Genomic DNA, 49,435 nt, shown 5'->3' with positions numbered 1-49,435 from the left:
GATGAAGCACAAATAGTGATGAAGCATCAAAAAACCGCCTCTGTTAATAACAGGGCGGTTTTTTTCGTATTTATGTAAAACTGAAAATCCTGGTAAAGATTTATTCTTCAGCAATCAGCAGAGTCTTTGCCTCAAGTTTGAGGTGCAGATCTTCATCCACATAGCGCTCATGGTCTTTAACCAGGGTCAGTTCGATATGGTCGTCCTTGTTCTGAAGATCTATCAGTACATTCACATCTTCCATATAGGATGAGAGTACCGAGGGAACGCCCCGCTCATCCACTTCCCCGTCAACATCGGCTGTCATCCAGATGGCAATTTGATGATCTGCGGCAAATTTTCGCAGGGCCTTCAGTGTTTCCGGTTTGCCCTTTGTAAAATCGTACCCGTCTACAACCACAACCTCCGCAGTGAAGTTCCCGTCGGAGATCATTGCACTGAGGCTCCTGAGTACCTGGTTAACATCGGCACCTTCTTGGCTGAAATTCATAATGACGCGATTTTTGATGAGTCCGTCGTGAATTTCCTGTACACCTTCCAGGCTGCGTTTATCTGCAATTTCCTTGAAAATCAGCTCATACCAATCGATAATATGATCTGTTTTGCTGGAAAATGAAAGGTGGATCACATGCTTTTCCTGAAACAGCTTATCGGTGGCAATGTGCACCAGACATGCCGTCTTTCCCACCCCGCGGTCGGAGGCGATAATTCCGATATTTCCTTCACCCACTCCGCCGTGGATCGATTTTTCAAGAATCCTCAGCGGACTTCGTTTAATTAGTTCTGTTTTCACCATTGGCTTCAATCTCCCTCTTCGGCTGGGGACCCGGGCAGAATGAGCCCGGATCCAAGGGTACACTCTCTCTTATAAAGTGTACAACAATTCAGCTTAGTTCTGTTCAGCTTTTCTCTTTTCTTCGTACTCTTTCTTCAGCTCTTCGGCTACGCTGTTGGGAACACGGCCGTACTTGAGAAATTCCATTGAGAACTCCGCTTTACCCTGAGTGGAAGACCGGAGAGTGGTGGAGTATCCGAACATTTCGCTCAACGGCACTTCTGCTTCAACACTGGTGAAGGCACCATCTTCATTGGAGGCAACAATCACACCCCGGCGCTGGTTGATGGTTCCGAAGATATTTCCCTGAAATTCAGTGGGTCCTTCGACAACCACTTTCATGATGGGCTCAAGAATGATGGGTTTACATTTATTGTAGGTCTCCCGGAATGCCCCCAAAGCAGCTGCCTGGAATGCATTGTCCGAAGAGTCTACGGGGTGAGTGGAACCGTCATTGATGGTTACCCGCACACCCACAATAGGGAATCCCACCTGAGTACCTTTCTCCAACCCTTTCTTGAAGCCTTTTTCACAGGATGTAATGTATTCCTGGGGAATCACACCACCCTTGATTTTATTAACAAATTCGAAGTCGCCTTCTTCAAGGGGCTCAATAAACCCGGCTACCCGACCAAACTGTCCGGAACCACCCGTCTGTTTCTTGTGGGTGTAGTTAAAGTCGGCGCTTGTGGAAATCGCCTCACGATAGGCAACCTGGGGCATACCGGTCTTCACTTCAGCCTTATACTCACGCTTCATCCGTTCTATGTACACATCCAGGTGAAGTTCACCCATTCCCTGAATGATAGTCTGATTTGATTCAGGATCCACATAGGAACGGAAGGTTGGGTCTTCCTTGGTGAAACGGTTCATGGCTTTTGCCATTTTGTCTGCAGCACTCTTATCCACTGGCTCTACAGAAAGGGATATTACCGGATCGGGTACATACATGGATGTCATTGAGTAGTTGATGCTGTTGTCACAGAACGTATCGCCGGAAGCACAGTCAACACCGAACAGAGCAGCAATTTCACCCGCCCAGGCTTCTTGAATATCTTCCATATGATTGGAATGCATCTTGATCAGACGCCCAACTTTGAACTTTTTCTTGGTCCGGATATTGTACAGGTCCGTGCCTTTCTTAACCGAACCCTGATACACACGGATATATGTAAGCTGACCGTACTGTCCATCTTCCAGTTTAAATGCAAGAGCAACGGTCTTATCTTCAGGATCGGAAACAAGATCAACCTCAGTTTCGTTGTTATTCAGGTCCAGAGCGGTGTTCTGAATGTCCAGAGGACTGGGAAGATAGGCGGTAACCGCGTTAAGAAGGGGCTGTACGCCTTTATTTTTATAGGCGGATCCCATAAACACCGGGGTCATTTCCATGCTCAATGTTCCGGCACGAACCGCCCGGTGAAGCATAACACTGCTCACCTCGCCTTCGAGAAATGCTTCGGCCAATTCATCATCAAACAGTGAAGCCGCATCGATCAGTTCTTCCCGGCGCTGCTCGGCTTCCGCCTGCAGATCCTCAGGAATATCCTCGACACGCAATGTTTCACCCGCATCTCCGTCGAAATAGATGGCCTTCATTTCTATCAGGTCGACAACTCCCACGTGCTTATCTTCAAGACCGATGGGTATCTGCATGAGAACCGCATTATGGTCAAGCTTATCAATCAGCTGATCCTTCACCTTGTAGGGGTTGGAACCGGTTCGATCAAGCTTGTTGATAAACGCAATCCGGGGAACATTATAGCGTTTCATCTGACGGTCAACGGTTATCGACTGGGACTGTACACCTTCTACACCGGAGAGTACCAGAATGGCACCGTCAAGAACCCGGAGAGAACGCTCTACCTCAATGGTGAAGTCAACGTGTCCCGGGGTATCAATAATATTGATAGGCGTATCTTTCCATGTTACATGGGTCGCCGCGGATGCAATGGTAATACCACGTTCTTTTTCAAGCTCCATGGAGTCCATGGTTGCCCCGACGCCATCCTTTCCCCGGACTTCGTGGATTGCATGAATCCGGTCACAATAGAAAAGAATTCGTTCGGTAAGTGTGGTCTTTCCTGAGTCAATATGGGCGCTTATACCGATATTGCGCATTTTTTTAATAGCATCACTCATTTGTACATTTACCTCTCTGATCCCTTAAATATCATCTCATATAGACGTCACACATTATTGAGCCGTTCGGTCAGGATGATGCGTGTTCAGTATCTCAGTTGATGATTAGAAGGATGTTAAAGTGACAGGATTATGATCAACCCTGACTATTGAGGGCACATCTTATAGATTCCATTCGGTTTTGGCAAGTGATAGCCGGGGTCTATCCTTTTGCCATACGCGGAATTACTGAAATCCCTTACAATTCCGCGTATAATATTCCCATGAAAGGAAATCTTCAGCTTTTTATTGGTACGTCAGGCTATTCATACAAGGACTGGGTGGGCCCGGTATACCCCCACGGGACTGCTCAAAACAGATATCTGGAGGAATACCAAAAAAACTTCAGCTTCACCGAAATCAACAGCAGCTATTATCATATTCCCGGCCCAGAGCTTAGCAACTCCCTGGTTCGCCGCAGCAGCGACCACTTCCGTTTTACCATAAAGGCTCATCAGTCTTTTACCCATCCGGGCTCACCCGCCGGGGGCAAGCATGGTCAAGACGACGGAGGCGGGAAAACCGGGGAGTGGAGGATACACGCGGAGTTCACGAGAAATCTTCAAAAGTATCTCCACGGAATCGCTCCCCTGGCCCACTCCGGCAAACTCCTGGGCGTACTGGCCCAATTTCCCTTCAGCTTCCACTATACCGGGGCGAATCGTCAGTTTCTTGCGGATGCCATCGGCCTGTTCCAGGAAAGGGCTCAATCCATCATGGATGCACCCCGCCTCTTTCTTGAGTTCAGGGGTTCCGAATGGGATAAACCCTCTGTGTACCAGGGGCTTAATCAATTTCAGGCGGCACCGGTCTTTCCCGACACTCCGCCGTTGGAAGGATTGCCCGGATTACTATCCGTGGATACCTGGAAGGAACAGCGGCGCAGGGCCACGTCAGATTGTCCTACTGCGGCAGTGCGTCTCCATGGAAGAAACTCCGCCAACTGGTGGCATGGTACCAATGTGAGCAGATACGACTATCTGTATTCCAGTCCGGAGATCAGGGATATCTCCAACACGGTGCGACGCATCGGCGAATCCTTATCTGGAGAGCAGAAAATCCTGATCATCAGCTTCAACAATCACCACAGAGGCCAGGCGGTTCAGAATGCCAGGGAACTGGCCAAAACCCTGGATCTTATTGACCCGGAAAGCCCCGGGGTGTCATAGTTTGACTCATGTTGGCAGATGTACTACTCATGCTGCTTGGGCAGCTCGCAGCGGCTATTTCCATTTTCTTTATCAAGGCATCTCAGCTTTCCCCGGGCTATCTGGCAGCATACCGCCTCTTTTTCACGGTTATCATCATGTTCCCCTGGTTCTTCCGGGATCTCAGGAGACTGGCGGGAACGAAGTCTGCGACCGGAAGCATTGCCGGGCATAGAACCGGAAGCATGAGTGAACCGAGCGTGGCGGAACTGCTACTATTTCTGCTGCGTCGAAGTATATTTCCCGGGATCATGCTGGGTCTTCATTTTATTTTCTGGAATACCGGAGCCAGGATGACCCTGGCGGCAAACGCCACCCTCTTTGTAAATATGACACCGGTCTTCATGCCACTGGTAATATTTTTCCTAACCCGTGAACAGCCCTCTCTACCGGAACTATTGGCTACGGCTGTAGCTTTGAGCGGAGCATTTCTCCTGACTCTTGGTGATATTTCATTGGGAACGGATCATCTCCTTGGAGATATTTTTTCATTTATCTCCATGCTGTTCATGACAGTGTACCTGGCTCTTTCCCGGAAAAACCGGGCTCTGCCGTTCTGGTATTACATCAGCGGAGTCTATCTGGTGGGAGGCCTTGTCGCCTTTACCGGCAGCGCCGTTCTCGGCGATAATCCCCTGGGAGGCAGGGGCATGGTTGAGTTTATCCCGGTGATCGGGCTCAGTCTGGTTTCCACCATTCTGGGGCATAATCTCATAAACCGTGCTATGCGAAGCATCCCCAGCCAGATTGTGGGAGTGGGTCAGTTAAGTCAGTTCATGTGGGCGGGACTGATCGCATGGGTGGTTTTCGGGGAACTTCCAGAACCTTTATTCTACCCTTCAATGCTGCTTATTGCAGGGGGAACCTTGTTGATGATATATATCCATTCAAAACCCAGGGAGAATATACAGCATGGACGTAGTCTGCCTTGACCTCGAAGGGGTCCTCATACCGGAAATCTGGCTCAACCTCGCAGAACGCAGCGGAATTTCCGAACTGAAACGAACCACCCGGGACGAACCGGATTATAACAAGCTCATGGCCGGCAGACTTGAAATTCTCCGACGCCATGGTCTGGGAATCTCTGACATACAGTCGGTCATCGCGGATATGGCCCCCCTTCCCGGCGCAGCGGATTTTCTGGGAAGATTGAGGCAGGAGCGGCAGGTTATTATTCTTTCAGATACATTCCGTCAATTCGCCAGACCTCTAATGCAGCAGTTGGACTGGCCCACCCTTTTCTGCAACGATCTGGAAATTAATTCAACAGGGGAAGTGAAGGATTTTCATCTCCGGCAGGATAATGGAAAGCTGAATGCAGTCAGGGCTTTTCAGAGCATGAATCTGAAAGTACTTGCCGCCGGCGATTCATACAATGATTTAAACATGATTCTCCATGCGGATTCCGGGGCATTCTTCCTTCCCCCTGAGCAGATTACCCGGGAACATCCGGAAATCCCCGTTTTCTATGACTACGGCGATTTCCTGGATTTCATTCTCAGCTCGTAACATTCGCTCCACGAATCGGTTATACTAGAATAGCTATGAATATTTCTTCTCAAAACCTGATTCAGGAGCTGTTTCGCTGTCATCCTCTTCCCTCCTTTGTATTCAACCCCCAGGGAAAAGTGTTGATGATAAATCAGGCGGGAGAAGATATGCTCAGATCCCTGCCGGGTATTCGGCTGGAAACCGGCCAAACCAGCTTCCGAACCGCCGTCCACCGGGATCAGCGATTGCGTTTTGAAGCCCATCTTGTGGAGTGTATAAGCCGCAGCCGATCAGAACTCAAGGATCTGCGTATGGGACAGGATGACGATTCCCCCCTGTGGCTCCGCCTGAACTCAGTCTGTATCAGTCCCCCTCCAGGAAAATCACAGGCATCCGGGGAAAAGCTGATCCTCAGCTCCGGAGTGAATGTGACTGAAAACCGCCGAAGCGAAGATGCACTTCTTCTGGCGAGAAATCAGGCAGAAAAAGCCCGGAAGCAGCAGTCCATGTTTCTGGGACAGATCAGCCATGAAATTCGAAGTCCCCTCAACGGGCTTTCCCAGATCAGCGGACTTCTGGGTGAAGCCTTACAGGAAGAACGGCTTAAAGCTGCGGAAAACCTCGGTCATACTATTCACCGTATTAGCACAAACCTGGGAAACATCGTGGACGACCTGCTGGATCTATCCCTCATCGATGAAAATAAACTTGAGTTGCATACCTGTCCCTTTTCCCTGCTGAAAACCCTGAATGAACTTCAATCTCTGAACCAGCCTCTGGCTGAAAAGAAGGGGTTGGATTTTTATATCAAAAAGAACCTCAGTACCCAGGGCTTGTTTCAGGGAGATGAACGGCGCATCCGGCAGGTGCTGAATATATTAATATCCAATGCGTTGGAATACACCGAAGTGGGTCAAGTGGATATTATTCTGAGAGAAGAAGAACTCAGCGACTACCTCTCCGAGATCAGCATTGAGGTCCGGGATACGGGCCCGGGAATTCCTCCGAGAATTCATCATGAGCTTTGGGATGGAATCTACAGCGATCAGGAGCATGGCACCGGAGTGGGACTGCCCATCGCCAAGCGGCTCACCAGGCTCATGCGGGGACAGATCTATTTCGAAACGGCCAGAAACATCGGCACCAGTTTCTTTTTTGTTGTACCCCTTACCCGCTCTCAAAACGACAGCAGCCACAAAGTGCTTGAAACCCGTCAGAATCGTCTGAAAAATCTCCGTATCCTGGCGGGCATTGGCAAAGGAAGCTCATGGCAGGCTCTGCTTTCAACTCTGGGAGATGACGGGCATATGGTGGTTTCCAGTCATGACGGATCTGAGCTGGCCTCCCTCCTGGAGCTGAATACCTTTGACGTCATTCTCCTGGACAGCTATCCCGAAATCGTTAAGAACATGAAAGTTGCGGAAAAAATCAATGAATCGGAAAATTCAAACAATCCTGCACCGGTACTCATTGAACTGGGAGCCGGGGAGCACATCACCTCGCCGGTTTCATTCCGGTACGTCCTGCCTCCCAACAGCAGCAGCAGCGATCTCTACCGGATTCTCACAGGAATCCTTTAATTCCATCAGCCATAAATCTGTTATTTTCATAGGTAGTTTTTTGTCCTACCCCGCAGATTTACGGGATATCATCCCAGATGCCTCTGAGAACCTCCCTGGTCACCCCATAGAGGGGAGGAACACCCTCTGCAGCAGCCATGGGCACCGATAGATTGTGCCCCCCTCCAAGGGGTAGATCTGAAACATAGTAAAAATACCTCTGGGGCATATCCCGGGGCAGTAAACCACTGTGCTGAGCCTCCACCACTTCATGATGATAAAAACTCCCCTCCATCTCTATGCCCACCGCAGACCAAAGATGCCGGTAATAATTCAGCATCATTCTGTTTTGCAGCAGCGTACCCTCGACGGTAACCATGGGCCCCGGGTGGACCCGCTCCTTCCCGATTGCCTGCTCCAGCCGTCCAAGCTGCCGTTCATCCAGTGGAATAGGAGCCTGCAGCTCATCACCCTGCTGGTGAATGAAGCTGCTGGGAATGAGAATATCCCCCCGGCCCCCAACCAGCGCCCCCGCTTTGCCAAGAAAATTCACACTCCGGATATTCCTGTGGAACAACAGGATCAAATTCCTCAGGATATGCTCAGCCTGCTCCCCGAACGCATAATCGATATTCACAATCAGGCAGCGACCGGAGGAGGATGTTTCCGGGAGCAGAGTATCCATTCCCGCACCACGGGCCTTGGTGCCGTCTATAAGTTGAACTTCAATACCGGTAGCCAGGGTTTTTTCCAGCCGGACGATTCCCGCCTGCCGCGCCCGTATCTCAAACAGCTCACGTTCACCGGGATGCTCTTGAAAGTAATCCCTGGCCAAGGCGTACATCATATCTTCCCTGTACTTCCAGCGGTATCCGCACACCGGATGCTCTACGCTCTCCGCCCACCGGATAATCTGCTCCCCATGTTCCCTGAACCAGGGATTCAGACAGTTGGTCAGAGAGTGGGTGTTGCTGCTCACAATATGCACCGGATATGCTTCATCAAGATCATTGGGGGAGGCTCCGATAAGTTTTTCGGCTGCCTTCCAGATCTGGGATGTCCACGATTCAGTCCTTCTGCTGTTGTAGCTGTTGCGCTGCCGGCGCACGTCGATGCTGAACATCTCCCGGTGAACTGCAATCTCATACAAACGCCGAATACTGTGTCCCGGCCACACCGCAAGCAGCTGATCTATCATGTCGGGCTGAAACCGAAGACGCCTGAGCAAACTCACCGCTTCGTCTGACACCTCGTTTCCGTTTTCTGCAAATGAATCGGGTTGCTCAAGCCAGGTTTTCAGATACCCGAATGCGGATACGTCGTACATATGTTTCCGCAGCTTTCTCGCCTCTGTGGCATATAAACACATGAGAGTAATCAAATCGGTAATATCGCTGAGACCGCTGCGGAGCAATACCAGGTTTTTCCCAGGGAGCATCTCCCAAACGGCTCTCCGGCGACCGGGGCTCGGCTGGGGCTGAAAAAAACGGTCCGGGGGAGTAAAAACCTCCGGAAGCTCATCGCGGAGAAGAAACGCAAAGGTTCGGGTAATATTTTCAGGCAGGCGCCGGACGGCATACTGCAATGCTCCCGGATCAGGCACATCTTCGTCCGATGCTCCGGGATGCAGAGCAGGATTTAAATCGGCATACAGGGGCAGCAAATCCTCAAGATCCACATGACCGAACGCGATCCCCCTGGTGAGTTCCGCGCGGAAACGGTCAAAGGCCTGAAACACCCCCTGACGGTCCCGCAAAAGAGATGAGAGCCCCCTGGCAAAGGGAGGATAATTCCGGATCAGCGAAAGAAATTCCGATCCAACCAGAAAGCAGAGGGAACAGTCATCCTCCAGCCTGAGACTGTACCCCCGGGTACCGCCGAACAATAGCTCCCACTCACCCAAAAAGCGTCCGCTTCCCAGTCTGTCCCGAATCTCAATTGCTCCGTCTTCCTGCTGTTCCAGAAGCTGCAGGGTTCCTTTGAGAACAAAAAGAATCCCCGGTTCACTGGCATTCTCCGGTCTGATACCTCCGTCTCCAGCCAGTGACAGAATTTCTCCGGCGGGACCGGGTACGGGAATCATTTTTCCGCTCAGTTCATCCAGCTTTTTACCCGGTAAAAAGCGAAAGGGGATCACATCCTCAAGAAAATGTATTAATATTGTTTTGTCATCTTCCATACTTTCAGTATAGAACGTTTTAGAGGGGATATTTTCATGGATTCACAATTGGACGAACATAGAGACCGGATAATCAATTATCTGACCGAACTATTCTCCCGGGATGTGCTCACCACCGAAGAGTACGAACTGAGGGTGGAGAAAGCCAACGAAGCAAATTCCCCCGTGCAGTTGAACGATGTAATATCTGATCTTCAGGCCTCATCCGGCCAGGGCCGGACTTCTGCTTCAACATCAGAGCAATCAAGCCTGGATATCAGCTCCGGACGGGACAGCCAGAGAGTACTCTCGATTCTCGGTTCCCGGGAACTTCAGGGTAACTGGCTGAAAAAGGACACCGTGCTTGTCCAGTCATTTATGAGTTCCATCAGCTGTGATCTTAGGGATATTGCCCTTCCGGAAATCACCCGAATTCAAATATACAGTATGATGGCGGAAGTGGTCCTGATTCTCCCCGAAGGGGTGGAAGTGGAAACCAATGTGGCACCCATACTCGCAGAAGTGAATCATAAAGGCTTAAAAAAACGCCAACGGAGAGATTTGCCGGTTCCCCAACCGGGAAGAATAGTGCAGATCAACGGGTTGGCAATAATGTCTGAAGTATCAATTCGGCAGTAAGTAAAGACTGGGGGTCTTTGTCTTCTATCGGTCGTCGAAGCAAGGACATATGGATTGAAGAAGCGGACCGTGATGGATAAATATCGTCTGGTAGCGGACCCGCTTCAATGCTGAATACGCCTCGGAGTAATCCATTCCCGAGCTGTGCTGCATTAAATTAACTTCACGGATTTTTCCATCATCATCCTCAATACCCATCACCGGATTCATCAAACTTCCGCAAATCAGATCCCGGTCGATACCCCTGCTGATGAGATAATTACCGAAAGTAAAATCTTCAATTCCGATTTTTTCCCGATTTTGGGTAAATAAATACCCGATTCCGTCCATGATCTGTTCGAAGGGACCTTTGGAATAGTGAAATGCCCGGGAAGGATCGTATTTAGGATTTATTATTCCACCATCCACCAAAGCCCGGTGCATGGTGCGTACCAAGCCCCGCACATGTGAGTACCCCAGCTTGGTTCGGAATACCATGACTGCGATATCAGTTTCCTTGTTGTTTTTATGAAGGAGAGCGGGAATATCATAATTCACTACATAGATATCTTCGATTTTTTTAACCGTCTGTCCTTCAATAACGGCAATATCCTCTTCGGCAACCCAGGTATGGAACAATTCTTCAGGTTCCATATGCAGCCGGTGAATGGCATTGAATGCACCAAGAATCTCACAGTCCTGAAAATCCTTGTGGAAATAATGATTAAAGCGCTTGATCATTGACGGAGTGAACGCCCGCCGCCCCATCACCGCAAAATGCAATTTCAATGCGTAATACTGTTCGATGATGTTGTTCTTCAGGATAAATTCACCGGGGAAGTTAGCCATGTACACTAATTTCATAGCTGAAGAGTATTCTTCCGCAGACTTGATCACCTTCATCATAGTGCTCTCCACAAGCACACCGTTGGTTTCCGGTCGCAGGTACACAAAGATATCCTGGACGCCCCATTCGGATGAAGGTCCGGGATAGGGGACGATAATGGTGGGAAGGCCCAACTTATCCGCGGTCATATGTACCATTGTATTACCCGAGCGCAGGGATTACCAGAACGAATTTCGCTTCCGCTGGATATCCCCCAAACATAAAGTAAAAAAAGCTAGTCGCCTGATAAGTCCTTTTCAGCTCGCCCACTTCGGTCACCTTTCTCGTCGGAGGTTTCTTCCCGGCGGGATTTTCTCCCGGCACCCAGCCGATACAGGATGCTGATTTTTTCGAACCTTCGCTCTTCCCCCCTGACCAAACGACGGATATTTTTCCGGTGGAGAAATATTACAAAAACCCCCAGCGCAAGGGAGAACATCCAGATACCGATTCCAACTTCGTCCCCGGCTTGAAACGCATCCCTTCCCCCTCCAAGAAAAAAGACAGAAGGAGGGAGCAGAACTGCCGCAGTGATGCTTGAGAGGGACACAATTCCGCCAAGAAAAAGTACCAGAAGAAAACCGGCCAGACACACTAAAAATGCAAGAGGGAAAAGCCCCAAAACCATTCCTGCACCGGTGGCAACACCCTTGCCGCCCTTAAAGCCTGCAAACAGGGGAAACGCATGGCCGCCTACTGCAGCCAGGCCACTGAGCACCAATACATAGTCTGACATTCCCGCCGCACTGGCAATCATAATCGCCAGCCAGCCTTTGGCCAGGTCCACCAGACCTACAAGAACACCCCATTTGGCTCCAAGAATCCGGACCGTATTGGTAGCCCCTGCATTGCCGCTGCCAATTTTACGGATATCTTCCCCCTTGAGAATACGTACTGCTATTACACTTGTTGGGAAGCTGCCCAGAAGGTATCCGATTATTATTACTCCGAAAGTTATCAGCATATTCATATCTCCTTAAGTATATACCATCAGAGAAAGGCATCAAATCGGAAACAGGAATACTTCGAAAACAGCAATACTCAGGATATTTTTCTGCGGCTGTACAAAGCAGTTTTGCTGAAGTATAATCCTGAATCGCAATCAGTTATAGAAAAATTGCCATTCACCTGATGCCGTGGTACCTTTTAAGCACGGCATACGGAGGTTCCAATGAGAGAAATTTCAGGAAGACAATTATATTATGCCTTTGCTGCAGGCGGACAAGCAGTTATTGCCCAACGGGAAGATCTGAATAAGATGAACGTATACCCGGTTCCCGACGGCGATACGGGTTCGAATCTGTCCTTTACTTTAAAAACCATCATAGAACAGACTCAAATATCACAATCGGCCGGTAAAACGATGCAAAGTCTTGCCGAATCTGCACTCAGCGGTGCACGGGGAAACTCGGGCATCCTGTTTGCCCAATTCGTTAACGGTATGGCGGAAAATATCGGAGATGCCACCCATCTCAGCATAGAAAAGTTTTCCTCCGCAGTGGCCCATGCAGCGAAAAGTGCCTATGGTGCGATCAGCAACCCTGTAGAAGGCACCATGCTCACTGTAATGAAGGACTTTGGTGATTCACTCAAAGAAAAACATCTCACCGCCAAGGACTTTGTGTCCCTGCTTAAATCAGGGATGAAAGTGGTGAAAAAAAGCCTTTCCTCCACCAAGGACAAGCTCGAAGCTTTGAAGAAAGCCAATGTCATAGATGCAGGAGCCAAAGGTTTCGCAGCATTCCTTGAAGGTTTTATGGAATTCATTGAGCAGGGAGCTCAGGTGGATCATCTTCTTGATGATTCCCGTCCTGAAATCCGGTTCAGCGCCAAAGCGGAGCATCATGATGAAATTGATGTGGATGAAGATTTAACCTTTCGCTACTGCACCGAAGGTTACATAGCCGGGGAGAACATAGACCTTGAGAGCATCCGGCGCAGGCTGGGAAGCTACGGCGACAGTCTAATTGTTGCGGGGAGCAAGAAAATGGCCCGGGTGCACATCCACACAGATTATCCAGACAAGATCTTTCAAACCCTCAGGGATTTCGGTGAGATACGCGAACAGAAAGCCGACGACATGCACCGGCAGTATCAGATGGTGCATGGGAGAAAATCGGAAATCGCCCTTGTAATCGATTCCACCTGCGATCTTCCGGATCACTTTCTGGACGAACATCAAATTTATGAAGTTCCGCTGATGGTAAACTTCGGCGACCTGCAGTTTCTGGACGGCCTTACTCTAAAGACTCAGAAGTTTTACAAACTATTAGCGAGCGAGAAAGCTCACCCGACCACCAGTCAGCCGAACATTAAAACCTTCAGCAAGCTTTATGATCATCTGACTAGTCACTACACGTCGGTTATTTCCCTCAGCATGTCATCGGGCTTAAGCGGAACATATAACAGCGCCAAACAGGCGGCGGATTCCATAGATGGAGCGAAAATTTCCGTAGTGGACAGTCGGGAAACCGCTTCCGGCTTGGGCCTCCTTGCCCTCAATGCCGCCGAGGATATTGAAAATGGTCTGAGTCATGAGGAAGTGGTCAGGAACATCGAAAGCAACCGTGACCGGACACACAGTTTTGTCAGCGCCCGAAACCTGAAATACTTTGTTCGGGGAGGTCGGGTCAGCCCCTTGAAAGGATTTATCGGTAAACTCATCAACCTGAAACCCATAATCGGCGTAGATGATGAAGGTAAGGCGTTCTTCCGTCAGAAAGCTTACAGCTATAAGCAGAGCGACGAAAAAATCCTGGCAATGATCCATGAACTCCACGAAAGCAAGGGCATACGAAATTTTGCAATAGTCCACGGTCAGGATGAAGAGCACGCCAAATCAATGGCTGAAGAAATTACCCGGCTAACCGGTGTTTCTCCCGAGTATGTGGACGATATTACCCCGGTACTGGGCGCACATGCAGGCCCCGGCGCAATGGATATTGCGGTGATCACCCAGAAGAGCTGAAAGCGTCCCATACATCAAGGCACGCAAAGGGAGCACCCCCGGATGCTGTAGGCTAGCGCCTAAATACAACAAAAAAGGCAGGACTCCAAAACTTGGATCCTGCCCTGCTGGCGGGCCTGCCCGCCGCGCCGTTTTCCAAAAATGCGGAGCAATTTTGGAAAGCAATTAGATATACATGTACTTACTCCGAACCCATCCGCTTGCTGATGCTACGCAGCTTATCCCGAATGCCCCGCATCCGCTCTCTCAGCCGCTCGGCTTCTTCAGGAGAAACCGCGTCGGACAGATCCTTCGCAAAAGCCAGGCTTTCCATGAGCCGTCCCATGGGATTGCCGTTTGAGCCGGCAGGTGATTTCTCTGCCTCCGAACGGGATTTGGGTGAGCCTTCCTGAGCAGGTTTTTGATCCCCGGACGTACGTTGGGGAGAAGATGACGGGCGCGTACTATCCTGTGCGCTGTTTTTCAACCGATCCTTCAGACGCCCGACCCGTTCATTGAGATGGTCTACTTTAGCTCTTTCGGCCTGGTCGGGAGGAAGCTGGTTCACCAAACCGAGAAGATAATCGAACATTTTTGCCTGTGCCTCCGGATCTGCGGATTTTTCCCTCTTTGCTGGCGAAGGCTTGACCGCTGGAGTTTCAGCGTCCGGAGGAATTACATCCTCTGCGTCGTTGGGACCGTTTTCCACAGCTTCCGGGAAGGGTTGTTCATCACCGGATTCAATTTCTTCCAGCTCCTCGGGAAGACCGTAATCAATAACCGTATCATCTTCTTCAGGGGCTTCTTTTCCCTCGATGGATTCCTCCGGTTCTCCTGCGGTATCATCTCCGCCACCATCTCCAGAACCGTCAGCGGATTCATCGTAAGGTTCTTCGCTTAGATCCGGGATATCCTGGATTTCCTCTTCGCCTGGAATCCCTCCGTCTGCCCATGGGTTTAATGGTGGACCAAAATCCTCATCCTCATCCAGGTCTCCAAGTTCCTCAGCCTCCAGCGGTTCGTCCGGAAGAAGATCGGGATCCAGTTCGTCCACCGTTTGTTCATCGGAGTCATCGGTACCCACATCATCATCGAACACATCATCTTCAAGACTCATCTGTTCATCTTCGGGAAGGATCTGCTCCTCCGGGATGTCTGGGTACTCGCTTTGAGAAGTCTCTTCGTCATCGTCACCGAATACAGATTCAGCATCTTCCCCGGAATCTTGCTCGCCTATAGTCTCTGCAGTATCTTCCTGATCATTTTCAAAAGTGTCTCCCGGTTCCGTGTTTTCAAGCTCCGCTTCATCTAGTGAATCTTCGGGATACAGTTTATCATCCTGGAATTCTGGAACAACTTCCTCCCCGGGATCAGGTACACCGGGCTCCTCCAGTGGTTCAGGCTGACTTTGCGGCTGTTCCTTATGAGGCATCGGCTGCTGTGCCGGAGGCATTTGGGGCATGGGCTGCGGCATCGGCTGGGGTGTAGGTTGGGATGGCTGCTGAACAGGCTGCTGGGGCGGCGATGGTGCAGGAGATGGCTGTTGGGGCTCAGGTTGTTGCGGTGCCTGCGGTTGGGGCTGAGGAGGCGGTTGCTGGGGCTCAGGTTGTTGCGGTGCCTGCGATTGGGGCTGAGGAGGCGGTTGCTGGGGTGCAGGCTGTTGGGGTGCAGGCTGAGGCTGGGCCGGCATGGGGGGCTGTTGGGGCATCGCCTGGGGAGGCGCAGGTTGAGGCATTGGCGGTGGCGGCTGATACTGGGGCTGGGGCGGCGGTTGCTGGGGCATGGGCGCCTGCTGCTGAGGCTGGGCCGGCGGCTGGGGAGGTGGGGGAGCCGGAGCGGATGGGCGCTCCATGGGAGCAAAAGCTTCCGGCGCATCTCCAGCCAGGTTCATCAGGCTTGGTGCAAGTGCATCCAGTTCTTCCTCCACCTCCTCTGTTTCATCTTCCCAATCTTCTTCCTCATCACTGTCTTCTTCTTCCAGGAAGAAGCTCTCATCACCGAAGTCCAGAATGGGCACCAGATCTTCTTCATACCCATCGGTAATTTCCATGTCGTATTGTTCTTCCCGGGAATCTTCCTGGGACTCAGTTCCAATGGCACCAAGACGTTCAAGGTTTTTTGCCCAGGCTTCTCCCAGCTCGTCGCCGAAGGCCCCGGCCGCCTGTTCGTATAGAGACAAACTTTCATTCAAGGCACTCAAATCATCAGAGTTTGCCCGACTGCCCTGGAGGTTAATTAGATCAACCGCCGCTTCGATTGCTTCGGTTTTATGGCCCAGTTTCTGGTAGGCTTTCGCAAGCTGGGCTAAAACGCCCCCGTCTTCCGGATAATCCTTTTTCACTTCATGAAGGGTCTGAAGAGCCGTGTCCCCGTCACCGTGCTTGAGGGCATACTCCGCCAAAAGCATCCGGGAAGAATAATCCGAGGGATAGAGATCACTATAATCCCTCAGGAGATTCATAGCCTCATTGTGCTTGTCCTGCCGTTCCTTGATTTCCGCCAGGTCAATCATATAATCCTGGGCGGAGGGGTCTTTTTCCAGAAGGGTATTGAACATTTTCCGGCTGGAGTCCGGCTGTCCCATCAGCTCATAGAGGAGACCAAGCTGTCGGTAATAATCCGCCTCCTCGGGATCCTTTTTCACCAGTTTGATCAGTTGATCTTCCGCATCCCGATGTTTCCCCGCTTTGAGTAAACCTAACGCGTATTGATACGCAAGTTCCGGTGAATCGGGATTCGTAGACACCAGTTTTTCCAGTTCCTCCAGCCCTGAGTCCCCGGGCTCAGCCTTACCGATAATATGACTGAGATTCACGGCCGCCCGTGAATAGGCGGGGTTCTTTTGCAGAGCTTTCCGATACAAGTCCTGGGCCTGATCCTGCCAGCCCTGGGCCATATACGTCGTAGCCAGGTTGTTTTGCGCGGTGAAATTGTTGGGATCCAGCCTGAGAATTTCCTTGAAGGATTCTCCGGACTCATCCAGTCGGTTCTGCTTCTGAAGGGAGATGCCCAGATTATTCAGCGCATCAGTCCAACCGGGTTTGCTGGTAAGGGCTGCGTGGAAACACTGCTCAGCTTCAGCATGACGATTCAGGGCCTGAAGAGAAATCCCTTTGTTATACTGAATTGTGGGGTGATTGCTGTCCTGCTCTAACGCCCGGTTATATACCGAGATCGCCTGTTCATAGTCACCGGCTTTTTCATAGAGGGTACCCAGGTTATTATATGCCAGGATAAAGTCAGGATTATAACGGAGAGCATTTTCGTAGGCTTCCACCGCATCCACGCTCTTTCCCTGTTCCTTGAATATATTTCCCAGATTGTAATAAATATCCCCCCGTTCGGGGTTGAGTTGAAGCGCCCGGCTCAGGGCGTGTTCAGCCTCATCGTATCTTCCCTGGATTCGATAGATCACTCCCAGATTATTATATCCTTCAGGAAGGTCTTCCCGGATATCCAGGGCCTGGTTAAAAAAATTCTCAGCTTCCTCATAGCGCTTCTGACTGCCGTAAATCGTTCCCAGCAGGATTCGGGGAGCTGCGGATTTCGGCGCAGATTTAACAACTTCAAGGATGAGTTTTTCTGCTGTTTCATAGTCCTGAAGGGTAAAGGCATGCTTAGCCCTGCCCATCATTTCTTCAAGTACGGCTCGTTTCATCTGAAATTACGCGAGGGCCTCGCGAACACCTCCTGACTGAGATTACGTTCACGGTACAGACCCAACTCTGGGCTGTTGTACCGGTTATAGCTGGCGATGCGGAAGTAATACATTTTACCGTTCAATAGACCGTCAACCTGAACCTCGGTGACATTCCCCAGATCAACCGGACTTGGACCGAGATCACTGTCTTCACCGAAAAATGAACCCGGACTATCTCCGTAGTATAACAGATAACCCTGTACATTTCCGCTCACAACTTCATTCCAAGCCAATTCTACATGAGAATCGCCGGAAAACGTTCTCAGGTTCACCGGTGCAGGAGGGGCCGGGTCCTGTTCATATTCAAGGGATATTTTTTGAACCAGAGGGATGTTTTCAGCTGAACCGTCGGGCAGAAAATCCAGCCGAAGATATACGTGCCTTCCGAAACTGTCTTCAAGAATCGAGGATGGGTTTTCTCCGGGCCGAATCAGTGCCCATTTTCCCGGATCAGATACTTCGGATCCCAATACAGGGTTAGCTGCGTCCCGCTGCAGAATTGCATAGCGTATCTCCGTATTTCCGGGGGTGCGGTACATGGGTTTGAAGGAAGTTAAGCGGACTCCATCGTAGCCTAGATCGATGGGACCTATTACAGCGTAGCCCGGCTCATTTCGGGCAACGGCAAGGGAGGGATTCTCCACCCAGCTCCTGCTAATACGGAAATCATCGAGAAACCCGTGGAAGTTCCCTCCGATTTCTATGCCCGCATTGGAATCCCGCCCAACATACGGCAGTAACGGACTGCCCATAGAGCCCTCTTGAGAGCTGAGTTGGATTACCTCTTCACTCACCCCGTTCACCAGATATTCAAGAACCCCCATTTCGCTGTTGTATCGGAGCATGTGATGAGACCAGCTTCGGGGTACGATTTCCGATCGGCTGACGAGACGGGCAGAATGATGCCCCAATACTGCGCCGGCTTCTTCATTTTCCGAAAGGTTAATGAAAAATTTTTCCAGGTCCCACAGCATTTTCCCGTCCTTGCTTCGGATAGATAGTTCCTGTCGAACCGGACTTCCGTTCAGCCAACTGGTACCAGTCCATGAAAAGAGCAGCTCGCCGTTTTGAAAATGTGCAGGATACATCCAAAATTCTATGCTGAAATCTGTCCATACCTGCTCAGGACCGAACATCCCATCATCGCGGCCCCGGAGTGTTAATCCTCCTCCAGGTATAAACATGGCGGAACCGCTTCCCCGGTACGTTCGATCCCCCCGGATGCTTAGACGGGATTCTTCTACCGAGTAGCCCTGGTTCCCTTCCAGCAGTTCGATTGCAGGTTCAGCATTGAAATTCAGAAGCAGTTCTGTGCGGGAATCCGGCTCATATTCCTGGTCCGCCAGGGCTAAAGCCTGATCCTGGTAGAGCCCGGGACGGATTTGCACACCAACCTGCAGCTCCTCATTAAGGTATTCGCTGGGATTTATTTCAATGCTGTACTCCCGAGCGCCTAGTGCGGCTCCGGACCCGGCGATTACCAATACACAGAGCATCACAGCGGGGGAGAAAATTCCGGGAAACCGGGTCATTATTGTCTGATCGCTTTTTTTTCTGTTCATAGTTCTGTACTTTAGTATCGGCAGAAGGAGAAGTCAGATAAATTGAATATAGATGAACTGAAGGACAGTATCGCCGATTTTCCTCTCAGTCCCGGTGTATATCTCATGAAAGACGCTCAGGGCGTGATTATCTATGTGGGAAAAGCCAAAAAACTGAGAAATCGGGTTCGCTCGTATTTTGCAGCAGGAAAAGATGTTAAGACCGCCGCACTGGTGGGTAAGATCCGGAACATCGATTTTATTGTCACCGAAAATGAATACGAGGCACTGATCCTCGAAAACAATCTGATTAAGGAACATAACCCCAGATACAATATCAATCTAAAGGACGGGAAAACCTATCCTGTTATCAGGATTACCGCCCACAAATATCCGAGAATATTCCGTACCAGGCGAATTATCAGGGACGGCTCAGACTATTTCGGTCCATATGCAGATGTGAAGGCCATCGATACGTATCTAAACCTGGTGGATAACCTCTACCCGCTGAGAAAATGCAAGGGGGTTTTAAAAAAACGGGATCATCCGTGCCTGTATTATCACATTAACAAATGTCCCGGACCCTGCGCAGGGCTTATTTCCAAACAGGATTACAATAAACGGGTGGAGAAAGTACGAAATCTGCTGAGCGAATCACCGGAAAATGTCCGAAGTAAACTGGAAAAGGAAATGCAGAATGCCTCTGCAGCGCTAAAGTTTGAACAGGCTGCGGAGTACCGGGACAATCTTCAAGCGCTGGAATCGGTGGGCAGCGGTCAAATGGTGAGCGATTTCGACCCGGAAAGCAGGGATTATCTTGCCTACCATGAGCATGAAGGATTGCTATCCTTTGTCGTGTTTCAAATGCGAAATGGTCGCCTGGTGGGCACGGATATTTTCCGGAATCGGAATTTCAACAGCCCTACTGCAGATGAAGCCAACAATCTTGAACAATTTGTTATGCGATACTATGAAGAAATGCGCTCCCCTCCGGGTAAACTTTTCATCAGCCGTATAAATTTCAATACTTCCGCGCTGGAACGTTTTTTCAGGGAAGAACGGGATTCCCAGGTTGAGATACTCAGTCCTGAGAACAACCGGGATTCCAGCCTTCTGAATATGGCGGAGGAAAATGCCAGACAAGACAGCTTCAAACGGGCCCGGGAAATCGGTGATGAAGAAGGGATTGCCGAACTGAAAAAGCTTTTCCGGCTTCCCGGTCTGCCGAGACGTATTGAAGGTTTCGATATTGCACAGCTTCAGGGGAAATACACCGTAGCCGCAATGGTGAGTTTCAAGAATGGTGTTCCTGACAAAAAAGAGTACCGCTACTTCAACATCAAAAGTCTGAAGGGCAAAATAGATGATTATGAATCCATGCGGGAAGCAATGGCCAGACGCTACAGCAGGCTGAAAAATGAAGGAAAGCCCATGCCGGATTTAATTCTCATAGACGGGGGTAAGGGCCAGCTGAATGCAGCCTGCGATATTCTTGATTCCCTGGGACTCCGAGGCCAGCCAATTCTCAGCATTGCCAAACGCGAGGAGGAAATCTTCATCCCCGGACATTCACAGGGCGTGGTGCTGCCGCCGGGGACCCCGGGACTCAGAGTTCTCCAGGCGGTACGGGACGAATCCCATAGATTCGGCACAAGCTTGAATCAGAGACAGCGTAACCGGGATCTGGAGCTTAATGCCAAAAACATTCCAGGCTTCGGTCCCAAGCGGAGCAGTCAGCTGATAGTTGAGTTTACATCCTATGAGAATGCATACCGTGCGGGCAGTGCTGAAATTTCCCAGCGGACCGGCATTCCTCTGGCAGTGGCGGAAGCCTTCATTGAATACTACGACGAAACAGCTAAGAAATAGCGGAATTTGGGGGAATCAGGGAAAGCGCTGATGAGCTACTGAGAACATCCCAACGGCAGCTTGGGTGCGGAAGAATTTTTTAACCGGATGAAAAAGAGTATAAAGCCATAATTGAATAAGATGATGATGCATATTGCTCTTCTGCTCCCGGAGTGCCATCTCAAATTCATTGCAGGACCTGACATGAGAAAGTACGGTGGTCTCATCGAGCCGAGAAAGGAGATTTCTGTATAGATTCTGATTCCGTTTCCCAAGAATGCGTCTCTGGGCAAAATCACCGGGTTCAAGCCTTCGTTGAAGGCTGAGCGCCTGCAGACTCGCCAAATTTCTCACCAGGTAACTGAAACGGATAATGATGGATGTTTCCTCATGGGATTTGGATCCTCTGAGTTTCGACAGAATTTCCAGAGCCCGGGAGAAATCCCTGGCTGCATACGCATCAAAAAGTGTGTATACCGATTCTTCCTTGGCATGGAATATATATGATTCCACCACTTCCGCACTGATGATCTGTTGATCTCCTGAATCGAATAACAGAAGGATTTTGTCCAGCTCCTGCTGCATCTCCTGGGTGTTGGTCCCCACCAGGGAGAGAAACAGCTCGAGAGCGTCTTCTTCAATTCCCGCATTCTGTTTCCGGAGATACTGGATTACCCACCCCTCCTTCTGATTGTCAAAAAGTTCCCAGCATATTTCCCGGGCGTCGGGAACGGCTAGCTTCAGTAATTTGGAATCCAGCCTGCTTTGTTCAGACAAAAACACCAGGGTTACATGGGGATTCCGACTTTTCAGAAAGTCATCAAAATACCGGATATCTGACTTCCTGCTGAGACTCTCGGCATTGTGAATCAGGGCCAGGGTATGACTTGCGAAGAGGGCACCGTTATCAAGATCGGAAATAATGTATTCCGGTGAATCCTCACCGGCGTAGTATTTATGAACATCCAATCCCTCTCCATGCTGTTTCGTGAGGGAGGATTTTAAATTATTAACCAAACCCCGGCGCTTGCCGTGTTCAGGTCCGTAGTACATGTAACAGGGATGCATTAATACACTCTCCGGAATAGGCCGCCAGGGGCGGAGTACTTAGTAGGTTCTGATTATGTGTTCCAGCTTGCCCAAAATACGAATATCACGGGTATACATTGGCGCATACTCACTGTTTTCAGATTGCAGCTTTACCCGGTTGGCTTCACGGTAGAAACGTTTCAGTGTTACCGAATCCTCAAGCATGGCAACGATAATTTCACCATTTTCTGCGGTACTTTGTTCCTTTATGATGGCCAGATCTCCTTCCATGATACCCGCGCCGGTCATGCTTTCACCCCGGATTTTGAGGGCAAAATGCCGCCCGCTCCGGAGAAACTCCGAGGGTACACTCACATGTCCGTCCCAGTTTTCCTCCGCATGGATGGGCTTTCCTGCGGCAACGGAGCCGAGAATTGGGATCCGGTGCTGCAGCCCTTCCTCTTTTTCGTTGCCGGGAAGTTCAGCATACTGACTCCCCCCCCTATCAAGCACCTCAATTGCTCTGCTTCGCATATTATTGCAGCGGAGCACATGTTTTTTTTCCAGCGCTTTGATATGGTCGTAGGCTCCCCGGACCGACATGTGAAAGTTCTGTGACACCTCCCGCACCGTGGGAGGAAATTTATGCTCCCTGATGAAGGATTTTATAAAATTGAGAACTTCAGTCTGTCTGGCAGTTAGACCTTTCATCGCTTTGTTTCAATTCCGTACTTTCGAATTTTGTTGTGAAGATTACTGGGGTAAATACCTAAACGCTGCGCAGCTTTAGTAATATTATACCCAGTCTCTTCAAGTTTTTGAAGGAGGAGTTTCCTCTCAAACGAATCTTTTGCCTCAATCAGTCCCATTTCGCCATACTCCTCAAGCTCATTGGAAATCTGCCCGGCTCCACGGGTCATTTCACCCTTCAATGCAAAGTCAACAGACTCCTCGCTGATTTCAGGTTCATCGGAAAGAACAGAGATCCGCTGGATTACGTTCTTATACTGCCGGATATTTCCCGGCCATGGATACTCCATGAGTCGGTCCCTGGCTTCTTCAGAAAAACGGCGCTTCTCCCCCCCATAGCGTCTCAGAAAGTACTCTCCAAGAACCCTGATGTCCTCACCTCGTTCTCTCAGCGGAGGCACATTAATGGGAACAACATGGAGCCGATAGTAGAGATCTTCCCTGAATTCACCCTCGCTGATCATCTTCTGCATATTTCTGTTGGTTGCCGCCAAAATGCGGACATCAACCGATATGCTTTCTTCGCTTCCCAAGCGCTCAATCCGCATTTCCTGTATGGCCCGCAATATTTTAGCCTGTGCGGGAAGCGATAGGTCGGCTATCTCATCCAGGAAGAGGGTTCCTCCGGATGCAAGTTCAAACTTTCCTTTCTTTCGCCCTGAAGCCCCGGTAAAAGCTCCTTTTTCATGGCCGAAAAGCTCGCTTTCAATAAGATTATCAGGTATCGCTGCACAATTCACCGGAATAAATGGCTGATTTTTCCGGGCGGACTTACCGTGTATTTCCCGGGCAACAAGTTCCTTTCCGGTACCGTTTTCCCCGGTGATCAGCACGGTTGCATTGCTTGCCGCAGCCTGATCTATGACCGAACGTATCTTGCTGATCCCTTCGCTGGACCCAATCATTTCCTGGTCCGATCCAAGCTGGGCCTTAAGAGCCCGATTTTCTCTGCGAAGATCCTCGAGTTCAAAAATATTACGGCAAAGCAGGAGAATTCGATCCATACTCAGCGGTTTTTCCAGCATATCGTAGGCACCCATCTTAATTGCCTTCACGGCCATTTCAATATTAGCATGCCCGCTGATAACCACCACCTCGACCCCGGGAAACTCATCACGGATTTTCTGAAGAACCTCAATACCCCCGATCCCCGGCAGCCAGATATCAAGAAAAACCAGATCCACCGGCTCAATCTTTAGAATTTCCAGCCCCTTGTATCCGTCATGGGCAGTAAACACCCGGTAATCTTCATCTCTGAGTATATCTTCAAGAATCTCGCGGATTCCCTGCTCGTCATCAATTACAAGTACGGTATTCATTACTGCTCCAGTATGGGAAGATCGATGTAAAAGCGGGCGCCCATGCCCGGCTCACTTTCCACCCGTATCTCTCCACCATGATCTTGAATGATACGCTGCACTATGGCAAGCCCGAGGCCGGTCCCATCGGCCTTACTTGTGAAATAGGGATTGAAAATCTGTCCGGCAGTTTCCTCATCCATTCCTTCTCCGTCATCCTTGATCTGGATACGCTGAAAACGCTTCCCGGAACTGGTAAGAATTTGACTCTCAAAGCGTAGCTCGCCGGGGTTCGCGCCAATAGCCTCCACCGCATTTTTCACCAGGTTTCCAAGTACCTGCCGGAACTGGGCTGAATCCACATATACCATGGTGGTATCATCAATATGCTCCAGAACCACCTCCACGTGGGGTATCCGGTGCACATCCAGCACATCCTGAATCAGCTGCTTAAGGCTTACTTCCCGGGGCTGAGGATAGGGAAGTCGGGCGAAGTCCCGAAACTCGGTGAGCAAGCCTGCCAGATGATCCACCTCCCTGGTAATAGTCGCCACAGAATTTTCCAGGACAAGATGAAAATCGGCCCCCTCTTTTTCGTACTTCCGTTTGAGACGCTCGGCAGACAGTTTAATAGGCGTAAGGGGATTCTTAATCTCATGAGCCAAACGCTGTGCAATATCTTTCCATGCGGATATCCGCTCGCTCTGAACCAGCTGATTCCGGGACCGCTCCAACTCAGCCACCATCCCGTTGAAGGACTCCACAAGATGCCCCAGTTCTTCCCGGGAACGCCCGAGAATTCTGAAACTGAAATCCCCCTCGGCAACTCTTCTGGTAGCCTGTTCCAGGTTCACAATGGGTCGTATCAGAACATCACTGAGATAAAAACCGGCCAGGATAGCAAGAAATACAAGGGGCAGAGAGAACACCCCGTAAAAAATAATAATACCGGTGAATAAAAGGTCCTTGATTTCCTGATACTGGCTGAATAATTCCAGGGCTGAAACGATCTTCAGAGTTCGCTCCCCGAACCCACGGGGCAGCTCCTCTATAAGAATAATACTCAATTGCCCCATGTCGGTGGAGATATTGCGCAGTATGCGAATAAAGCTGCGATCCCGTCGCACATCCCGAATCACAAGACCTTCATCTTGAAGGAGCGAGGCTGAGTATTCAATCGCAGCCTCTTGGTCTCCGTTGAAATATAGCTGTTCGCCCCCCGAGTCGAAAATCTGAAGTGCATCCAGGGAAGGACGAATTTGGCTCAACTGAACAAAATACCGGGCTGGGTTTTCTTCCGCACGTTCACTCAGGTTTTCAAAAAGAGAGGAGAACGCGAACTCTTCAAGTTCCCCGCTCAGGTTCTGCTGAATATTGACCGTAATATCCAGACTGTTTTCCAAGGCCTCTCCGATCTCATCGTTAAACCAGGTATCGCCAATTACCCTGATGAAGCTGAGACTCAACGCTGCCTGCGGTCCCGCCGAGAGGATCACCATAATGAGAAAGTAGATTATCAGGCGGGTTTTCAGAACTGATCCCGGTGCGTTATCCCGGCGCTCCCGCAGCAAGCGAAGTAAGTTGGAGAATATACTGAACAGCAGAACCACCGGAACTATAAGAGCGGCAAACCAGAGGATCACTAAATAGAGTTCATTATCCTGATTTTCGCTGTTCAGAACCTGGCCTGCAAAAAGGACCAGAAGAATAATGAGGAAGAAATAGAAAAATACGAGACTGATGAGACTGCTTAAGCCGCTTCCGGCGGATCTGTTCATAATTTTCGACTCCTTCCAGGGGACAGATCAGAGGAAGAAATGAGCCTCCCCCCGTGCTGCAAACCTGCTTCGGAAAAACAAATTCAGCCATCTTGCAAATACAGAATCGGGACCTAAATACGGCAGATACGCCCGCACGCTCACCTGGATTTTTCCGCTTCGCAGCTCATTCAAATCGGCAGCAGGAACATACAGCACCACCGGTTCTCCCAACAGTTGTTTCAACTCTGGAATACTCGTGGCAGTCTCCTGGCTGCGGTTACCCCCGTCCTCTATGTAGTAAAGTTCGGTATACGGGTCGTAGCCGGCAACAAATCGTTTCCGGTACTGTATCCGCCCGGTAAACAACGCTTCATTTCGGAGAACCACACTGTACACCATATGTTGTCGAAAATTCAGACGCGAATCGGGGAGAAAAATTCGTTCCCCAAGAGTGCTCCAGTAAATATCCAGCTCAACTCCCCCTAACCCGTTGGATGCGGGTCTCGGTTGAATATGCAATATATCCTGTCTCTCCTGCTCAATGGGCTGCTCTGACACTCCCGGTCCCGAACCCCGATTACAGCCAGTCAGGATAAGAAGTATTGCCAGAGAGGGGAATAAAAACGCCGCCCGGAAGAATCTTCCCAGGCGGCGCTGCTGTAGTGAAGTATATTCCCGTCTATTCTTCTTCAAACCTGGTCTCGAAGAGCCGTGCAATGGCTGTAACAGCATCTTCTTCATCCTCACCATCTGCACTGATGGTAATTTCTGTGTTATACGCCGCACCAAGGGTTATCACCCCCATTATGGATTTTGCATTTATTTCTTCATGATCTTTCTTGAAGAAAATTCGTGCATCATACCGGCCGGCTGTCTGTACAATCATGGCTGCTGGGCGGGCGTGAATTCCTGCCCGGTTCTTTACCACAATAACTTTTTCAGTCATGGCGCTATTCTACCCTTATTTAATGCGGAGGGAAAGGTATTTTTATCCGGAAACAATTTCAGCGGCGTTCATCCACGTCGTAATTGGGATCCTTCAGCTGGTCCAGCATCTCTTTTTTATGCATGTACAGCTTCCTCGCATTTTCGCTTTCCAGCCATTTCATAACACTCTGATTGAACTCTTTGGCCGAGTAGTACCCCATTTTTTTCAGGCGTTCATTCATGGCTGCCGTTTCGATGATAATAGGAATATTGCGTCCGGGCTTCACAGGAACTACATGATACGGAACCTTGATACCCAGGATTTCCTTCTTTTTTTCTTCCGCACCGATACGGTCGTATTCCTTCTCCGCATCCCAGTGCTCCAGCTCAATAATGAGCTGAATTTGCTTGGTTTCCCGAATAGCGCCCACACCGAAGAGATGACTGATATTAATAATCCCCAATCCCCGGATCTCCATATGATGCCCCAGGGCCCGGTTGGCCCCCGCACCCACCAAAATATTTCCCGCAACATTTTTAATTTCCACCGAGTCATCGGCAACTATCCGGTGCCCCCGATGAATCAGTTCCAACGCTGTTTCGCTCTTCCCCACACCGGAATCTCCGGTAATGAAAATACCGATTCCGAACACCTCCATCAGCACTCCATGAGTGGTGATCATTTTTGCAAATACGTTGCTCAAGGCCCGGAGCAGCCTGGCGCTGAATTCAGATGTATTTAATTCTGTCTGGAGAATGGGGGTACCGGTTTCTTTGGCCATGGCGATCATTTCATCGGTGGGATCCAGATCATGGGTCAGGACTGCGCAGGGGATATCCGATTCAAACAGTGTCCGGACATTTTCCATCAGGTGGCGGCTGTCCGGATTGGTGTGAATCATATCCAGATAGGCATGTTCCCCCCTGCCGAACAGCTGAATACGCTCGAATGCGAAGTTATCGAAAAATCCGCTAAGAGCCAGGCCGGGACGATTGAGGTCGGGAATCTTTATTTCTCTGGTCAGGCCCTGACGCCCCGCAATACAGCGGAGGCTCAGGGCGTCCTGCTCCTTTAAGTCCAGGTTGAGCAGATCTAATACGGTAAACGCTTTCATATTTTCAGGAACATTGCGGCTCAAGGGGGCCTGAGCCCCCCGCTCTTACCGGTGTTTATCCTGAACCTTCTCCTTTTCCTTCCGGACTTTCTGATCAAGCCGATCAACAAGCTTCTCTATAGATTCGTGCAGGTTAAAAGTGTCTTCCTTTAAGTGGGCGGTAACTCCCCAGCGGAAATTTACGTTCACCTCGGCAATCCAGGCATCATGATCCTTGGCCAGGGTGAACATCAGATCCACAATATAATCTTCGGCATAACTGATTTTCTCAAGCTTAGTTTCGAGAAAACTCCGGGTAACATCGGTAATCTGATAATGAACACCTTTGATGTCTACACGCATACACTACCTCCAAAAAAATTAGCGATTATACGAGGACGAAATATCCAATTCTTTTCGATATTTCGCCACCGTACGCCGTGCGATTTTAATACCGCGTTTTTCCAATAAGTCTGATATTTTCTGATCCGATAAATGACGTTCCGATTCTGCTTCCAGAATCTCCTTCATGATTGCCTTCACCGCTTCCTTTCCGTAACTGCCCCCGCCCTTACGGGTACCGGTAACCGCATTGGTAAAAAAGTACTTCAATTCGAAGATGCCGAAATCGGTCTGCATATATTTACCCCGGGTAAGACGGCTAACGGTGGCTTCATGTACGCCGATATCCTCAGCCACATTCTTTAAAGTAAGGGGAACTATGCTCTTGGGTCCATAAATAAAAAAATCCCGTTGATATTCCAGAATGGCCAGGGCTACCTTTTTCAGGGTATCGTGTCGCTGCTGTATGCTATTGATAAACCAACGGGCATCCCTGATCTTGGATGTGACAAAGCTTTTCGCTTCAGCATGCCCCGGTTGATCAGTGTTCCCCGATTCCTGAAACACCTGATCGAAAAAGGAGTTCAGCCCGAGAACAGGAATCTCCTCTTCATTCACCATAATACGGAACTCATCATTCTCCCGGGTGACGGCAACATCCGGGATCACATAGGTGGGATCGGCGCTGGAGTACTCCCGCCCGGGAAAAGGGGTGAGGGTTTTCAAAATTTCAAGACAATGAAGTACCTCATCTTCGGGAATCTTTTCTGTTCGGGCGATCTCCCGGTATTTCCCCCGATCCAACGCCTCAAGATGATTTTCAATTAACGGATAGATGGAGTCGGGGACATCCACAACCATGGAAGCCTGAATCTTCAAGCTCTCAATATAGTCCCCAGCGCAGCAGCCTGCAGGCTCGAAACGCTGGATAATTGAGATCATCTCCCCCATCGCCGGATGCTGATCCTCGGGAACAAGCAGTTCCGGATTCTCAAGATGAAACCCGTTTTCATCCAAATTTCTGATCAGCAATTCACCGATCTGAAAAAATTCTTCAGGAATAGGCTGGAGCCGCAGTTGCCAGATTAAATGTTCCCGGAGGCTTTCGGGTTTGGAAAGGGCATTCTCCATAAAACTCTGCTTGGAGTCCGCCGCAGCCTGATCGTAGCTTGAAGTGAAACCCGGGTCCGAGGAATTCTCAAAATAGCTTTCAACTTCGCTGTTTTTATCTGGCATGGAATCCAAAGAGATGGTTTCCCGGTCTTCAAGCACTTCCAGAGCGGGGTTTTCCTCAAGCTCCTGATCTATCCTTGCCTTGAGATCCTGAAGGGGGAGAGCCATAATCCGGATGGATTGGAGCATCTGAGGACTCAGCTTGAGTTTTTGTGTCTGTACTAGTGCCGGTCTCTGATACTGCACCTCATCCTCCAGGAGTTATAGATTAATTGTGTGTTAGGCACATCCATTTGTCAACGCAGCCGGATCACATCAGGCTTCAAAAGACTCACCAAGATACACTTCACGGGCCAGACGGTTTTCCAGCAATTCGGCCTTGTCTCCCTCAGCCACAATTTGTCCATCCTTGATGATATAGGATCGGCGGGTAATCTCCAAAGTATCACGTACATTATGATCGGTTATAAGAATTCCGATATTTTTATCCACAAGTATCCGAATGATATTTTTGATCTCATGAACCGCAATGGGATCAATTCCTGCGAACGGCTCATCAAGAAGCAGAAAATGGGGGTCAATGGCCAGACTCCTGGCAATCTCTGTTCGCCGCCGTTCTCCTCCGGAAAGAGTGTAGGCCGGCTGCCGGCGTTTCTCCTGCAAACCGAGGTCCCCAAGAAGGCTTTCCAGAAGATCCCTCTTCTCTGAATGACCGAGGTTCTTCCGGTTCTCTATAATTGCCCAGATATTATCCTCCACACTCAGCTTCCGGAACACAGAGGCTTCCTGGGGGAGGTATGAAATTCCCAGCCGGGCCCGACGATACATGGGAAGATTGGTAATAACATGATCATTGAGTAAAATATCGCCACCGTTCGGTTTAATAAATCCTACAATGCTGTAAAAACAAGTGGTCTTTCCCGCACCGTTGGGTCCCAAAAGGCCCACAACCTCCCCCTTGTGCATGGAAAAATCTATTCCCCGGAGGACCTGCTTTTTTCCGTATTTTTTCTGAAGGTTAGATACCTGCAGTGTACTCATTCGCCCCCGCTCCCACCGGAACCCTCAGCTTCCCCATCATCTGAAGGCTCTTCTTCAGAGCCTCGTTCCGGATCGCTGATTTGTCCACGGACTTCTCCTTCAAGGATAATCTCATCGGAATCTGTGAAGATGGTAATGACCGCTGCAGAATATTCATCCCCCCGGTAATACACTACGGGGAATCCGCTGAGCTCCAGACGGCCGCTCTCTTCAAAATATCGTACATACTCCGCCTGGGCGAGCATGTCCTCCCTGACAATTTGGACATCCAGCTGAAAAACCGCCAGCTCCCCCTCTCGTTCCATATAGGTGCTTCGCACCAGAATATCTTCACCTGGATCGTTAAATTCGGCACTGCCCTCTAGGACCAGGGCTTCAGTTTCGGTATCGTAATTCAAGACATTTGCGGATATCTCCGTCCCACTATCCTTGTCCAACAGCTGTACGGTTCCACGGGCTTCAATAAAGCGGTTTCCCTCACCGCTGAGACTGATCCTGTCACCCTCTATACGGATAGATTCCCCTTCAACCTTTGCGCCATTTTCAAGGATGGTACGCTCGCTGCCTTCTGCAAACACCGACCTGCTCTGTCCTGCAGTTGCTTCCAGGGTTTCAGGATATAGAATTTTGGCCGGGATTAGGGCAAAAACGGTCATGAGAAAACATATGCCAAAATGCTTCATTCTTCTTCCCCATCTGCACTGTTTTGTTCCACACTGCCGCTGATAATCCGCCCGGTACTGCCTCCATCGAAGCGCATCTCCTGCAATAGAAGATCCACCACGAATCCTCTTCCACGGAAGCTTGAGCCGTCATCACGAATCAGCTCCACCCATTGATCGTCGGGACTCCAAATAAGATCCTGTCCCGGGCTGTAGAGAAACTCTTCACCCGTAATTCGTGATTCGCTTTCTGTCACATAAATCTCCACACCGTCTCTGAGCAAAATATCTTCACTGTCCAAATCACGGACGGCGATCCCGGCTATTCCTTCCAGGGAAACAGTAGCATCCTCATTGTACTGGGTGAAGCTCAACCCTTCAATTTCCTGAAGTTCACGTTTCTCAAAGGTACGCAAGATTTCGGACTGAAGCTGCAGGAGTAAATTCCCGTCTTCATACACTCTCTCAACAATATTGCGTAGCGATACATCGGGTATCTGTTCCTTTTCCTCCTCGCTCATCGCCATTTGATCATAGTCAAAGCTGCATGAGGAGAGAATAACGACAGCTGAGAGAACGAGCAGCATGTCTGTAATACTGACCCGAAGGGAGAATGACCTCATTTCTTTCGACCGGCACTTGTCTTTCGACCGGCACTTGCTTCAATAAAACTCGCAAACAGGGGATGGGCGTCCAGAGGGCTGGAAAGAAATTCGGGGTGAAACTGCACCCCGATACCCCAGGGGTGCCCGACCCATTCACTGGATTCAACCAGTTCTCCCTCGGGGGTTGTACCGCCGAAATTCAGGCCTCCTTCACCCAAGGCGGCTCTGAATTTGTTATTCACCTCATACCGGTGGCGGTGCCGCTCTTTAATAAACTCTTCTCCGTAAATTTCCCGGATTTTACTCCCGGAAAGGAGGCGGGAACTGCTGAGCCCCAGGCGCATGGTGCCGCCGTAATTCTTCACATCAACCTGCTCTTCCAGCAGGCTGATCACCGGATTATCAGCTTCCGGAGCAAACTCTGTGCTGTTGGCATCTTCCAAACCCAATACATTCCGGGCATATTCCACCACCAGCACCTGCATTCCCAGGCAAATTCCAAAATACGGCAGCTGATGTTCCCGGGCATACCTGGCAGCCAGAATCATTCCTTCAACGCCCCGGCTGCCGAAGCCACCGGGCACTAGAATTCCGTCGAGCTCGCCCAGTACCCCATCGGGATCATCCAGCTTCTCAAGATGTTCGCTGTCGATTTTTCTAATATGGATATCCACACCGTTGGCAATACCCCCGTGTACCAGGGCTTCGTCCACCGATTTATACGCATCGGCAAGCTCAATGTACTTGCCCACCATCCCGATGGTGACGGTCTTTTTTGCAGATCGGATCACGTCCACGATAGCCTCCCAGCGGGACATATCCGAATCCGACGCATCCACACCGAGCCGGCGTAAAACAATGCTGTCCAGGCCCTGGCTCTGGTAGTTCAAGGGTATTTCGTAGATGCTTTTGGCAACATCGTGGGCAGAAATCACCGCATTCACCGGCACATTGGTAAATAGCGCGATCTTCCGGCGCATATCCTCATCCACTTCATTGGGAGATCGGCACAGCAGCACATCAGGCTGAAGCCCGATTTCACGCATTTTATTCACCGCATGCTGGGTGGGCTTGGTTTTCTGCTCACCTCCGGCAACCTCGGGTACCAGGGTGACATGCACCGAAATCGCATTTTCCCTGCCGTGCTCGTGCACCATCTGCCGGGCGGCTTCCAGAAACGGAATTGACTCTATATCCCCCACGGTTCCGCCGATCTCAATGATGGTAGCGTCCACACCCTCTTCTTCACCGATATTGACAATGCGCTGTTTAATTCTGTCTGTAATATGAGGAATCACCTGAACCGTCCGGCCTAAATACCTGCCTTCCCGTTCGCGCTGAATGACTTCCTGATAGACCTGACCGGTAGTTATTGAATGATGCCTGGATAGGGTTGATTTGGTGAACCGGGCATAGTTGCCCAAATCCAGATCGGTTTCCGCGCCGTCGTCGGTTACGTACACCTCGCCGTGCTGATAGGGGCTCATGGTTCCTGCATCCACATTAATATAAGGATCGATCTTCACCATCCGAACAACAAGTCCCCGGGATTCCAGGAGGGTTCCTAAACTGGAGGCTGCTATGCCCTTTCCAAGACTGGAGCAGACACCGCCAGTGACAAATATATATTTCCTCATGGAACTTCATTATTCCCGGCGGGCTTCCCCTTGTCAATGAAATATAGGTATGCCATGTGAATCAATTTCCTTGACACAGCTATGGCCAGGTCATAGACTTTAATCATAACCACCACGCTAAAGAAGCAGGGCCAATGGCAGGATATTTAACAGACACACAGTTTGAAAAGTTCAAGAAGCTCATTTATGACGAGAGTGGAATTACCTTTTCCAGCTCCAACCGATCTATACTGGAAAGCCGGCTCCGGGAGCGGGTGAGAAATTCCTCAGCAGAAGACATAGACGGATATTATCAGATTATCATCCGGGATGAAGGACAACTTAAGGGTCTTCTTGATTCGGTAACCACCAATCTGACCCGTTTCTTTCGTAATCAAGCCCATATCGAAACCTTTGAATATTATGTTGTTCCCGAATTGATAAAAATGAAGCGGGAGCAAGGAAATAAAGAAGTGAAGGTTTGGAGCGCAGGGTGTTCCACGGGAGAAGAACCTTATACTTTGGCAATGGTACTCAAAGAGACACTCCCCCCGGATTTCACCATCACCATTACTGCATCCGATATCTCACTCAAGTCTCTATTAATCGGAAATGAAGGTTTTTATGCAAAGCATCGGATGAACGGCGTCCCGGAGAAATATCTGACAAAATATTTCGATGAGCGGGAAGGCGGGTATGCCGTTAAAGATGATTTGAAAAAACTGATTAAGTTTGACTATCATAACCTGCAGAATGACAGCGGACAAAGAAATCTCGATGTAATTTTCTGCAGAAATGTATTGATTTATTTTGATGCCGTTGCGCAGAAGACCGTAATTGACCGATTCTGGGCCAGTCTGGGAGCCAAATCGTTTCTTTTTATCGGACATTCGGAGTCGCTCTTCGGAATGGACACCCAATTCCAGTTTCTGAAAACAGACTGGGCATGTATTTATGCAAAGAACAGCTAAAGAGGTACCCGTGAGTTCTGACGCGATTTCTGTTCTGGTAGTAGATGATTCAGCACTTATGCGCAACCTGGTGGGCAGGATAATAGAGAGTGCCGATGACCTGCATCTTGCAGGCAAGGCGATGAACGGCAAATTCGCCCTTTCCAAAATCCCCACGCTTCAACCCGAGGTAATCGTCCTGGATCTTGAGATGCCGGAAATGAACGGTGTGGAATTCCTTCAGGCATGCCAGGAGCAGGGCATTGATCTTCCGGTGATCGTACTTTCGGCGGTGGCCAAAAAAGGTGCGAAAATTACCATGGAAGCTCTCTCGGCAGGTGCGGCAGACTTTATTATGAAACCACAGGGCTCCGCCCCCGATGAGGTTCGCAACATCGCCGATCACCTGATCGAACTGGTACGTTCCTATGGAAACCGCCACCGTAAGCGAAAAGGCAGACCCATTGTGGAACCTGCAAAACCCCGGGATGTGCTGAAAGAACGTCCTGCGGAAATGCCCGTAAACCGAAAAGCTCCCGCAGCCATCCGCCGTCCTGCCGCCATTCCCAAGGACATTCGTCCCAAAGACAAACCCGGCCAGCTGGAAATTATCGCCATAGGAATTTCCACCGGCGGTCCCAACGCCCTGAGAAAAGTGTTCTCGGAAATATCACCCGACCTTCCCGTGCCCGTTCTCATTGTCCAGCACATGCCCGCAGGCTTTACCCTGGAATTCGCCAGGAGTCTGGACCGCATCTGCCCCCTTGAAGTTAAGGAAGCTGCCGACGGAGACATTATTAAAAAGGGGAGAGTCCTTATCGCCCCCGGTGACTTTCATATCACCGTGGAAAAGCGAAAACTTGCCACTATTCTCCGGCTGAACCAGGATCCACCCATGAACGGACACCGCCCCTCGGCGGATGTGTTGTTCGAATCTGTTGCAAAAAACTTCGGCAACCGGGCCATGGGTGTCATTATGACCGGCATGGGCCGAGATGGCGCCAGAAATATCGGAGAGATATACATGGCGGGAGGCATTACCCTGGGGCAGGATGACGCCAGCTCAGTGGTATACGGAATGCCCAGGGTTGCCTTTGAAAACGGGTTTATTACCGAACAGGTGGCAATCGAAGAAATGGCGGGAAAGATTTCCCATTGGGCCGAAAAACTCACCGGCGGAGAAGAATAGACGCTTCGGGATTTTTTCAGTATATATCCACCATGTACTCCGGCGATATCTCACGCACACTTACAACCACCATCTTTCCCGAACCAGTATCCTACGAAGAAGGCTTTGCTCTGCAAAAAGAGCTGCATTCCCGGGTTGCAGCCGGCACCCTGAATGATCAACTGCTTCTTCTCGAACACCTTCCGGTATACACCATGGGGAAACGGGCAGAAGAGACTGATTTTCTTCTCAGCAGGGAAGCTCTCACCCAGGACGGGGCGGACATCGTTCAAATAGACCGGGGCGGCCAGATTACCTACCACGGCCCGGGGCAAATCGTTCTCTATATTATTAGCAATCTGGGCGACCGTGCCCGGAGCATTCGCCGCTTTGTGAACCGGCTGGAGCAGGTGGTTATCGATTACCTGGAACAGGAGTTTGCAATAATTGCGGGAAGGAACCCCCGCCATCCCGGAGTGTGGGTGGGAGATGGGAAAATCGCCGCAGTGGGAATATCAATCCATAACAAAACCAGCATGCACGGGTTTGCCCTGAACCTGCGGCCCGACCTCTCTGCGTTTGCCAAAATTATTCCCTGCGGAATCCGGGATAAAGAAGTGTGTTCAGTTGAGTCTCTTCTCCAAAGGAGGGCTCAATGGGCGGAGAATTCTCAGGCCGATATTTCCCGCCCTGACCTTCTCAGTCAGAATATCCACGAGGAAATGAAGAAGGTGACACAACATTTTCGAAAAATCTACGGGTATGCAAACATAGAAATCAGTTCACCCGGCATATAATTGCTTTGCCCCGGTTCCTGTCAGTCGTCCCTGTTGCCCTCCGGGGTTTCCACCTGCCTTCGAAACGGCTCGATGGATTGGGCCGTGCCGTCATCCCCCACCTTCAGCAGTACGCCCTGGATTTCAAGACCCGCCCAGTGCTCGTTGCTGCGGGCGGGTACGCCCAGCATCTTCTGCCGGATTTCCGTTTCGGGCTCAAATCCGCCCACACTCTGAATGCTGCCGGTTCGCCCGGCGTCGGAAATAACCGCCGTACCCCGGGGAAGAATCTGAGCATCGTTGGTCTGTGTGCGGGAACCGGAACCGATAACCGCAGTGAGCTTCCCGTCGGCATACAAATTCATAGTGGCCTTTTCCGCAGTAATGGGTGAATGAAAATCCATAATTACGATGTCCGCATCCTTCTTTGCCCGTTCTACAATTGTGGGAAGAAAGGTGTACGGATTACTTGGATGAATCCGGTTAAAACCCGACTGGCCCAAAAGGCTGATCACCACAATATTCTCGCTGCGCTCAGGTTTATCATCGGGCTTCTTTCCGCCCACAGTGTAGGTGCGCCACCCCCTGCCCGGATTTCCCTGGGGAAAATTGGCCGGCCTCAGTAAATGGTACGCTTTGGGCAGGTGCTCTTGAATATCCTTCTTAAAAAAGATCTGGTCTCCCGATGAAATAACATCAACCCCCAGCTTTCTCAAATATATGGAATGGGTTTTTCCCAGCCCAAAGCCGCCGGTTGCGCCATCGCCATTGGCAATAACAAAATCGGCCTGAAATTCCTTTTTTAATGATTTGAGCTGGCTTTTAACACAATAGATACCGGTCTTCGTTACAATCTCGGCAATGTACAGAATCGTTTTTCCCATACCCAGAAGAATATACGGTTCGGGTAACGTTTTACTACCCGTCACGGGTTTTATTTGGTAGATTAGAAACGAGGCGAAGGCAATACTCCGCCTACGTGGGCGTGCTGGTAGGCAGCCACAGCAGTCCGCCGGAACTGCAGAATCCGGCAAACGGCCGGAGCAAGACTCAGCCGTTAACCCATTCTGTCGCCCGAACGGGGACAGGTTAGAGCGCATAAGGCTCTTACAGGAGGACACATGAAAAAGCATGATTTTCTCGACATTCGCGAGCTGCTGGATGATATCTTCGGTGCGGCCGAAGACTTCCGCATGGCATTCACCAATGAGTTTAATGACATCGGAAAACACTCCTTCCGCTGGCAGGAGCACCGGGACTTTTATCCCGGCTACTCCTATCCACCGGTGAATGTGTACATGACCGAAGATAAAACCATGGTGTTGCAGTTCGCACTTGCCGGCTTCTCGGAAGATGATATCAACCTTGAATTCAAGGGCGATTATCTCATCTTTTCCGCCGATGCACCCAGTGACTTTGAACCCGACGGTGATGTTCGCTACTTCAAACGCAGACTGAAACTGAAAAATGTAAAGGATCAGCGTTACTTTGTGCCCGCAGACAAATATCACCAGGACAAAGTCAAGGCAGCTTTGAAAAACTCAATTCTCACCGTCACCATTCCTCCCAGAGATGAAATTCAGGAAGAAGAGGGTGTGAAAGTTGATATCAAAGCTGAGGATCAAAAAAGCAGCGGCAAATCGAAAATCAAGAATGCCTGAGAGCATTCCCCATGAGGAGGAACTATGATCTTCTGGATAATTGTAGGAATCGGAATTGGATTTTTCTTTAAACCCCAAATTGAGGATGGTCTGCATAAAGTCTCCCGCATGATCAAAGATAAGCGGGGCGGCCACGACCAGTACTAGACTCCACGTACAGAAAAATCCGAATAACCTGCCTGCTGACGGAGAACATTCGTTCATCAGGCAGAAAATTACCAGCACCCAAAACCGTCCGGATTCACGCCGGACGGTTTTTTTTATTCCCTCATGGAATCAATATCCCTACCTAAGGGCCAAAGGAAGTTTTGACACAGAGATAATAGGGTCATTATGACCATATGGGTTTTTTTGATACACTTTTCTGAACTTGCCACCATCCACCGGATCAACATGGGATCTGTCAGGCCAAAGCAGCCGCATACACCCCCCGCATACACAGCACAAAATGCTTGATCAGGATTACGAACCTCTTGTATTTTGTTCCCATGTATATATTTACATAAGTTCTGGTCGTTTTTATAAAAATATTACAGCCAAATACATAAGTTGGCATGGATAATGCATATAAGGTAGTAAGAAAACAAATTATCATGGAGGTATAACATGAATACGGTAGTACGATACAGAAACGGACGCGGTCTTGCGAATCAGATGGATGAACTGTTCAACAGCGTATTTTACGCAACTCCTGAGCAGCGCATGAGAAAACCCGCAGTGGATGTACGGGAAGAAGAAGACCGGTACATTGTTGAAGCGGAACTGCCTGGTATGAGCGATGCGGACATCGATATCACCATAGATGACGGAAAGCTGAAAATAGAAAGCCGGAAAACTGAATCAGAAGCATCATCTGAAGAACCTCAAGAACAAAACTCTTCAGAAACCACATACCTTCTGAGAGAACGCCGGCATATGAGCTTCAGCCGCAGCTTCGGTCTCCCCAGGGATGTGGATCAGGAACAGATCAGTGCAAACTTCTCCAACGGGCTGCTTACCCTCACCCTTCCCAAGACCGAAGAGGCAAAGCCTCGCCAGATCAAAATCAGCTAGGCAAGCGCTTCGGGCCTCAAGAAGGATCTTTTGTGTATAATCGGCGGACAGTGTCCGCCGGTTCAATGAAATCAAGTGTGAAATCAGGTGCAGTGTTCTGGTAAAACCGGCACCTGTAAAAATAAAACCCGGGGAGTTTAGAGATTCTCCCCGGGTCTTTTTATGCCCGTGTATTTTTCTCGTTTTGTATCGAAAACGGCGCATTATCCTCAGTTCTGATGTATTATATTATTTGAATGGAGGGTTTGATATGAGCCAGGAACAAGCGGTACCGAAAAAACCCAGGTTACATGCATTACATGCCATACCGTTTTTTATCGGCTACACTCTACTTCCCCTCTATTGGCTTTTTCCCGGAGGATGGAGTGTGGCGGTATTTGTTTTCATTCTGATACCCATCTTCGATATTCTCTTCGGTAAGAGCAGTACCAACTTTACATCAACTCAAATTCCCCGAGCCTTCGATATTCTTATTTGGCTTTGGCCCATTCTCCAGATGGGGAATTTATTGGCCGCGCTGATTATGCTGCAAACCGTCCAAGGAAATATATGGTTTTTTACCGGACACATTATTTCTTTGGGAATCATCAACGGAGCTGTAGGCATCACGTATGCCCATGAACTCATTCACAGGAAATCCAGGGCGGAAAACTTTCTTGGAGAACTGATACTCAGTACTGTCTGGTATCTGCACTGGAAAGTAGAGCATGTGCGGGGTCACCATGCATTTGTAGCAACCCCCAAGGACCCGGCCAGTGCTCCCTTGGGAGTAACTATCTACCGCTTTATTCCAAAATCCTTCTTCGGTGGATGGAAAAGCGCGGCAGCTCTGGAATCGGAGCGGCTCAAACGCAAAGGTCTTTCCCCTATATCTATGCGAAATTATCTATGGAGTGCAGCCCTGATCCCCTCCGCCATTACCATTGCAGTGGGCCTGCTCATCGGCCTCAAGGCTATGCTGATATTTCTCCTCCAGGCATTGGTAGCCATTATTCTCCTTGAAATTGTGAACTATATTGAGCATTACGGACTCAGGAGAAAGCAGTTGGAAAGCGGAAACTATGAACGGCCCCACCCCGGCATATCATGGAATGCTGATAACCGGCTCACCAACGCCTTTCTAATCAATCTGCAACGACATTCGGACCACCACGCACGCCCCAGGGTTCAGTACCCCATGCTGGAAAGCCGGAAAGATGCGCCTCAGCTTCCCTTCGGCTATGCCACCATGATCCTCATCGCACTTCTACCACGGCTGTATAAACGGATTGTTGAACCCCGAATCCCTGTTGAAATGAAGAACCATAGCTGAGATCCCCAGTTCCGAAACGATGCAGCTCCACCCGGAGAACCCCCGAATACCTCAATTTCAAAAACCCAGCCGGGCAACCGGAAAAATCACTAAAAGTCTCCCATCGAGCAATATGGTGTGGCGAAATCTATATTGACACAGGGGATTCTCAGCCCAACATCTGATGCACATGCCGGCGAACCAAAGGGCAGCAGCTTTATTCCAGCAAAGTTTCCGAAATCTTTTCCCGGACGGACACGGCGGTATGAATCGTAAAGTATTTCGTTGCATATCATTGCCAGAATTCACAGCCAAGCAAAGCTGGTACACTCAAGAAGATCCAGTGCCTTCATGAACTATGAGCTGTACCTGGTACCTATCGATGGTAAGCGCAGCAAGCAAAGTCTTGACAGATATAGAGTGAATCTATATATTCATCTTCGCCTGCCCAGGTGGCGGAATTGGTAGACGCGCTAGATTCAGGTTCTAGTGCCCAATAGGGCGTGGAAGTTCGAGTCTTCTTCTGGGCAACATAATCCTTTTCGGGGGAAGAGATTAGGAGTTTGGTCTAATGGCCAAGCTCCTTTTTTTTAGCGTCATTTGCTGACTGACGCCTTTATTGACGCCCGGCAACATTCACAACGATAATCGCCCTTTCGTCCCAATTTTGGGACACTCCCCGTCTGCATACCTGCACCGCAATCGCCTCCGGATTTTACCTTACTCCAAGTTCCTGCTTCACAGGTTTTATCCACTTTCTGTCCTTTATATTCTTGAATGTCGACAACTAGCTTATCAAATGGATACACCGGTGGCACAGGCTGGCAGGGAATATGGAGATGTTTCTATTTATCGGGACGAGCTCGCTTGGGAAAAGCTAAAACGCCAACGCCTTCTTCCATAATTTGCCTGATTGCTTCGGCTTTGAATTCTGCCGAATAGGGACTTTCAGACAGGGAGCAGAAACCTTCTCGATCATGCAAAAACAGTTTTTATTCTCAAAAAAACAAAAATAGTTTATTCAGGAAAGCTATTTTCGATGGGAAAGAACCATACCGTCAATCATGATATCAATAAAGACTCCGGCATTTTTTGACTGATAGTGTCTTGTGTAATTTTTTCTTTTTGAAATACGCAGCATATAGCTTCTGAAGGCCTGCTCGATAATCATTACATAATCATCCAGCGATACTTCTGGGGGGGTGAGTTCCCCCGAATCTATGCCATCGGAAATAATCTCCCTGAGAAAAGGTTCTTTTGCAGAAAATTGTTCTCTGACTGAAAAGAAACGGATATACGCCGGATCGCCCTTATCCATGGGACCGATGAAGGCATCGTAATTAAGGTCAAATTGACCGCTTTGATAGCTTTCCAAGAGAATTTGACCGTAATGTTCAAGAAATCTTCGAAACTTTTCCCTGGCACTCAAGCCAGCGATGCTGGCTGACAGCTCTCTCCAACGCCTCGCATGTTCCTGAGCGAGAATTTCCACGGCAAACAAATAACTATCGATAACCAGTTCTGATTTGTTGTTGTAATAGCTGTAGAGAGTTCGCCGGTTTAAGGAAAGCCTCTCGGCGAGCTCCGCCATGGTGATATTTTCGTATCCCTGTGTATTAAAGAAGGAAACAACTTTTTCCAATAGGTCGCGGCGACGCTTCCTGCGTATGCTGGATTCATCATAATACTGGATGATCAATAACTCGCTCATGAATAATAACTCCTAATTCCTGGTCCGGTTCATAGTTATGCGGCAGTATCACGACTCATGTAAGCAAATACAATCGCAAAGATAGAAAACTCACACATACCAAATATAACCTTAACATAAATAGCTCAATGTGAGCAAAAATTGAGCTGGAATACCAGCCGACAAGGAGAACAAATGTTTTCGAATACACACAAGGTTATGATAACTGCAGTGATTATCCTTCTTATTGCTGCGGCTTCAGTTTTCGCCCGCGGCGAAGCCGAATCCACGGATCCCGAAACTCTGCGGGTGGCTGTTATTTTAGATGAGAGCAACCCCAAATCCGGCGAACTGAATGACGCCTTCATTGTCGATATGGCGGATACCCTGGGTATGCCCGTTGAGGGAAATGTCATTATGGAATACGGCGTGGGAATTGAAGCCATGCGCAGCGGCAAACTCGATGCTATGCTGGTTTCGCCCATGAGCTACTATCAGGCAAAACAGCGTACAAACGTTGAACCCCTGGTAACCACTGAAGTAAGCCTCGGCGGCGTGGATTACCGGACCTACTTCATTACACGGAGCGACCGGGATGATATCAACACCCTCGAAGATCTGGAGGGAAAAAGTTTTGCCTTCGTAGATCCCGGTTCATCTTCCGGTTATGTGTACCCCAAGCTTCTCCTGGTTCAGGAACTTGGTCTCGATCCTCTCATGGTTGAAAATCCCGACTATTTCTTCGGCACCAGCGCATACTCGGGCCGCCATGATGCCAGTCTCATGGGTGTACTCATGGGAGACTACGATGCGGCGGTTGTTGCAGCTCCGGTTGTTCCAATGATGGTCGCGACTGGAGCCATCTCCGAAGGAGACATTAAGGTAATTGCCCAGACACCAAAAATCCCCAACCCCCTGTACATCATCCGGGCAGATATTTCCACAGAACTCAAATCTTTGGTAAAGGATTTCTTCCTATCCTATGACAACCCCGAGTACTTCGAGAGTCTGTACCAGAGCCCCGAAGCCCGGTACATCGCAGTGAACGAAGAAGACTACAAAGTAATCGAGGACATCGTAAAAATCCTCGGTATCGAAGAAGAATAAATATTCTCACAATATACAGCCCTCCGACTCCAATTCGGGTCGGAGGGTTTACAGGTAAAAAGTATGAAAGACGCTGTTCTGGTCCTGAAGGACCTCCACAAAACCTATGATAACGAGGTACATGCCCTGCGGGGGGTGGATCTTGAATTCCGGAAAGGCGAGTTCACCGTAATCATCGGACCCTCGGGAGCGGGAAAATCAACCCTCATCCGGAGTATTAACAGACTGATTGACCCCAACGAGGGAGAGATTATTTTTGACGGCATTCACATGGAAAGCATCCGGGGCAAAGCACTGCGCAGGCAGCGCGCGGACATGGGAATGATTTTTCAGCATTACAACCTCATCGGAAGGGTGAATGTCATCAAGAATGTTCTTCATGGCCGGCTGGGTAAAATGTCCGGCTGGAAAAGCCTCTTCAATCTTTACTCTCATGAAGATAAACTCCGCGCCTTGAAACTTCTGAGAAAAGTCGGACTGGAGGAAAAGAAATACCAGCGAGCCGATGCCCTTTCCGGAGGACAGATGCAGCGGGTGGGAATCTGCCGCGCCATCGTACAGGAACCGAAACTGCTTCTGGCTGACGAGCCCATTGCATCGCTGGACCCGAAATCAGCGACCACGGTCATGCAGAGCATTAAGGACATCACCGAAGAAAGCCACCTCAGCTGTATCGTAAACCTTCATCAGGTGGATTTTGCGAAAAAATTTGCCACCAGAATTATCGGACTCAAGGACGGCAAGGTGGTTTTCGACGGCGCGCCATACGAACTCACCGATGAAATCACCGCCTCGATATACGAAGGAAAAGAAGATCAGATACATCTAAAATCCTCCACAGTTGAGGATCACGACCTCTCCAATCTGGAACAGGACGAAGAAGAGGTTGCCGGATATGTCTGACAACCGCGCTCTTTTCCCTGAAACTTCGGAGGGGATTCCCCTGAACCTGGTACCGAAGTGGAAGCCGGTTCTAAACATCGCTTCGCTGGCGGCGCTCCTCATTGCCGCATTCGTGTATTTGAAAATAGATCTTGGCGAATTGATTTCCGGGTTGCCCGATTTCTTCATGTTCTTCTGGGAAAACTTCTTTCCACCAAAATACAGAAACATAGCAAAATATGTGCCTTACATAATGGACACGGTGCTCTTCGCCCTGGTGGGAACCTATATATCGGCAATTCTATCTTTTTTATTCGGACTCTTTATGTCCCGGAAGCACAGTCCCTTTCCTCCTCTGCGCCTCGTACTCACAGCAATTGCTTCACTGTTTAGAAATGTACCTTTTCTGGTCTGGGGTACTCTGTTTATTTTCATTTTCGGCATAGGCAACATGGTGGGTCTCCTGGCGCTTTCGGTCATGACCCTGGGATTTCTATCCCGGTCCTACGCTGTGAGCATTGATGAAATTTCCCAGGACAAGGTCGATGCTCTGCGGGCTACCGGTGCCTCGAAGTTCCAGATTCTGATCCATGGCATCATCCCCGAGTTCATTCCCGCATGGCTGAACTGGACCCTCTTCATCTTCGAAATAAATATCCGCGCTTCTGCGGTTCTCGGAATGGTCGGCGCCGGAGGGATGGGAATCATGATCCAGACTAATATCCGGCTCTTCAAATACCATGAGTCACTGTCACTGATAATCGTCCTGGTAGTGATTATTCTTCTCACAGAACTTGTTACCGGAACAATAAGGAAGGCTATTCGATGAGCAGCAATACAATACTTCTCGAACCCCGCTCAAAAACCCTCGCCCATTTGTTCCTCCTGGTTCTGGCAACGGTGGTATTTATCCTCGCTTCCCGGTCTCTGGGGCTTGATATGGAAAAATTTATTTCCCGGCTTTCCAATGCCCGGGAGGTACTGGGCAGGATGATCGTCTTTGATTTTTCAGATATCGTCCTGGTAATCCGCGAACTATTTGTCTCCATCGGTATAGCAATTACGTCCCTCTTTCTCGGATTGATACTATCGGTAATTCTGGCATTTCTCGCGGCGGACAATATCACTCCCCACAGATATATCAGTCTGATAATCAAGGGCCTCATCGCCACCATGCGGGCCATCCCCGGTCTCGTATGGATTTTAATGGTGGTAGCCAGTCTCGGCTTCAGTAATACCTCGGGGATAGTAGGCATGGTTATTTCCACCCTCGGATATCTCACAAAAACCTTCACTGCGAGCATTGAAGATCTGGGGCACGAATCCATCGAAGCCATGCGCTCCACCGGAGCTAACTGGTTTCAGGTCATTTGCAAGGGTCTCATGCCGAACTTGACAACAACTTTTCTTTCGTGGATATCCATCAGACTGGAATCGAGCATTGCCGAGTCTATCAATCTGGGAATGCTTGGAATCGCCGGAGTCGGATTTCTGCTGATAAAAGCAGCCCGATCCTATGAATACGGAAAAATCATGGTGATCGTTCTGGTCATCTACATAACAATGCTCCTGGCAGAGTTCGGAGTAAATACATTACGGGCCCGCATCGACAAGATGCAGCCATAGGGAAAAAACAATGAATATATTGAATGTACGCAGCCTTACGGACAAAATTACCAAAGACGGTATGAAGGTGAAGACCAATGCAATCTGGCGCGCGGGGAATCTCATGACCGCTGACGATGAAGCGGTGGCGAAGCTCAAAGAAATGAATATCAATTACATTTACGATTTTCGCAGCGAACAGGAACTTAAGAGCGACGGTCAAAAGCTCCCGGCCCACGCACAGACCGTTCATATTGATATCCTCCCCATGGCATCCATGGATCCCGAGGAAATGAAGGCACAAATGGCTCAATTGATGAAAGATCCGCAAAACATGTTCAAGCATATCTACGGCCAGGCATTTCCCCAGGCAGCAGGCTACACCCGGTTTTTCCAGGAAATTCTCACCCAGGATACGCCGGAATTTCTTTTTCACTGCACAGGAGGTAGGGACCGGACGGGTATTGCCGGAGCCCTGCTCATGCACATCTTCGGCTACAACCGGGAAGACATCTATGAAGAGTTTCAGAAGATGGATATGGCGTCTGCCCGAAAGCTGGTAGACAAGTCAAATCCCATGATCCAGGCCATGGGGCTTTCTGATATGGACTCTGACGAAATTGCGGAAACATTCCGGCCCAAGCGCCACGAGCTGGAAAATTTCTTTAACGCTGTGGAAAAACTATACGGCGGCATCGACGGATTCATCGGTGAGTTCCTCGGAATTACCCCTGATGAGCGGGAAGAACTGAAAAAACGCTATCTGGTGAAGGCTTAAAACTTCAATATCCCGGTTCTGATAAGTATTTGTCAGGATCGGGCTTGTCCCGGAATGTAGAAACATTTCCAAATACCCAGCTCCCGAAAAGCATAGTTAGTTGCATAATCTGATGCCTAAAAGGCTGGTCGGTTGCTTCGCAACCTGCTCGCCTAGGCATCCTGAGGAGCTGAGTATGGGCAGACACAAACTCCCCTATAAATTAAAGAAACCAAACAGCCACCATAAATACTGGCGCTATGTTCTATCAACTGATCCACACCGGTCAGAAATCTCAACCAAAACTCGCGTAAAGTACGAAGCTGAGAGACTTGCAAAGGAAGCTTATAAAGAAGCTCTGGAGGAGCAGATGTCTGTTGTCACCTTCGGCAATTATGCTGCAGACTTCTTCACATCTAAATGTAAACTGACTCTGCGAAAGAAAAGCTCAAACAAGACCTTTTCAGACGACATGCTGAAAGTTAAAAGAGGTCAGCTCACCAATTATCTCATGCCGCAATTCCAGGATTTTCCGCTGGACGAAATCACTCCAGTTATGTTTGAGGATTGGCGGCTTACTCTCAATCTGGCCAACAGCACAAAGAACGGCATAACAATTGTTATGAAGCAGATTTTGAATGAAGCTGTCCGGGATAAGAAGATCAATCTCAATCCCCTTCAGCAGGTGGAGACTCTGGCCAAGATTGCAGATAAACCTCGTGATTCCCTGTCTGTTGAAGATATGAAGACGCTCTTCCCCTTGGATGACCAGAAAGCTTTGACGGTTTGGAAGACACAGAAATACCACACCCTTATGTTTCTGCTCGTCTCATCCGGTATGCGTTCTGGTGAAGTCAGAGCGCTTAGATGGAGTGATGTACTCTGGGAGGATTCAGGACTTCTGATAACCAAGGCGGTAAAAAACTCTGGTACCGTTGGCACCGTTAAAGAGAATAAGGAAAAGTTTGTCCGCATCCCTGGCCGGACTATCGAATTATTGAAGGCATGGAAAGCTGAATCCCTGACCACGGAAGATGATGATGTAATTTTCTATGGTAAGGATACACAACGAGCCATCGACCGCGGCACCATCCTTACCAACTTCAAGAAGGGATTGGAGAGAGCAAAGATTAAGGGCGGTAAGAACCTCGTCCCCCACTCTCTCCGCCATACATTCAACTCCTATATGCTCGCAGTCCTTCCTTCTGAGGTAGTACGGAAGTTTACCGGACACAGCTCTGAACAGATGAGCAAGCATTATTACCACCCACTTCTCCGGCAGGAATTAAAGGCAACCGAGCAATTTCAGAAGCAAATAGACTCAATCTGGGGTAAGTAAAAGCATAGTTCTGTGTGTCGAGTTTAGGAGGCACACATGGAACTATCAATCCCAGAGATTAGTGAGCTGAAGAAGCAGATTGTAGAATTGAAAGAACTGATTACAGACTCTGTTCGGTTGGATCAGGAATGGTATGACTTGGAACAGGCTTGCAGGTTGAAGGGGGTGAATAAAAACACCCTGTATGCCAAACCGAAATATCAACCAGCCTTTGGAAAAGCTGACGCGCTCGTCTGTGGCAAAAAGCGCTGGAACCGATCAACCATCCAAGAATGGCTTAAGATGTCGGATGCTGATATTCCTGTGCACCTGAATTAGTTCTACATGTAGGACTAATTGTACAATGTGGAATAAATTCCATATTCAAAAACCCAACCACCTACTATGTCCAGATTCCATCCCAGGTCATCCAGGTTAATCCCAGATGAATTCGTTTATCAAAGGAGTATCCATACATCCCTATGAGCTAACGGATGCGATAGGGATGAACCTAGATATAATGGTCAATTCATCATAGTCTTCATAGTCTCAGCTGCTGCAAAGTAGCTGATTAGAGAAAACTCATCACCGGTCTTGGCCCACTCAATCAATGATTCCGCCAGTATCATTGAATCATAGGTAAAACCTTCTACACTCTCCGGCTGGTAGTCGAGCGACTCACTCAGCAAGCCCTTTGCAATATTCAACGCCATCAATCTCTCATTCATTTGTAACCGTCAAAGGTCATCCCGAAGATTCCACGGCAGCAGCTTGATCCAGTCTTCATTGTTTTTCGCAAGCGGGGCACTTTCGAAGACCTTTAGTAAATACGAATGAGGGTTTAATCCGTTGGCCTTGGCGGTCTCGATGAGGGAGTACATGGCGCAGGAACTCTTGGCTCCGGCAGGGCTGTCGGAAAACAGCCAGTTTTTTCTTCCCATGACAAACGGTCGAATTGCCCGTTCGCTGATGTTGTTGTCAGGAGTCAGCTGAGGGGACTCAATGTATCGCACCAGCTTCGGCCACTCATTCAAGGCGTAGCTCACTGCCTGGCCCAGTAAGACTGATGGTACAACCTGTTCTTTCCGTTTTTGTAGCCAGGCAAGGAAATTAGACAGGACCGGTTGAACGGCTTCCTTTCGCTGGGCGAGGAACTGGTCATTACTCAGCTTCTTCTCCCGAAGCTCGTTTTCAATTTTATACAGACGGGCAATATAGCTGATGGCCTGATTCGCACTGCCGCTTTTCTTCGCAGCTTTGGCGGCATCCTTGAACTTACGCCTCGCATGGGCGAAACAGCTGACATGATGAATATCGGGATAATCCTTCAGGGCACTTGTATACCCGGCGTACCCATCTGTCTGCAGGTATCCTGTGAATCCATCGAGGAATTCATGTATATGTTTGGCGGCTCTGGTCTGCCGGTACTGGTACACATAGGCTGGTTCGTCCGGCGGGCCACCCCGGGCAAGCCACATGTACGACTTGGAAGTATTTTCACGGCCCTCTTCCTGCATGACCAAAACGGTCGTCTCGTCCATATGCATGACCGATCCGGTTTTTATGTGCTGTTTCAGGAGCTTCATCAGTGGGATGAGCCGTTTGTAGGCAGAATTCTGCCAATGACTCATGTTTTGCCGCGAAATTTGGATGCCGATTCGCTCAAAGCGGCCTTCCTGCCGGTAGTACGGCAGGTGATCTACAAACTTGTTGACGATGATGAACGCAAGAAGCGATGGGGTGCCCCCCCTGTGTCAACATAGAAGTCACCTGAAAGGAGGCTTTTATGAAATACAGTTTATCGTTCCGAAATGCAGTGCTCAAGCAGGTACTGCCACCGAATAACCGGAGCGTTGCATCGGTTGCGCGGGAACGGAATCTTAGTCCGATCACCATCCATAGCTGGAT

Annotated in this window: 45 protein-coding genes and 1 tRNA gene; 22 read left to right on the top strand and 24 right to left on the bottom strand. The window is 49.5% G+C overall.

All coding sequences use genetic code 11. From position 1 onward, the window contains the following. Nucleotides 1–100 precede the first annotated feature (100 nt). Nucleotides 101–796 carry a hypothetical protein gene (locus AC52PS_RS06455; protein ID WP_495562229.1) on the bottom strand — a complete coding sequence of 232 codons (696 nt, stop codon included), beginning with the start codon at nucleotides 794–796 and terminating at the stop codon, nucleotides 101–103. A gap of 93 nt (nucleotides 797–889) precedes the next feature. Continuing rightward, on the bottom strand, nucleotides 890–2,977 hold the full coding sequence (fusA, locus tag AC52PS_RS06450; RefSeq protein WP_495562228.1) for an elongation factor G: 2,088 nt from the start codon (nucleotides 2,975–2,977) through the stop codon (nucleotides 890–892). Nucleotides 2,978–3,240: 263 nt separating this feature from the next. Between fusA and AC52PS_RS06445 the strand changes: the two genes are divergently transcribed. The 4 genes from AC52PS_RS06445 to AC52PS_RS06430 are packed head-to-tail and all read left to right on the top strand — an operon-like array spanning nucleotide 3,241 to nucleotide 7,295. Beyond that, complete coding sequence (locus AC52PS_RS06445; RefSeq protein WP_495562227.1) at nucleotides 3,241–4,185, top strand: DUF72 domain-containing protein; 945 nt, start codon at nucleotides 3,241–3,243, stop codon at nucleotides 4,183–4,185. Nucleotides 4,186–4,193: 8 nt separating this feature from the next. Continuing rightward, entirely contained in the window at nucleotides 4,194–5,156 is a 963-nt protein-coding gene (locus tag AC52PS_RS06440) for a DMT family transporter (RefSeq protein WP_495562226.1), read from the top strand. Then, nucleotides 5,137–5,733 (top strand): bifunctional phosphoserine phosphatase/homoserine phosphotransferase ThrH, encoded by a 597-nt coding sequence (gene thrH, locus AC52PS_RS06435; protein WP_495562225.1) that lies wholly within the window; start codon nucleotides 5,137–5,139, stop codon nucleotides 5,731–5,733. Before AC52PS_RS06440 ends, thrH begins: the two co-directional genes overlap by 20 nt. Before the next feature lie 35 nt (nucleotides 5,734–5,768). Then, nucleotides 5,769–7,295 (top strand): hybrid sensor histidine kinase/response regulator, encoded by a 1,527-nt coding sequence (locus AC52PS_RS06430; RefSeq protein ID WP_495562224.1) that lies wholly within the window; start codon nucleotides 5,769–5,771, stop codon nucleotides 7,293–7,295. Nucleotides 7,296–7,353: 58 nt separating this feature from the next. On the opposite strand, the gene AC52PS_RS06425 is transcribed toward AC52PS_RS06430, so the two are convergent. Then, on the bottom strand, nucleotides 7,354–9,453 hold the full coding sequence (locus AC52PS_RS06425) for a Crp/Fnr family transcriptional regulator (RefSeq protein ID WP_495562223.1): 2,100 nt from the start codon (nucleotides 9,451–9,453) through the stop codon (nucleotides 7,354–7,356). A 36-nt stretch (nucleotides 9,454–9,489) separates the two neighbouring features. Here AC52PS_RS06425 and AC52PS_RS06420 point away from each other — a divergent pair, with 36 nt between their 5' ends. Further along, nucleotides 9,490–10,071, top strand: a complete 582-nt coding sequence (locus AC52PS_RS06420) for a DUF1707 domain-containing protein (RefSeq protein ID WP_495562222.1) — start codon at nucleotides 9,490–9,492, stop codon at nucleotides 10,069–10,071. Nucleotides 10,072–10,095: 24 nt separating this feature from the next. Here the strand turns inward: AC52PS_RS06420 and AC52PS_RS06415 are convergent, their stop codons facing one another. Both AC52PS_RS06415 and plsY read right to left on the bottom strand, forming a co-directional pair. Further along, on the bottom strand, nucleotides 10,096–11,085 hold the full coding sequence (locus tag AC52PS_RS06415) for a hypothetical protein (RefSeq protein WP_495562221.1): 990 nt from the start codon (nucleotides 11,083–11,085) through the stop codon (nucleotides 10,096–10,098). Nucleotides 11,086–11,171: 86 nt separating this feature from the next. Further along, nucleotides 11,172–11,900 carry a glycerol-3-phosphate 1-O-acyltransferase PlsY gene (plsY, locus tag AC52PS_RS06410; protein ID WP_495562220.1) on the bottom strand — a complete coding sequence of 243 codons (729 nt, stop codon included), beginning with the start codon at nucleotides 11,898–11,900 and terminating at the stop codon, nucleotides 11,172–11,174. A 207-nt stretch (nucleotides 11,901–12,107) separates the two neighbouring features. Between plsY and AC52PS_RS06405 the strand changes: the two genes are divergently transcribed. Continuing rightward, nucleotides 12,108–13,904 carry a DAK2 domain-containing protein gene (locus AC52PS_RS06405; protein ID WP_495562219.1) on the top strand — a complete coding sequence of 599 codons (1,797 nt, stop codon included), beginning with the start codon at nucleotides 12,108–12,110 and terminating at the stop codon, nucleotides 13,902–13,904. A gap of 181 nt (nucleotides 13,905–14,085) precedes the next feature. Here AC52PS_RS06405 and AC52PS_RS06400 read toward each other — a convergent pair whose 3' ends face one another. Further along, entirely contained in the window at nucleotides 14,086–17,541 is a 3,456-nt protein-coding gene (locus AC52PS_RS06400; RefSeq protein ID WP_495562218.1) for a tetratricopeptide repeat protein, read from the bottom strand. After that, the gene (locus tag AC52PS_RS06395; protein ID WP_495562217.1) at nucleotides 17,538–19,145 is read right to left on the bottom strand and encodes a LamG-like jellyroll fold domain-containing protein; all 1,608 of its coding nucleotides are present in this window, start codon (nucleotides 19,143–19,145) and stop codon (nucleotides 17,538–17,540) included. Before AC52PS_RS06395 ends, AC52PS_RS06400 begins: the two co-directional genes overlap by 4 nt. 42 nt (nucleotides 19,146–19,187) lie before the next feature. Between AC52PS_RS06395 and uvrC the strand changes: the two genes are divergently transcribed. Beyond that, nucleotides 19,188–20,993: an excinuclease ABC subunit UvrC gene (gene uvrC, locus AC52PS_RS06390; protein WP_495562216.1), complete on the top strand. Its 1,806-nt coding sequence runs from the start codon at nucleotides 19,188–19,190 to the stop codon at nucleotides 20,991–20,993. Nucleotides 20,994–21,008: 15 nt separating this feature from the next. Here the strand turns inward: uvrC and holA are convergent, their stop codons facing one another. The 13 genes from holA to pyrG form a co-directional block, all read right to left on the bottom strand. Then, nucleotides 21,009–22,040: a DNA polymerase III subunit delta gene (holA, locus tag AC52PS_RS06385; protein WP_495562215.1), complete on the bottom strand. Its 1,032-nt coding sequence runs from the start codon at nucleotides 22,038–22,040 to the stop codon at nucleotides 21,009–21,011. Nucleotides 22,041–22,079: 39 nt separating this feature from the next. Further along, nucleotides 22,080–22,712, bottom strand: a complete 633-nt coding sequence (gene lexA / locus AC52PS_RS06380) for a transcriptional repressor LexA (RefSeq protein ID WP_495562214.1) — start codon at nucleotides 22,710–22,712, stop codon at nucleotides 22,080–22,082. Further along, nucleotides 22,709–24,070: a sigma-54-dependent transcriptional regulator gene (locus AC52PS_RS06375; RefSeq protein ID WP_495562213.1), complete on the bottom strand. Its 1,362-nt coding sequence runs from the start codon at nucleotides 24,068–24,070 to the stop codon at nucleotides 22,709–22,711. The genes lexA and AC52PS_RS06375 overlap by 4 nt, the downstream gene beginning before the upstream one ends. Continuing rightward, complete coding sequence (locus tag AC52PS_RS06370) at nucleotides 24,070–25,827, bottom strand: sensor histidine kinase (protein ID WP_495562212.1); 1,758 nt, start codon at nucleotides 25,825–25,827, stop codon at nucleotides 24,070–24,072. The genes AC52PS_RS06375 and AC52PS_RS06370 overlap by 1 nt, the downstream gene beginning before the upstream one ends. 27 nt (nucleotides 25,828–25,854) lie before the next feature. After that, complete coding sequence (locus tag AC52PS_RS06365) at nucleotides 25,855–26,502, bottom strand: hypothetical protein (protein ID WP_495562211.1); 648 nt, start codon at nucleotides 26,500–26,502, stop codon at nucleotides 25,855–25,857. Further along, complete coding sequence (locus tag AC52PS_RS06360; protein WP_495562210.1) at nucleotides 26,489–26,755, bottom strand: HPr family phosphocarrier protein; 267 nt, start codon at nucleotides 26,753–26,755, stop codon at nucleotides 26,489–26,491. The genes AC52PS_RS06365 and AC52PS_RS06360 overlap by 14 nt, the downstream gene beginning before the upstream one ends. A 58-nt stretch (nucleotides 26,756–26,813) precedes the next feature. Further along, nucleotides 26,814–27,851, bottom strand: a complete 1,038-nt coding sequence (gene hprK / locus AC52PS_RS06355; RefSeq protein WP_495562209.1) for an HPr(Ser) kinase/phosphatase — start codon at nucleotides 27,849–27,851, stop codon at nucleotides 26,814–26,816. A 45-nt stretch (nucleotides 27,852–27,896) separates the two neighbouring features. Further along, the gene (gene hpf, locus AC52PS_RS06350; protein WP_495562208.1) at nucleotides 27,897–28,193 is read right to left on the bottom strand and encodes a ribosome hibernation-promoting factor, HPF/YfiA family; all 297 of its coding nucleotides are present in this window, start codon (nucleotides 28,191–28,193) and stop codon (nucleotides 27,897–27,899) included. Nucleotides 28,194–28,211: 18 nt separating this feature from the next. Further along, nucleotides 28,212–29,591: an RNA polymerase factor sigma-54 gene (gene rpoN, locus AC52PS_RS06345; protein ID WP_495562207.1), complete on the bottom strand. Its 1,380-nt coding sequence runs from the start codon at nucleotides 29,589–29,591 to the stop codon at nucleotides 28,212–28,214. A 69-nt stretch (nucleotides 29,592–29,660) separates the two neighbouring features. Beyond that, nucleotides 29,661–30,386: an LPS export ABC transporter ATP-binding protein gene (lptB, locus tag AC52PS_RS06340; protein ID WP_495562206.1), complete on the bottom strand. Its 726-nt coding sequence runs from the start codon at nucleotides 30,384–30,386 to the stop codon at nucleotides 29,661–29,663. Next, nucleotides 30,383–31,069, bottom strand: coding sequence for a hypothetical protein (locus AC52PS_RS06335; RefSeq protein ID WP_495562205.1), 687 nt, complete (start codon nucleotides 31,067–31,069; stop codon nucleotides 30,383–30,385). Before AC52PS_RS06335 ends, lptB begins: the two co-directional genes overlap by 4 nt. Next, entirely contained in the window at nucleotides 31,066–31,635 is a 570-nt protein-coding gene (gene lptC, locus AC52PS_RS06330) for an LPS export ABC transporter periplasmic protein LptC (RefSeq protein ID WP_495562204.1), read from the bottom strand. The genes AC52PS_RS06335 and lptC overlap by 4 nt, the downstream gene beginning before the upstream one ends. Before the next feature lie 32 nt (nucleotides 31,636–31,667). Further along, complete coding sequence (gene pyrG, locus AC52PS_RS06325; protein WP_495562203.1) at nucleotides 31,668–33,290, bottom strand: CTP synthase; 1,623 nt, start codon at nucleotides 33,288–33,290, stop codon at nucleotides 31,668–31,670. A 134-nt stretch (nucleotides 33,291–33,424) separates the two neighbouring features. Here pyrG and AC52PS_RS06320 point away from each other — a divergent pair, with 134 nt between their 5' ends. The 3 genes from AC52PS_RS06320 to lipB are packed head-to-tail and all read left to right on the top strand — an operon-like array spanning nucleotide 33,425 to nucleotide 36,184. Then, nucleotides 33,425–34,240 (top strand): CheR family methyltransferase, encoded by an 816-nt coding sequence (locus tag AC52PS_RS06320; protein WP_495562202.1) that lies wholly within the window; start codon nucleotides 33,425–33,427, stop codon nucleotides 34,238–34,240. 10 nt (nucleotides 34,241–34,250) lie between these two features. Further along, entirely contained in the window at nucleotides 34,251–35,408 is a 1,158-nt protein-coding gene (locus AC52PS_RS06315) for a protein-glutamate methylesterase/protein-glutamine glutaminase (RefSeq protein ID WP_495562201.1), read from the top strand. Between the two features lie 32 nt (nucleotides 35,409–35,440). Continuing rightward, on the top strand, nucleotides 35,441–36,184 hold the full coding sequence (lipB, locus tag AC52PS_RS06310; RefSeq protein ID WP_495562200.1) for a lipoyl(octanoyl) transferase LipB: 744 nt from the start codon (nucleotides 35,441–35,443) through the stop codon (nucleotides 36,182–36,184). Nucleotides 36,185–36,204: 20 nt separating this feature from the next. On the opposite strand, the gene AC52PS_RS06305 is transcribed toward lipB, so the two are convergent. After that, on the bottom strand, nucleotides 36,205–37,047 hold the full coding sequence (locus AC52PS_RS06305) for a TIGR00282 family metallophosphoesterase (RefSeq protein ID WP_495562199.1): 843 nt from the start codon (nucleotides 37,045–37,047) through the stop codon (nucleotides 36,205–36,207). 237 nt (nucleotides 37,048–37,284) lie between these two features. On the opposite strand from AC52PS_RS06305, the gene AC52PS_RS06300 reads away from it, so the two are divergent. The 5 genes from AC52PS_RS06300 to AC52PS_RS06280 all read left to right on the top strand — a co-directional run bounded on the left by AC52PS_RS06300 (nucleotide 37,285) and on the right by AC52PS_RS06280 (nucleotide 40,698). Continuing rightward, entirely contained in the window at nucleotides 37,285–37,824 is a 540-nt protein-coding gene (locus AC52PS_RS06300; RefSeq protein WP_495562198.1) for an Hsp20/alpha crystallin family protein, read from the top strand. Nucleotides 37,825–37,848: 24 nt separating this feature from the next. After that, nucleotides 37,849–37,971, top strand: a complete 123-nt coding sequence (locus AC52PS_RS06295; RefSeq protein WP_495562197.1) for a hypothetical protein — start codon at nucleotides 37,849–37,851, stop codon at nucleotides 37,969–37,971. Nucleotides 37,972–38,430: 459 nt separating this feature from the next. Continuing rightward, nucleotides 38,431–38,877 carry an Hsp20/alpha crystallin family protein gene (locus tag AC52PS_RS06290; protein WP_495562196.1) on the top strand — a complete coding sequence of 149 codons (447 nt, stop codon included), beginning with the start codon at nucleotides 38,431–38,433 and terminating at the stop codon, nucleotides 38,875–38,877. 250 nt (nucleotides 38,878–39,127) lie between these two features. Next, a complete protein-coding gene (locus tag AC52PS_RS06285) occupies nucleotides 39,128–40,189 on the top strand; it encodes an alkane 1-monooxygenase (protein WP_495562195.1) in 1,062 nt (353 codons plus the stop codon). Between the two features lie 425 nt (nucleotides 40,190–40,614). Then, a tRNA-Leu gene (locus AC52PS_RS06280) sits at nucleotides 40,615–40,698 on the top strand. 500 nt (nucleotides 40,699–41,198) lie between these two features. Here the strand turns inward: AC52PS_RS06280 and AC52PS_RS06275 are convergent. Next, a complete protein-coding gene (locus AC52PS_RS06275) occupies nucleotides 41,199–41,879 on the bottom strand; it encodes a TetR/AcrR family transcriptional regulator (RefSeq protein ID WP_495562194.1) in 681 nt (226 codons plus the stop codon). Between the two features lie 174 nt (nucleotides 41,880–42,053). On the opposite strand from AC52PS_RS06275, the gene phnD reads away from it, so the two are divergent. The 7 genes from phnD (at nucleotide 42,054) to AC52PS_RS06240 (ending at nucleotide 47,866) form a co-directional block, all read left to right on the top strand. Beyond that, on the top strand, nucleotides 42,054–42,965 hold the full coding sequence (phnD, locus tag AC52PS_RS06270) for a phosphate/phosphite/phosphonate ABC transporter substrate-binding protein (protein ID WP_495562193.1): 912 nt from the start codon (nucleotides 42,054–42,056) through the stop codon (nucleotides 42,963–42,965). Between the two features lie 63 nt (nucleotides 42,966–43,028). After that, the gene (gene phnC, locus AC52PS_RS06265; protein WP_495562192.1) at nucleotides 43,029–43,868 is read left to right on the top strand and encodes a phosphonate ABC transporter ATP-binding protein; all 840 of its coding nucleotides are present in this window, start codon (nucleotides 43,029–43,031) and stop codon (nucleotides 43,866–43,868) included. After that, nucleotides 43,861–44,676 carry a phosphonate ABC transporter, permease protein PhnE gene (gene phnE / locus AC52PS_RS06260; RefSeq protein ID WP_495562191.1) on the top strand — a complete coding sequence of 272 codons (816 nt, stop codon included), beginning with the start codon at nucleotides 43,861–43,863 and terminating at the stop codon, nucleotides 44,674–44,676. Before phnC ends, phnE begins: the two co-directional genes overlap by 8 nt. Further along, nucleotides 44,673–45,473: an ABC transporter permease subunit gene (locus AC52PS_RS06255; protein ID WP_495562190.1), complete on the top strand. Its 801-nt coding sequence runs from the start codon at nucleotides 44,673–44,675 to the stop codon at nucleotides 45,471–45,473. The genes phnE and AC52PS_RS06255 overlap by 4 nt, the downstream gene beginning before the upstream one ends. A gap of 10 nt (nucleotides 45,474–45,483) precedes the next feature. Beyond that, nucleotides 45,484–46,230, top strand: coding sequence for a tyrosine-protein phosphatase (locus AC52PS_RS06250; protein WP_495562189.1), 747 nt, complete (start codon nucleotides 45,484–45,486; stop codon nucleotides 46,228–46,230). 175 nt (nucleotides 46,231–46,405) lie between these two features. Continuing rightward, nucleotides 46,406–47,548 carry a tyrosine-type recombinase/integrase gene (locus AC52PS_RS06245; protein ID WP_495562188.1) on the top strand — a complete coding sequence of 381 codons (1,143 nt, stop codon included), beginning with the start codon at nucleotides 46,406–46,408 and terminating at the stop codon, nucleotides 47,546–47,548. A 36-nt stretch (nucleotides 47,549–47,584) separates the two neighbouring features. Then, nucleotides 47,585–47,866 carry a hypothetical protein gene (locus tag AC52PS_RS06240; protein ID WP_495562187.1) on the top strand — a complete coding sequence of 94 codons (282 nt, stop codon included), beginning with the start codon at nucleotides 47,585–47,587 and terminating at the stop codon, nucleotides 47,864–47,866. A 185-nt stretch (nucleotides 47,867–48,051) separates the two neighbouring features. Here the strand turns inward: AC52PS_RS06240 and AC52PS_RS06235 are convergent, their stop codons facing one another. Continuing rightward, complete coding sequence (locus AC52PS_RS06235) at nucleotides 48,052–48,240, bottom strand: hypothetical protein (protein WP_495562186.1); 189 nt, start codon at nucleotides 48,238–48,240, stop codon at nucleotides 48,052–48,054. A 24-nt stretch (nucleotides 48,241–48,264) separates the two neighbouring features. Next, nucleotides 48,265–49,221 carry an IS66 family transposase gene (gene tnpC, locus AC52PS_RS06230; RefSeq protein ID WP_495562230.1) on the bottom strand — a complete coding sequence of 319 codons (957 nt, stop codon included), beginning with the start codon at nucleotides 49,219–49,221 and terminating at the stop codon, nucleotides 48,265–48,267. Nucleotides 49,222–49,435: the final 214 nt, after the last annotated feature.

The organism is Salinispira sp. (assembly GCF_059431795.1).
Note: the sequence above shows the minus strand (reverse complement) of the source record. Positions and strands in the feature narration are given on the sequence as shown.

Bases quoted from the DNA above. Each gene is read 5' to 3' on its own strand.
- thrH (WP_495562225.1), top strand. From the start codon at position 5,137: ATGGACGTAGTCTGCCTTGACCTCGAAGGGGTCCTCATACCGGAAATC.
- AC52PS_RS06295 (WP_495562197.1), top strand. From the start codon at position 37,849: ATGATCTTCTGGATAATTGTAGGAATCGGAATTGGATTTTTCTTTAAA.
- plsY (WP_495562220.1), bottom strand. From the start codon at position 11,900: ATGCTGATAACTTTCGGAGTAATAATAATCGGATACCTTCTGGGCAGC.
- AC52PS_RS06255 (WP_495562190.1), top strand. From the start codon at position 44,673: ATGAGCAGCAATACAATACTTCTCGAACCCCGCTCAAAAACCCTCGCC.
- holA (WP_495562215.1), bottom strand. From the start codon at position 22,040: ATGCATCCCTGTTACATGTACTACGGACCTGAACACGGCAAGCGCCGG.
- AC52PS_RS06425 (WP_495562223.1), bottom strand. From the start codon at position 9,453: ATGGAAGATGACAAAACAATATTAATACATTTTCTTGAGGATGTGATC.
- AC52PS_RS06400 (WP_495562218.1), bottom strand. From the start codon at position 17,541: ATGAAACGAGCCGTACTTGAAGAAATGATGGGCAGGGCTAAGCATGCC.
- AC52PS_RS06375 (WP_495562213.1), bottom strand. From the start codon at position 24,070: ATGAATACCGTACTTGTAATTGATGACGAGCAGGGAATCCGCGAGATT.
- AC52PS_RS06440 (WP_495562226.1), top strand. From the start codon at position 4,194: ATGTTGGCAGATGTACTACTCATGCTGCTTGGGCAGCTCGCAGCGGCT.
- AC52PS_RS06405 (WP_495562219.1), top strand. From the start codon at position 12,108: ATGAGAGAAATTTCAGGAAGACAATTATATTATGCCTTTGCTGCAGGC.
- AC52PS_RS06290 (WP_495562196.1), top strand. From the start codon at position 38,431: ATGAATACGGTAGTACGATACAGAAACGGACGCGGTCTTGCGAATCAG.
- AC52PS_RS06420 (WP_495562222.1), top strand. From the start codon at position 9,490: ATGGATTCACAATTGGACGAACATAGAGACCGGATAATCAATTATCTG.
- AC52PS_RS06445 (WP_495562227.1), top strand. From the start codon at position 3,241: ATGAAAGGAAATCTTCAGCTTTTTATTGGTACGTCAGGCTATTCATAC.
- AC52PS_RS06455 (WP_495562229.1), bottom strand. From the start codon at position 796: ATGGTGAAAACAGAACTAATTAAACGAAGTCCGCTGAGGATTCTTGAA.
- AC52PS_RS06245 (WP_495562188.1), top strand. From the start codon at position 46,406: ATGGGCAGACACAAACTCCCCTATAAATTAAAGAAACCAAACAGCCAC.
- lexA (WP_495562214.1), bottom strand. From the start codon at position 22,712: ATGAAAGGTCTAACTGCCAGACAGACTGAAGTTCTCAATTTTATAAAA.
- lptC (WP_495562204.1), bottom strand. From the start codon at position 31,635: ATGCTGCTCGTTCTCTCAGCTGTCGTTATTCTCTCCTCATGCAGCTTT.
- lptB (WP_495562206.1), bottom strand. From the start codon at position 30,386: ATGAGTACACTGCAGGTATCTAACCTTCAGAAAAAATACGGAAAAAAG.
- AC52PS_RS06235 (WP_495562186.1), bottom strand. From the start codon at position 48,240: ATGGCGTTGAATATTGCAAAGGGCTTGCTGAGTGAGTCGCTCGACTAC.
- AC52PS_RS06415 (WP_495562221.1), bottom strand. From the start codon at position 11,085: ATGACCGCGGATAAGTTGGGCCTTCCCACCATTATCGTCCCCTATCCC.
- hprK (WP_495562209.1), bottom strand. From the start codon at position 27,851: ATGAAAGCGTTTACCGTATTAGATCTGCTCAACCTGGACTTAAAGGAG.
- hpf (WP_495562208.1), bottom strand. From the start codon at position 28,193: ATGCGTGTAGACATCAAAGGTGTTCATTATCAGATTACCGATGTTACC.
- phnE (WP_495562191.1), top strand. From the start codon at position 43,861: ATGTCTGACAACCGCGCTCTTTTCCCTGAAACTTCGGAGGGGATTCCC.
- AC52PS_RS06320 (WP_495562202.1), top strand. From the start codon at position 33,425: ATGGCAGGATATTTAACAGACACACAGTTTGAAAAGTTCAAGAAGCTC.
- AC52PS_RS06360 (WP_495562210.1), bottom strand. From the start codon at position 26,755: ATGACTGAAAAAGTTATTGTGGTAAAGAACCGGGCAGGAATTCACGCC.
- AC52PS_RS06305 (WP_495562199.1), bottom strand. From the start codon at position 37,047: ATGGGAAAAACGATTCTGTACATTGCCGAGATTGTAACGAAGACCGGT.
- phnC (WP_495562192.1), top strand. From the start codon at position 43,029: ATGAAAGACGCTGTTCTGGTCCTGAAGGACCTCCACAAAACCTATGAT.
- pyrG (WP_495562203.1), bottom strand. From the start codon at position 33,290: ATGAGGAAATATATATTTGTCACTGGCGGTGTCTGCTCCAGTCTTGGA.
- AC52PS_RS06370 (WP_495562212.1), bottom strand. From the start codon at position 25,827: ATGAACAGATCCGCCGGAAGCGGCTTAAGCAGTCTCATCAGTCTCGTA.
- AC52PS_RS06275 (WP_495562194.1), bottom strand. From the start codon at position 41,879: ATGAGCGAGTTATTGATCATCCAGTATTATGATGAATCCAGCATACGC.
- lipB (WP_495562200.1), top strand. From the start codon at position 35,441: ATGTACTCCGGCGATATCTCACGCACACTTACAACCACCATCTTTCCC.
- phnD (WP_495562193.1), top strand. From the start codon at position 42,054: ATGTTTTCGAATACACACAAGGTTATGATAACTGCAGTGATTATCCTT.
- AC52PS_RS06250 (WP_495562189.1), top strand. From the start codon at position 45,484: ATGAATATATTGAATGTACGCAGCCTTACGGACAAAATTACCAAAGAC.
- AC52PS_RS06335 (WP_495562205.1), bottom strand. From the start codon at position 31,069: ATGAAGCATTTTGGCATATGTTTTCTCATGACCGTTTTTGCCCTAATC.
- AC52PS_RS06430 (WP_495562224.1), top strand. From the start codon at position 5,769: ATGAATATTTCTTCTCAAAACCTGATTCAGGAGCTGTTTCGCTGTCAT.
- AC52PS_RS06300 (WP_495562198.1), top strand. From the start codon at position 37,285: ATGAAAAAGCATGATTTTCTCGACATTCGCGAGCTGCTGGATGATATC.
- AC52PS_RS06285 (WP_495562195.1), top strand. From the start codon at position 39,128: ATGAGCCAGGAACAAGCGGTACCGAAAAAACCCAGGTTACATGCATTA.
- fusA (WP_495562228.1), bottom strand. From the start codon at position 2,977: ATGAGTGATGCTATTAAAAAAATGCGCAATATCGGTATAAGCGCCCAT.
- AC52PS_RS06395 (WP_495562217.1), bottom strand. From the start codon at position 19,145: ATGAACAGAAAAAAAAGCGATCAGACAATAATGACCCGGTTTCCCGGA.
- AC52PS_RS06240 (WP_495562187.1), top strand. From the start codon at position 47,585: ATGGAACTATCAATCCCAGAGATTAGTGAGCTGAAGAAGCAGATTGTA.